The 56,227-nt window shown below is 66.2% G+C and carries 55 protein-coding genes and 1 tRNA gene (2 of these 56 running past the window's edge); 32 read left to right on the top strand and 24 right to left on the bottom strand.

Annotation, left to right across the window (positions count from 1 at the left end; genetic code table 11):
* The 3 genes from FHW58_RS14050 to FHW58_RS14060 all read left to right on the top strand — a co-directional run.
* Positions 1–655 carry the 3' portion of an FUSC family protein gene (locus tag FHW58_RS14050; RefSeq protein WP_179673760.1) on the top strand. It extends 407 nt beyond the left edge of the window, so the window shows 655 of its 1,062 coding nt (coding positions 408–1,062); its start codon lies off the left edge, out of view; it ends in the stop codon at positions 653–655.
* 30 nt (positions 656–685) lie between these two features.
* Positions 686–1,003, top strand: a complete 318-nt coding sequence (locus FHW58_RS14055; RefSeq protein ID WP_179673761.1) for a YkgJ family cysteine cluster protein — start codon at positions 686–688, stop codon at positions 1,001–1,003.
* Between the two features lie 85 nt (positions 1,004–1,088).
* Positions 1,089–1,673 carry a hemerythrin domain-containing protein gene (locus FHW58_RS14060; RefSeq protein ID WP_179673762.1) on the top strand — a complete coding sequence of 195 codons (585 nt, stop codon included), beginning with the start codon at positions 1,089–1,091 and terminating at the stop codon, positions 1,671–1,673.
* 30 nt (positions 1,674–1,703) lie between these two features.
* On the opposite strand, the gene FHW58_RS14065 is transcribed toward FHW58_RS14060, so the two are convergent.
* The 4 genes from FHW58_RS14065 to pepN all read right to left on the bottom strand — a co-directional run bounded on the left by FHW58_RS14065 (position 1,704) and on the right by pepN (position 6,134).
* Positions 1,704–1,994 (bottom strand): BLUF domain-containing protein, encoded by a 291-nt coding sequence (locus FHW58_RS14065; RefSeq protein WP_373996687.1) that lies wholly within the window; start codon positions 1,992–1,994, stop codon positions 1,704–1,706.
* Positions 1,995–2,235: 241 nt separating this feature from the next.
* Positions 2,236–2,311: transfer RNA gene (locus FHW58_RS14070), tRNA-Thr, on the bottom strand.
* Positions 2,312–2,417: 106 nt separating this feature from the next.
* The gene (locus FHW58_RS14075) at positions 2,418–3,422 is read right to left on the bottom strand and encodes a class 1 fructose-bisphosphatase (RefSeq protein WP_179673764.1); all 1,005 of its coding nucleotides are present in this window, start codon (positions 3,420–3,422) and stop codon (positions 2,418–2,420) included.
* Between the two features lie 69 nt (positions 3,423–3,491).
* Positions 3,492–6,134, bottom strand: a complete 2,643-nt coding sequence (gene pepN, locus FHW58_RS14080) for an aminopeptidase N (protein ID WP_179673765.1) — start codon at positions 6,132–6,134, stop codon at positions 3,492–3,494.
* Between the two features lie 192 nt (positions 6,135–6,326).
* On the opposite strand from pepN, the gene FHW58_RS14085 reads away from it, so the two are divergent.
* On the top strand, positions 6,327–6,995 hold the full coding sequence (locus tag FHW58_RS14085) for a DUF4136 domain-containing protein (protein WP_179673766.1): 669 nt from the start codon (positions 6,327–6,329) through the stop codon (positions 6,993–6,995).
* Between the two features lie 91 nt (positions 6,996–7,086).
* Here the strand turns inward: FHW58_RS14085 and FHW58_RS14090 are convergent, their stop codons facing one another.
* The 5 genes from FHW58_RS14090 to FHW58_RS14110 form a co-directional block, all read right to left on the bottom strand.
* On the bottom strand, positions 7,087–7,557 hold the full coding sequence (locus FHW58_RS14090) for a DUF6328 family protein (protein WP_179673767.1): 471 nt from the start codon (positions 7,555–7,557) through the stop codon (positions 7,087–7,089).
* Positions 7,554–8,528, bottom strand: a complete 975-nt coding sequence (locus FHW58_RS14095; protein ID WP_179673768.1) for a quinone oxidoreductase — start codon at positions 8,526–8,528, stop codon at positions 7,554–7,556. The genes FHW58_RS14090 and FHW58_RS14095 overlap by 4 nt, the downstream gene beginning before the upstream one ends.
* Positions 8,529–8,541: 13 nt before the next feature.
* Complete coding sequence (locus FHW58_RS14100) at positions 8,542–8,931, bottom strand: methylglyoxal synthase (RefSeq protein WP_179673769.1); 390 nt, start codon at positions 8,929–8,931, stop codon at positions 8,542–8,544.
* An 11-nt stretch (positions 8,932–8,942) separates the two neighbouring features.
* Positions 8,943–9,839: a DMT family transporter gene (locus FHW58_RS14105; protein WP_179673770.1), complete on the bottom strand. Its 897-nt coding sequence runs from the start codon at positions 9,837–9,839 to the stop codon at positions 8,943–8,945.
* A 129-nt stretch (positions 9,840–9,968) separates the two neighbouring features.
* A complete protein-coding gene (locus FHW58_RS14110; RefSeq protein ID WP_179673771.1) occupies positions 9,969–12,479 on the bottom strand; it encodes an alkaline phosphatase in 2,511 nt (836 codons plus the stop codon).
* A gap of 204 nt (positions 12,480–12,683) precedes the next feature.
* Between FHW58_RS14110 and FHW58_RS14115 the strand changes: the two genes are divergently transcribed.
* Genes FHW58_RS14115 through FHW58_RS14160 form a run of 10 tightly spaced genes read left to right on the top strand, consistent with a single transcriptional unit; the run spans position 12,684 to position 20,854 of the window.
* Positions 12,684–13,409, top strand: a complete 726-nt coding sequence (locus tag FHW58_RS14115; RefSeq protein ID WP_179673772.1) for a YebC/PmpR family DNA-binding transcriptional regulator — start codon at positions 12,684–12,686, stop codon at positions 13,407–13,409.
* Positions 13,410–13,426: 17 nt separating this feature from the next.
* Positions 13,427–14,695: a phosphoribosylamine--glycine ligase gene (purD, locus tag FHW58_RS14120; RefSeq protein ID WP_179673773.1), complete on the top strand. Its 1,269-nt coding sequence runs from the start codon at positions 13,427–13,429 to the stop codon at positions 14,693–14,695.
* Between the two features lies 1 nt (position 14,696).
* A complete protein-coding gene (gene hemF, locus FHW58_RS14125) occupies positions 14,697–15,620 on the top strand; it encodes an oxygen-dependent coproporphyrinogen oxidase (protein WP_179673774.1) in 924 nt (307 codons plus the stop codon).
* Between the two features lies 1 nt (position 15,621).
* Positions 15,622–16,281: a nicotinate-nucleotide adenylyltransferase gene (locus FHW58_RS14130; RefSeq protein WP_179673775.1), complete on the top strand. Its 660-nt coding sequence runs from the start codon at positions 15,622–15,624 to the stop codon at positions 16,279–16,281.
* On the top strand, positions 16,281–16,964 hold the full coding sequence (gene rsfS / locus FHW58_RS14135) for a ribosome silencing factor (RefSeq protein WP_179673776.1): 684 nt from the start codon (positions 16,281–16,283) through the stop codon (positions 16,962–16,964). Before FHW58_RS14130 ends, rsfS begins: the two co-directional genes overlap by 1 nt.
* Before the next feature lie 6 nt (positions 16,965–16,970).
* Positions 16,971–17,441 carry a 23S rRNA (pseudouridine(1915)-N(3))-methyltransferase RlmH gene (gene rlmH / locus FHW58_RS14140; protein WP_072789839.1) on the top strand — a complete coding sequence of 157 codons (471 nt, stop codon included), beginning with the start codon at positions 16,971–16,973 and terminating at the stop codon, positions 17,439–17,441.
* A gap of 10 nt (positions 17,442–17,451) precedes the next feature.
* Positions 17,452–18,072 carry a nucleoside triphosphate pyrophosphatase gene (locus FHW58_RS14145; RefSeq protein WP_179673777.1) on the top strand — a complete coding sequence of 207 codons (621 nt, stop codon included), beginning with the start codon at positions 17,452–17,454 and terminating at the stop codon, positions 18,070–18,072.
* Between the two features lie 35 nt (positions 18,073–18,107).
* Positions 18,108–19,106 (top strand): ABC transporter substrate-binding protein, encoded by a 999-nt coding sequence (locus tag FHW58_RS14150; RefSeq protein ID WP_179673778.1) that lies wholly within the window; start codon positions 18,108–18,110, stop codon positions 19,104–19,106.
* A 38-nt stretch (positions 19,107–19,144) separates the two neighbouring features.
* A complete protein-coding gene (rng, locus tag FHW58_RS14155) occupies positions 19,145–20,611 on the top strand; it encodes a ribonuclease G (protein ID WP_179673779.1) in 1,467 nt (488 codons plus the stop codon).
* Between the two features lie 12 nt (positions 20,612–20,623).
* Positions 20,624–20,854, top strand: a complete 231-nt coding sequence (locus FHW58_RS14160; protein WP_179673780.1) for a hypothetical protein — start codon at positions 20,624–20,626, stop codon at positions 20,852–20,854.
* Positions 20,855–21,044: 190 nt separating this feature from the next.
* Here the strand turns inward: FHW58_RS14160 and FHW58_RS14165 are convergent, their stop codons facing one another.
* From FHW58_RS14165 to FHW58_RS14185, 5 genes are all read right to left on the bottom strand, one after another.
* A complete protein-coding gene (locus tag FHW58_RS14165; protein ID WP_179673781.1) occupies positions 21,045–21,584 on the bottom strand; it encodes an FxDxF family PEP-CTERM protein in 540 nt (179 codons plus the stop codon).
* Positions 21,585–21,649: 65 nt separating this feature from the next.
* On the bottom strand, positions 21,650–23,530 hold the full coding sequence (locus FHW58_RS14170; RefSeq protein WP_179673782.1) for a protease pro-enzyme activation domain-containing protein: 1,881 nt from the start codon (positions 23,528–23,530) through the stop codon (positions 21,650–21,652).
* A gap of 464 nt (positions 23,531–23,994) precedes the next feature.
* The gene (locus tag FHW58_RS14175; protein ID WP_179673783.1) at positions 23,995–24,996 is read right to left on the bottom strand and encodes a DUF4351 domain-containing protein; all 1,002 of its coding nucleotides are present in this window, start codon (positions 24,994–24,996) and stop codon (positions 23,995–23,997) included.
* Positions 24,997–25,200: 204 nt separating this feature from the next.
* Positions 25,201–26,787 (bottom strand): isocitrate lyase, encoded by a 1,587-nt coding sequence (locus FHW58_RS14180; RefSeq protein ID WP_179673784.1) that lies wholly within the window; start codon positions 26,785–26,787, stop codon positions 25,201–25,203.
* Between the two features lie 234 nt (positions 26,788–27,021).
* Positions 27,022–27,876 (bottom strand): aldo/keto reductase family oxidoreductase, encoded by an 855-nt coding sequence (locus FHW58_RS14185; RefSeq protein WP_179673785.1) that lies wholly within the window; start codon positions 27,874–27,876, stop codon positions 27,022–27,024.
* 107 nt (positions 27,877–27,983) lie between these two features.
* Between FHW58_RS14185 and FHW58_RS14190 the strand changes: the two genes are divergently transcribed.
* The gene (locus FHW58_RS14190; protein WP_179673786.1) at positions 27,984–28,883 is read left to right on the top strand and encodes a LysR family transcriptional regulator; all 900 of its coding nucleotides are present in this window, start codon (positions 27,984–27,986) and stop codon (positions 28,881–28,883) included.
* A gap of 2 nt (positions 28,884–28,885) precedes the next feature.
* Here FHW58_RS14190 and FHW58_RS14195 read toward each other — a convergent pair whose 3' ends face one another.
* On the bottom strand, positions 28,886–29,326 hold the full coding sequence (locus FHW58_RS14195; RefSeq protein WP_179673787.1) for a PGDYG domain-containing protein: 441 nt from the start codon (positions 29,324–29,326) through the stop codon (positions 28,886–28,888).
* Positions 29,327–29,389: 63 nt separating this feature from the next.
* Between FHW58_RS14195 and FHW58_RS14200 the strand changes: the two genes are divergently transcribed.
* Positions 29,390–30,436, top strand: coding sequence for a hypothetical protein (locus tag FHW58_RS14200; RefSeq protein ID WP_179673788.1), 1,047 nt, complete (start codon positions 29,390–29,392; stop codon positions 30,434–30,436).
* Here FHW58_RS14200 and FHW58_RS14205 read toward each other — a convergent pair.
* The 5 genes from FHW58_RS14205 to FHW58_RS14225 are packed head-to-tail and all read right to left on the bottom strand — an operon-like array spanning position 30,433 to position 37,379.
* Positions 30,433–34,536, bottom strand: a complete 4,104-nt coding sequence (locus tag FHW58_RS14205; RefSeq protein WP_179673789.1) for a tetratricopeptide repeat protein — start codon at positions 34,534–34,536, stop codon at positions 30,433–30,435. The two genes, FHW58_RS14200 and FHW58_RS14205, sit on opposite strands and share 4 nt — an antisense overlap.
* A complete protein-coding gene (locus FHW58_RS14210) occupies positions 34,533–35,273 on the bottom strand; it encodes a hypothetical protein (protein ID WP_179673790.1) in 741 nt (246 codons plus the stop codon). The genes FHW58_RS14205 and FHW58_RS14210 overlap by 4 nt, the downstream gene beginning before the upstream one ends.
* Positions 35,266–35,976: an RNA polymerase sigma factor gene (locus FHW58_RS14215; RefSeq protein WP_179673791.1), complete on the bottom strand. Its 711-nt coding sequence runs from the start codon at positions 35,974–35,976 to the stop codon at positions 35,266–35,268. Before FHW58_RS14215 ends, FHW58_RS14210 begins: the two co-directional genes overlap by 8 nt.
* 54 nt (positions 35,977–36,030) lie before the next feature.
* On the bottom strand, positions 36,031–36,447 hold the full coding sequence (locus FHW58_RS14220) for a hypothetical protein (RefSeq protein ID WP_179673792.1): 417 nt from the start codon (positions 36,445–36,447) through the stop codon (positions 36,031–36,033).
* Between the two features lie 11 nt (positions 36,448–36,458).
* Entirely contained in the window at positions 36,459–37,379 is a 921-nt protein-coding gene (locus tag FHW58_RS14225) for a hypothetical protein (protein WP_179673403.1), read from the bottom strand.
* A gap of 144 nt (positions 37,380–37,523) precedes the next feature.
* Here FHW58_RS14225 and FHW58_RS14230 point away from each other — a divergent pair, with 144 nt between their 5' ends.
* Positions 37,524–39,311 carry a caspase family protein gene (locus tag FHW58_RS14230; RefSeq protein ID WP_179673793.1) on the top strand — a complete coding sequence of 596 codons (1,788 nt, stop codon included), beginning with the start codon at positions 37,524–37,526 and terminating at the stop codon, positions 39,309–39,311.
* A gap of 67 nt (positions 39,312–39,378) precedes the next feature.
* A complete protein-coding gene (locus FHW58_RS14235; protein WP_179673794.1) occupies positions 39,379–40,071 on the top strand; it encodes a hypothetical protein in 693 nt (230 codons plus the stop codon).
* Between the two features lies 1 nt (position 40,072).
* Here the strand turns inward: FHW58_RS14235 and FHW58_RS14240 are convergent, their stop codons facing one another.
* Genes FHW58_RS14240 through FHW58_RS14250 form a run of 3 tightly spaced genes read right to left on the bottom strand, consistent with a single transcriptional unit; the run spans position 40,073 to position 42,533 of the window.
* Positions 40,073–41,425 (bottom strand): VWA domain-containing protein, encoded by a 1,353-nt coding sequence (locus FHW58_RS14240; protein ID WP_179673795.1) that lies wholly within the window; start codon positions 41,423–41,425, stop codon positions 40,073–40,075.
* A 2-nt stretch (positions 41,426–41,427) separates the two neighbouring features.
* Positions 41,428–42,063, bottom strand: a complete 636-nt coding sequence (locus tag FHW58_RS14245; protein ID WP_179673796.1) for a TadE/TadG family type IV pilus assembly protein — start codon at positions 42,061–42,063, stop codon at positions 41,428–41,430.
* Entirely contained in the window at positions 42,060–42,533 is a 474-nt protein-coding gene (locus FHW58_RS14250; protein WP_179673797.1) for a TadE/TadG family type IV pilus assembly protein, read from the bottom strand. Before FHW58_RS14250 ends, FHW58_RS14245 begins: the two co-directional genes overlap by 4 nt.
* A gap of 374 nt (positions 42,534–42,907) precedes the next feature.
* Between FHW58_RS14250 and FHW58_RS27940 the strand changes: the two genes are divergently transcribed.
* The 4 genes from FHW58_RS27940 (at position 42,908) to FHW58_RS14270 (ending at position 45,968) form a co-directional block, all read left to right on the top strand.
* The gene (locus FHW58_RS27940) at positions 42,908–44,593 is read left to right on the top strand and encodes a histidine kinase (protein WP_179673798.1); all 1,686 of its coding nucleotides are present in this window, start codon (positions 42,908–42,910) and stop codon (positions 44,591–44,593) included.
* Positions 44,594–44,610: 17 nt separating this feature from the next.
* Entirely contained in the window at positions 44,611–45,273 is a 663-nt protein-coding gene (locus FHW58_RS14260; RefSeq protein ID WP_229265321.1) for a response regulator transcription factor, read from the top strand.
* Between the two features lie 138 nt (positions 45,274–45,411).
* Positions 45,412–45,579, top strand: a complete 168-nt coding sequence (locus tag FHW58_RS14265) for a Flp family type IVb pilin (RefSeq protein WP_218892763.1) — start codon at positions 45,412–45,414, stop codon at positions 45,577–45,579.
* 221 nt (positions 45,580–45,800) lie between these two features.
* On the top strand, positions 45,801–45,968 hold the full coding sequence (locus FHW58_RS14270; protein WP_179673799.1) for a Flp family type IVb pilin: 168 nt from the start codon (positions 45,801–45,803) through the stop codon (positions 45,966–45,968).
* Positions 45,969–46,041: 73 nt separating this feature from the next.
* On the opposite strand, the gene FHW58_RS14275 is transcribed toward FHW58_RS14270, so the two are convergent.
* Positions 46,042–48,564, bottom strand: a complete 2,523-nt coding sequence (locus FHW58_RS14275; protein ID WP_179673800.1) for a prolyl oligopeptidase family serine peptidase — start codon at positions 48,562–48,564, stop codon at positions 46,042–46,044.
* A 317-nt stretch (positions 48,565–48,881) separates the two neighbouring features.
* Between FHW58_RS14275 and FHW58_RS14280 the strand changes: the two genes are divergently transcribed.
* The 10 genes from FHW58_RS14280 to FHW58_RS14325 form a co-directional block, all read left to right on the top strand.
* Positions 48,882–49,049 (top strand): Flp family type IVb pilin, encoded by a 168-nt coding sequence (locus tag FHW58_RS14280; protein ID WP_179673801.1) that lies wholly within the window; start codon positions 48,882–48,884, stop codon positions 49,047–49,049.
* 185 nt (positions 49,050–49,234) lie between these two features.
* Positions 49,235–49,381, top strand: a complete 147-nt coding sequence (locus FHW58_RS14285) for a Flp family type IVb pilin (protein WP_179673802.1) — start codon at positions 49,235–49,237, stop codon at positions 49,379–49,381.
* A gap of 71 nt (positions 49,382–49,452) precedes the next feature.
* A complete protein-coding gene (locus FHW58_RS14290) occupies positions 49,453–49,620 on the top strand; it encodes a Flp family type IVb pilin (protein ID WP_179673803.1) in 168 nt (55 codons plus the stop codon).
* A 113-nt stretch (positions 49,621–49,733) separates the two neighbouring features.
* Positions 49,734–50,309 carry a prepilin peptidase gene (locus tag FHW58_RS14295; RefSeq protein WP_179673804.1) on the top strand — a complete coding sequence of 192 codons (576 nt, stop codon included), beginning with the start codon at positions 49,734–49,736 and terminating at the stop codon, positions 50,307–50,309.
* Positions 50,310–50,391: 82 nt separating this feature from the next.
* Positions 50,392–51,714, top strand: a complete 1,323-nt coding sequence (locus FHW58_RS14300) for an ATP-binding protein (RefSeq protein ID WP_229265322.1) — start codon at positions 50,392–50,394, stop codon at positions 51,712–51,714.
* Entirely contained in the window at positions 51,711–52,592 is an 882-nt protein-coding gene (gene cpaB / locus FHW58_RS14305) for a Flp pilus assembly protein CpaB (RefSeq protein WP_179673805.1), read from the top strand. Before FHW58_RS14300 ends, cpaB begins: the two co-directional genes overlap by 4 nt.
* 18 nt (positions 52,593–52,610) lie before the next feature.
* The gene (locus FHW58_RS14310) at positions 52,611–54,428 is read left to right on the top strand and encodes a type II and III secretion system protein family protein (RefSeq protein WP_229265323.1); all 1,818 of its coding nucleotides are present in this window, start codon (positions 52,611–52,613) and stop codon (positions 54,426–54,428) included.
* 10 nt (positions 54,429–54,438) lie between these two features.
* Positions 54,439–54,699, top strand: a complete 261-nt coding sequence (locus tag FHW58_RS14315; protein ID WP_179673806.1) for a pilus assembly protein — start codon at positions 54,439–54,441, stop codon at positions 54,697–54,699.
* 12 nt (positions 54,700–54,711) lie between these two features.
* Positions 54,712–55,878, top strand: coding sequence for an AAA family ATPase (locus FHW58_RS14320; RefSeq protein WP_179673807.1), 1,167 nt, complete (start codon positions 54,712–54,714; stop codon positions 55,876–55,878).
* 11 nt (positions 55,879–55,889) lie between these two features.
* Positions 55,890–56,227, top strand: the 5' portion of a protein-coding gene (locus FHW58_RS14325) for a CpaF family protein (RefSeq protein WP_179673808.1). The gene runs 1,012 nt beyond the window's last position; the window shows 338 of its 1,350 coding nt (coding positions 1–338); the start codon lies at positions 55,890–55,892; its stop codon lies off the right edge, out of view.

Here is a 56,227-nt window from a genome sequence, read left to right on the forward strand (position 1 = left end):
CGGCATGGCCTGGCTGGCGGTGTACCTGGTCGGCTGCCTGTTCGCCACCGCGCTGAGCGTGATGATCTGGCAGATCGGCCCTCAAACGCCGGAGCGCTACAGCACCAACTGGCGGCAAGCCGCCGTGCAGTCGGTGCGCGAAGGACTGCGGCAGCTGCGCGACCACGCCACGCTGTCCAGCGACGGCCTGCACTTCGCGCTGCGGCTCGGCATCGCCACCACGGTCGCCTACCTGACGGTGCACCTGCTGCACCTGCCCTACGGCTACTGGGCCACGATGGCCGTGCTGCTGATACTGCAGCCATCGGCCTCCGGCACCCTGCCGCGCAGCATGGAGCGCGCGGTCGGCACCGTGGTCGGCACGGTGATCGCGATCGGCATCAGCGGCGTGGCGACGTCGCCGCTGGCAATCGCGCTGGCGGTGTTCCCGCTGATCGGCCTGACGATGACGCTGCGGCCGGCCGGCTATGGCGTCTTCGTCGCCTTCCTGACGCCATCGTTCGTGCTGGTGGCCGATTACGCCATGCCGCTGGTCGACGAATACAACTACGCGCTGGCGCGGCTGGAAAACAACCTGCTCGGCAGCGCCATCGCCGTCATCGCCACGCTCACCCTGTGGCCGCTGACCGAACGCCTCAGAAAGTCAGTAGAATAAGCGTCTTCCCAACCAGGAGACCAAGCCGGCATGCCCTACGATTGCCAATCCTGCGGCGCCTGCTGCGCCGTATTCCGCGTCAGCTTCTACTGGAGCGAGACCACGCTCCATCCAGACGGCACCGTGCCCAGGGAACTGGTCACGCCGGTATCGCCCTGGCACGTGGCGATGAACGGCACGCTGCAATCGCCGGTGCGCTGCGCCTGCCTGAGCGGCGAAGTCGGCCAGGCCGTCAGCTGCACTATCTACCCGCAGCGCTCCAGCACCTGCCGCGAATGCGAAGCCGGCGACGCCACCTGCCTGCGCGCGCGTGAGCTGGCCGGACTGCCACTACAAGCCACGGTCTGACAAACAAATCGGCGTCCTCCTACGCCCCCGGCGCAGCGCCGCCGATATCATGGACCTCCCAGCCACCACGCCAGGAGACACCGCCATGTTTGCGCTCAAAAAACTCAGCCCGACCATCACCGACATGATCCGCTTCGACCACTCGCACGTGCTGGTCACCTTCCACCAATACACGATCGACGCCAAGCCCAAGGTCAAAAAAGCGCTGGCCGACACCATCTGCAACGCCCTCGAAATCCACGCCACGCTGGAGGAAGAAATCTTCTACCCGGCCGCCCGCACCTTCGACGCCAACGAGCCGGTGCTGCTGAAAAGCGTGCCCGAACACAACGAAATGCGCCGCCTGATCGCCGAACTGCGCGCCACGCCCGCCACCGACCTGCACCACGGCCAGCTGCTGCACCAGCTGATGCGCGAAGTGATCCACCACGTGGCCGACGAGGAAACCGTGCTGCTGCCGCACGCCGAGCGCGTGCTGAGCAAAGACCGCCTGAGCGAGCTGGGCGCGGACATGACCAAGCGCCGGCTGGAACTGGTTGGCCCCAAGGCCGGCAAGCTCGCCATCGACACCGCCGTCGGCTTCTCCGGCAGCACCACCGCGCTGGTGCTGGGCATCGTCGGCACGGTGGCGGCAGCCACGCTGCTGACCCGGAAAGCGAAAACCGCCTGACGGCAACGGGAGCCTGGCGCCGGCCAGCCGCTATCGGAAGGCCACACCGGAGGCGATTTGCTCCCACACCACCTGCAGCAATTGCTTGCCCTTCGACCGCCCGGCAGGCAGCGTATCGGCTTCCCTGGCGGGCCAGGCGGCGGTTAATAATCGGCTGAAGCTGTTGGCCTCCAGCGGCGCATAGCCCATGGTCCAGGCGGCGAAGTCGCGCGTCTCGATCGGCTCATCGACCAGCAGCAAAATGTCCCTGTGGCGCCGGTCGACCTGGATCGACGCGAACAGCGTTTGCAAAGGCCCAGCCGGGCCTTCAATGCACTGGATGAAGTGCGGACGTTAATGCTCCAAGTGTGATTGTATGGCGCCTCATCCTAATCTCCAGCTAGAACAAGGGTAATTATTCCTGGTCTTTAATTACCGCCATTGCTAAAACGCAAACCTGCGCTTAATACCAATAAGTCTGCACTGAGAAAATAATAATTCAGGGGGGCGCTGCTATTGAAAGAGGAGCGAATACAAAAAACCCGCTTTCCTCAACGAGAAAAACGGGTTTCTTGATTGTTCCTGGTGCCGCTGACCGGAATCGAACTGGTGACCTTCGCATTACGAATGCGCTGCTCTACCGACTGAGCTACAGCGGCGACGACCCGCATTCTAACAAAGAACCTTCCGTCCAACCAGTCCCAAAACAATAATTTTTGGAACTGGTTGCAACTATTTCATTGCCTTGTGCGGATAGGCGGCTATTCAGCCCTCGGCGTGGTAGGCGGTGACCACCGCCACTTCGTCGCGCGAGCCGAGGAAGACGGGCACGCGCTGGTGCAGTTTGTGCGGCTGGATGTCGAGGATGCGCTGCTTGCCGTCGGTGGCCGCGCCGCCCGCCTGTTCGACGATGAAGGCCATCGGGTTGGCTTCGTACATCAGGCGCAGTTTGCCGGGCATCGAGGTGTCGCGGGTGTCGGCCGGGTACATGAAGATGCCGCCGCGGTTCAGGATGCGGTGCACGTCGGCCACCATCGAGGCGATCCAGCGCATGTTGAAGTTGGTGCCGCGCGGGCCGGTGTCGCCGGCCAGCAGCTCGCTGATGTAGCGCTGCACCGGCGCGTGCCAGTGGCGCTGGTTGGACATGTTGATGGCGAATTCCTTGGTCTTGGCCGGAATCTGCATGTCGCGCTGGGTCAGCACCCACGAGCCCATTTCACGGTCCAGCGTGAAGCAGTTGACGCCGTTGCCGGTGGTGAGCACCAGCATGGTCTGCGGGCCGTACACCGCGTAGCCGGCGGCCACCTGCTTCGAGCCGGGCTGCATGAAGTCGGCTTCGCTCGGCTGGGTCATGCCTTCCGGCGCCTTCAGCACCGAGAAGATGGTGCCGATCGAGACGTTGACGTCGATGTTCGACGAGCCGTCCAGCGGGTCGAACAGCAGCATGTATTCGCCCTTCGGATAGCGGTTGGGAATCGGGTGGATCGATTCCATCTCTTCCGAGGCCATGGCCGCCAGGTGGCCGCCCCATTCGTTGGCTTCCAGCAGGATTTCGTTGGAGATGATGTCCAGCTTTTTCTGCACTTCGCCCTGGACGTTTTCGGTGTCGGCGCTGCCGAGCACTTCGCCCAGCGCGCCCTTGCCGACCGAGTGGCTGATGGTCTTGCAGGCGCGCGCCACCACTTCGATCAGCAGGCGCAGCTCTGCCGGGATGTTGTTGTGGAGGCGCTGCTCTTCCACCAGGTATTGCGTGAGGCTGACTCGTTTCATGGGTTCCCTTGGTAGTAATGTAATGGTTTTCTTTGCTCAGCATGGGCTCCTGCTTTCGCAGGAGCGACGCTAGGCGGCCAGCGCTTTCGTCACGACTTCGGCGACGTCGTTCGACAGCTTGTGGCTGGCGACCTTTTCCAGCGCCTGCTTCATCTTGGCCTGCAGCGCCGGCGCGTAGCGGCGCCAGCGGTCCAGGGCGCGCGCCAGGCGCGCCGCCACTTGCGGGTTGATGGCGTCCAGCTGGATCACGTACTCGGCCCAGAAGGCGTAGGCGCTGCCGTCCACCGCGTGGAATTGCGACGGGTTGGCGTTGGTGAAGTTGAAGATCAGCGCCCGCGCGCGGTTCGGCGTTTTCAGCGTGAAGGCCGGGTGCTGCATCAGCTTGCGGATCGCGGCCACGTTGGCGGTCGGCGCCGAGGCCTGCATGGCGAACCATTTGTCGATGACCAGCGCTTCGTTGTCGAAGTCGTCGTAGAAGGCTTGCAGGTAAGGGCCGGCGTCGGCGCCGCTGTGGATCAGCGCGACCAGGGCGGCCGAGCGGTCGGTCATGTTGGTGGCGGTTTCGCACTGCTGTTGGGCGAGGCGCAGCTCGTCCGCCTGGGGCGCCACCAGCAGGTAGGACAGGCACAGGTTTTTCAGCGCGCGCTTGCCGGCCGACAGCGCGTCCGGGCTGTATTCGCCCGGCGTCTGATTGGCGTGGTATTGCGCCAGCAGTTCCGGCTTGAGCGCGGCGCCGATGGTGCGGCGCATGTACTGGCGCGCGGCGTGGATGGCGTGCGGGTCGACCACGTCCATCTGCTCGGCGATGATGGTTTCCGAGGGCAGGATCAGCGCCAGTTCGCGGAACGCCGGGTCGAGCGACTCGTCGGTCAGCACGGCGCGCATGGCGTTGATGAAGGTGCTGTCCAGCTTGAGGTGGGCGCTGCCGTGGGCGGCCACCTGCGCGGTCAGCTTCAGCAGGCGCTCCATGGCCAGGCGCTGGCCGGCTTCCCAGCGGTTGACCGGGTCGCTGTCGTGGCTGAACAGGTGCAGCAGTTCGTTGTCGGTGTAGTCGTATTCGAGGATCACCGGGGCCGAGAAGTCACGCAGGATCGACGGCGTCGGGCGCTCGTCGACGTGGCGGAAGCGGAAGATCTGCTCCTGCTCGGTCAGCTCCAGCACCACCGTGGTGGCGCCCTTGTCGTGCTGGCCGTTTTCCAGCGTCAGCGCCAAGTCCTTGCCGTTGGCGCCCAGCAGGCCGACCGCCACCGGAATGTGGAACGGCTGCTGGCCCGGCTGGCCGCGCTGCGACAGGATGATGTCGAAGTGGCGCTTGACGGCGTCGTAGCGGGTGCGCGCGGTCACCACCGGCGTGCCGGCCTGCGAGTACCAGCGCTCGAACTGGGTCAGGTCGCGGCCGTTGGCGTCGGCCATGGCGAAGCGGAAGTCGTCGCAGGTGACGGCCTGGCCGTCGTGGCGGTCGAAGTACAGGTCCATGCCCTTGCGGAAGCCGTCGCGGCCCAGCAGGGTCTGGTACATGCGCACCACTTCGGCGCCCTTCTCGTACACGGTGACGGTGTAGAAGTTGTTGATCTCGACGAAGGAGTCGGGCCGCACCGGGTGCGACATCGGGCCGGCGTCCTCCGGGAACTGCGCCTGGCGCAAGGTGCGCACCTGGTCGATGCGGGTGACGGCGCGGCCGGAGTCGGTGCCGATCATGTCGGCCGAGAATTCCTGGTCGCGGAACACGGTCAGGCCTTCCTTCAGCGACAGCTGGAACCAGTCGCGGCAGGTGATGCGGTTGCCGGTCCAGTTGTGGAAGTATTCGTGGCCAACCACCGCCTCGATGCCGGCGAAGTCGACGTCGGTGGCGGTGCGCGGGTTGGCCAGCACGAACTTGGTGTTGAAGATGTTCAGGCCCTTGTTTTCCATCGCGCCCATGTTGAAGTCGCCCACGGCAACGATCATGAAGCGGTCCAGGTCCAGCTCCAGGCCGAAGCGCTCCTCGTCCCAGCGGATCGAATTCTTCAGCGACTGCATGGCGTAGTCGGTCTTGTCGAGGTTGCCCTCTTCGACCCAGACCTGCAGCAGCACGGTGCGGCCGTCGGCCAGCTTGAATTGCTCTTCCTGGCACACCAGCCTGGCCGCGACCAGCGCGAACAGGTAGGACGGCTTCTTGAACGGGTCTTCCCACTTGGCGTAGTGGCGGCCGTCGCCGAGGTCGCCCTCCTCGACCAGGTTGCCGTTGGACAGCAGCACCGGGTACTGCTGCTTGTCGGCGCGCAGCATCACCGTGTACTTGGCCATCACGTCGGGACGGTCGGGGAAGAAGGTGATGCGGCGGAAGCCTTCGGCCTCGCATTGCGTGAAGAAGTTGCCGTTGGAGACGTACAGGCCGGACAGCGTGGTGTTCTCGGCCGGCGCGCACAGCGTTTCAATATCCAGCACCACGGCGGCCGGGGCGCTGCGGATGGTCAGCGTCGATTCGTTGAGCTCGTACTCGCCGGCGGCCAGCGGCTTGCCGTTGAGGCGGACCTGCACCAGGTCGATGTCCTCGCCGTGCAGCACGAGGTCATGGCTGGCCGACGCCGGGTTCTGGCGCAGCGTGATGCGGTTGGCCACCACGGTCTGCGCCGGGGCCAGGTCGAATCCGAGTTCTACGGTGTCCACCAGGTAGGCCGGAGGGGTGTAATCTTTGCGGTATATCGTCGTGGGGCTGCTGTCTGTGCGCATTGGAGACTCGGTAGGGACGGAGGCAAAAGCTTATTTTACCAATACGGGACCAGCCCATGCGCGGAATTGGCCGCGCTCTGTTAAAGTTGCTGATTTCCATGATGCCGTAACATTGTGTAATAAAACTGCAGGGTCCGGGGCGGCGTCCTAAACTTAGCCCTGAAAAATACCGTCTCATTGGAGGACTTCATCATGAAATACCTTGCCACACTCGCCACGGCTGCCGTGATGCTGTTAAGCGGCTGCGCCACCACCATCCACAGCAACGTGACCGCGTTCAACGACTGGCCGGCCGACATCCAGGACAAGACCTATGCCTTCGAGGCGCCGCAAGGGGCCGAGGACACGCTGGAATACCGCAACTACCAGGTGCTGGTGGCCAACCAGCTGGGCCAGCTGGGCTTCCACCAGGCGGCCGAGGGCCAGCAGCCTAAGTTGCTCGTGGGCATGAAATACTTCACCATCGACCATCCGGTGCGGGTGCTGCAGGAGGATCCGTTTGGGGGGCCGTACTGGGGTCCTGGCTATTATGGCCGCTGGGGGTATTCGCGTTGGGGCTATCGTCCGTACTTCTACGATCCGTACCGCTTTGGTCCGACCTACGCGGAGGAGCGCATCAAGCACCAGTATCAGCGCCAGCTGCGCGTGACGATCAACAGCACCAGCGGCCGCAAGCTGTATGACGTGACGGTGCAGAATACCAGCGCGGTGCAGGCCACGCCGCATGTGATGCCGGCGCTGGTGCAGAGCGCGTTCACCGGGTTCCCGGGGCAGAACGGCGTGCCGCGCACCATCGACGTGACCATCGATCCGAAGACCGAGACGCTGCAGGCGGCCAATCCGGCGCCCAAGGCGAACTAAGCCTGCACCCCGGACGTAAGGGTCTGACCCCGTACGGGGTCAGACCCTGGCGTTAGCGGTGTGCGGGTTTCGCGGATGCCGCACGCAATTACTACATGCGGCGCTTCATGTAGAGCGGCATCAGCCACCAGGCCAGCAGGATCAGCACCCCCATCACCCCCGCCACCACCAGCCCGATGGTGGCGCCAAACACTTCCGATATCACCAAGTCCGTCCCCAGCACCAGCGCGATCGCCAGCGTGAACGCGCCGGCCACAATCTGCCGCGTGGCAATCCGCTTGAAGCGTGCCCTGTCCTTCAACGGTCGCAACAGCCGGTGCTGGATCGCCGGCGCACTCAGCAGCACCAAGCTGGCCAGCGCAAACACAAACGTCGCCAGGAACAGCAGCTTTTCCACCTGCACAATCTGCGCGAAGCCGGAGTTGAACGGCAAAATCACCAGGAAGGCCGACAGCATCTGCGCCCCCGGCAGCAGGATGCGCATCTCGCTCAGCATGTCCGAGAAGTCGCCGTCGTCGCGCTCGTCGCTCTGGGTGTCGTCGTCGTCGGGGCGTGCGGTCATGGCAGCAGGATGGTCGAGCCGGTGGTCTTGCGCGCCTCCAGGTCGCGGTGCGCCTGCTGCACGTCGGCCAGGGCGTAGCGCTGGCGGATGTCGATCTTCACTTCGCCGCTGCTGACCACGCCGAACAGCGACTTGGCCATCGCCTCCAGATCCTCGCGCCTGGCGGCATACGACATCAAGCTCGGCCGCGTGACGAACAGCGAGCCGCGGCTGGCCAGCTCGCTCAGGCTGAACGGCGGCACCGGGCCGGAGGCATTGCCGAAGCTGACCATGGTGCCCAGCGGCCGCAGGCAGTCCAGCGAGCCGATGAAGGTGTCCTTGCCGATCGAGTCGTACACCGCCGACACGCCCTCGCCGCCGGTCAGCTCGCGCACCCGCTCGGTGAAGTTGTCCTTGTTGTAGTTGATGACGTGGGTGGCGCCGTGCTCGATCGCCAGCGCCGCCTTCTCGTCCGAGCCGACCGTGCCGATCAGCTTGACGCCCAGTACGCGCGCCCACTGACAGGCGATCAGGCCGACGCCGCCGGCCGCCGCGTGGAACAGGATGGTGTCGCCGGCCTTCAGCGCCACCGTGCGGTGGAACAGGTACTGCACCGTCAGCCCCTGCAGCATCATGGCGGCGGCGGTGTCGAAGTCGATCTGCTTGGGCAGCACCAGCAGCTGCGCGGCGGGAATGATGCGCGCCTCGGCATAGGCGCCGAGCGGCCGGCCGCCGTAGGCCACGCGGTCGCCGACCTTGATGTCGGTGACGCCCTCGCCCACTTCCTCCACCACGCCGGCGCCCTCCACGCCCAGCGCGCCGGGCAGCGGTTGCGGGTACAGGCCGGTGCGGTGGTAGACGTCGATGTAGTTGAGGCCGATGGCCTCATGGCGCATCCGCACTTCGCCCGGACCGGGCGGCGGCAGATCGACCTCCACCAGTTCCATCACCTCGGGACCGCCGACGCGGTTGATGCGGATCGCCTTGACCATGGCCGTCTCTCCTTTATGGTTGCGCAGCGGCGCGCTGCTGAAGCTGAGACAGTACCAGATGTGCCGACGCCACGTTGGTGGCGCACGGCGTATTGTGCACGTCGCAGGCGCGCACCAGGGCGTTGATGTCCGGTTCGTGCGGCTGCGGCGTCATCGGATCGCGCAGGAAGATCACGCAGTCGATCATGCCCTCCACCAGCAGCGAGCCGATCTGCAAGTCGCCACCGAACGGGCCGGAGTGCTTGCGTTCGACCTCCAGGCCGACCTCGTTGATCAGGCGGCCGCCGGTGGTGCCGGTGGCCACCAGCGCGCAGGTCGAGAGGAAGGCCTTGTATTCGCTGGCCAGCGTGATCATGTCGTCTTTTTTCTTATCGTGCGCAATCAGGGCAATGCGGAATTTCATGTGTCGTGATCCTATTTTTTGGACAGCAGGTAGATCCCGGCCAGCACCAGGGCGGTGCCGCCCAGCTGCCAGGAGGTGACGGGCTCGCCCAGCAGCAGCGCGCCCAGGAACAGCGTTGATACAGGGCCGATCATACCAGCCTGCGAGGCGGTGCCGGCGCCGATGCGTTCGACGGCGATCATGGTCATGAACACCGGCGCCACCGTGCACAACAGGCCGTTGACCAGCGACAGGCCGTAGACCGGCAATGGCTGGATCAGCCCCGCGGCCGGGCGCAGCAGGAAGAACTGGCCGACGCAGGCGACGGTGGAAACGCACATGGCGTAGGACACCAGCTTCAGCGGGCCAAGGCGCTTGACCATTTCGCCGGACAGTAGCAGGTAGGCGGCGTAGGCGGCGGCCGAGCCGGTGACCAATGCCGCGCCGAGGATCACGTTGCTGCCGCCCAGCAGGTCGTGCACGAACACCAGCACGATGCCGCAGTAGGAGGTTAGCAGCGCCATCCACTGCTTGCGGCTGATGTGTTGCTTGAGGAAGGTGGAGCTGATCAGCAGCACGAAGGTGGGCGTGAGGAACAGGATCAGGCGTTCCAGGCCGACCGAGATGTATTGCAGGCCGAGGAAGTCGAGAAAGCTGGACAGGTAGTAGCCGACCAGGCCGAGGCCGAGGATGCGCCAGCGGTCGGCGCCGGTGAGCGCCGGGCCGGTGCGCATCTTCCACAGCGCGACGGCGGCGAACACCGGCAGCGAGAACAGCATGCGGAAGGCGATCAGGGTGACGGCGTCGATGTGGTAGCGGTACAGCAGCTTGGCGACGATGGCTTTGGTGGAGAAGAGTACCGAGCCGCCGATGGCGATGCCCAGCCCGCTGAGGAAGGCGGCGCGCGTGAGTGGTGTGCTTTTGTCCATGGGGCAATTGTACGGGCAAACCGGGCGGTTCGCTTTCTACCCCGCACCCCACGGCGGGGTCTGACCCCGTACGGGGTCAGACCCCATGGACGCGCCGCTGGCAGGCCGGCGGCGCGTGTGGGGTACAACTCAGCTAATGGCCACCGACGGCGAACCCGCCGTCACCGTCGCCACCGTGGTGCGCGCCACCACCGTGCCGGGCGCGCTGGCGCCCACCAGCTTGTTCACCTGGCGGAACTGCGCGGTCATCTTGCCGGGGGTGAGGGTCACCAGCGTGTAACCCTGCGCATCGGTGTTCAGGTGCTTCAGCCACGGGTTGTTGCCCAGCGCGGACAGCTGCTGCGCCAGCGTCAACAGGCTGGTGTTGAAGTCGCTGTTGGCCTGCAAACCGGCCAGCACGGCCGCCGTGGTCGCCTCCAGTTGCGCCTCGGGCACGCCTTTCGCGGCCAGCGCGCCGCGCAACTGCACGCGCGTCTGCTCGGCCAGCGACGCCACCGTCGGCGCCGCCTTGCCCATCGTGTAGTCCAGCAGGTTGAAGCTCAGGTTGACCGTGCCCAGCCCGGTCACCGGCAGCGCCAGCGGGTAGGACACCAGCGTGCCGATATCGCCCAGCGCCGCCGCCGCGTCGCGCAGGTAGCTGAAGAACGAGTCGGAGCTGACGCCGGCCGTCACCAGGTCCACCATCACCGGCGTGCCGCCGCCGGCCGCGTCGAAGTCGTCGCTGACGGTGCCGGCAAAGAAGGCGTGGATGTCGCCGGTGATCGCCACCACGTTGCCGATGTTGTTGCTCTTCAAATGCGCCATCAGCGCCTTGCGCTCGCTGTTGTAGCCATCCCACTGGTCGCAGTTGAGCAGGAACCTGGTGAAGAACGCCGCCAGCGCGTCCTTCTTGCCGGACGCCGCCACGAACACCGAATCGGCCTTGTTGGCCTGCACGTCCGGCTTGATGTAGCCAAAGGCGATGGTCTGCCCCGCCACGGCGGCCTGCGCCGCGCCGGTGACGCCGGCGCTGGCGGCGGCACTGACTTTGCCGAAGGTGGCGACGGCGATCGCCGCCTGCGCCGCGCTCAGGCCGGCCGCCACGCCGGCCGCGGCCTGCGCGTCCGCCGCGCCGCCGCCGGCCGCCTTGCCGGCGATGGCCAGCGCGCCGGCTTGCGCCACGGCGGCCGTGGCGCCGGCCGTCACACCGGCCACGATGGCGCCGGCCACGGCAAAGTTGCCGCCGGCCGCTGCCGCCGCCGTGCCGACCGAGGTGGCCAGCGTGCTTACCGCATTCAACGCCAGCAGGGTCGCAATCGCGTCCACGCCGTTCAGCCCCATGCGCAGCAGCGATACTTCATTGCCCCACACTTTCCAGGTGGCGGTGGCGGCCTTCATCTTGTCCATCCACCACTGGCGCTGGCTGTTGCCCAGCATGGTGGCGGTGGTCAGCGGGTCGAGGCCGATGCTCCTGGCGCCGGCCATCTTCTGCGCTTCCACGCTGTTGAACAGGTCCTGCGGCACCAGGTAGCGCGCGCCGATGCGGCCCAGTGGCTTGCCGGTGGCCGGGTTGATCGACGATTCCGGAATGATGTGGTCGGCCCGGTACAGGCGCTCGTCGGTCATCACCAGTTGCATCAGTTTGCCGAACTGGAAGTCGCGGTAAATCTTGATGTTCTGGAAGGTGGTGTTGGCAGCGTCCAGCGTCACGTCGGCCGGCATGTACTCGAACCAGGCCTGGTTGGCGCTGCGGCGGCGCGCGGGCTGGTGCAGGTCGGAGCCGTCGGCGTTGAAGGAGCCGTCGTAGGTTTCGGCATCCTGCCAGGCGTCGTCGGTGAACTCGTGGTCGTCCCAGATGGCGATGAAGGCGAAGCGCTCGTGCAGCGCCTGCAGGCGGCTGTCGGTGCGGTACTTCTTGTACAGGTAGCGGTAGTCGTTGACGGTGTTGGCGTACTTGGCGCCCGACACGCCGTTCTTGTAGACGCCGTCCGGCAGCACCAGCGCGTCGTGGCGGCTTTCCACGGCGCCCAGCTGGAAGTCCTCGCCCACCGTCTCGTAGATGTAGTCGCCCAGGTGGACGATGAAGTCGAGCTGCTCGGCGGCGATGGACGACATCGCGCCCCAGTGGTTGACGCTCCAGTCCTGGCAGGTCATGTAGACGAACTGCAGTTGCGCGACGTCGGCGTCGGCCGCCGGCGCGGTCTTGAAGCGGCCGACGTTGGAGCGGTTGTCGCCGGCGATGAACTGGTAATAATAGGTGGTGGCCGCCGACAGGCCGGTCAGCTTGTGGCGCACGGTGTTGTCGTACTGGACCTGCAACGGCAGCTTGACGTCGGCCACGGTGGCGCCGTTCAGCGCGGCGTTGCTGCCCAGCGCGGCGCTGTTGTCGGCGGCGGTGACGATCAGGCGGATGGCGCTGTCGCTGCCGGTGGCCACGGCCACGTTGTCAAACGCCGCCGGCACGGCGCGGGTCCACAGCAGGATGCTGTCCGGACGCGGATCGCCGGAAGCCACGCTTTGCGGGAACTTCCACGCGCCGCTGGCCAGCGGCAGGTCGCTGCCCGGCGCCGGGTCGCTGCCGCCGCACGCCGTCAGGCCCGCGCCCGAGGCCACCGATACCGTGATAAAGCTGCCGAATTTCAGAAACTGCCGACGATCCATGTTTGCTCCCGCTCACGCAATAATGTCAAAAACGTAAACACTAGCAGCAGGATATGACAGCTTCTCTACAAAAAGTGGAGGCCGGCCTCTAGCCGGAGCGGCGGCGGCGGCGGACGGTTTCTGACGGGGCTCTTATGCTAGAATACCGCCCTCACCGCATTCTCCAACGATTACCAACGACATACCGCCGAAGGAAGACCGAACATGGCTGGACACAGCAAATGGGCCAACATCAAGCACAAAAAAGCAGCAACTGACGCGAAACGCGGCAAGATCTGGACTCGCCTGATCAAGGAAATCACCGTTGCTGCGCGCATGGGCGGCGGTGACCCGACCGCCAACCCGCGCCTGCGCCTGGCCATGGACAAGGCGGCCGACGCCAATATGCCGAAGGATAACGTGCAGCGCGCGATCACCCGCGGCACCGGCGGCGAGGACGGCGCCAACTACGAGGAAGTACGCTACGAGGGCTACGGCATCGGCGGCGCGGCGGTCATCGTCGACTGCATGACCGACAACCGCGTGCGCACCGTGGCCGAAGTCCGCAACGCCTTCAACAAGAACGGCGGCAATATGGGCACCGAGGGTTCGGTGGCCTTCATGTTCAAGCACGTCGGCCAGTTCCTGTTCGCGCCCGGCACCAACGAGGACGCGCTGATGGAAGCGGCGCTGGAAGCTGGCGCCGAGGACGTGCTCACCGACGACGAAGGCGGCATCGAGGTGCTGTGCGGCCCGCACGATTTCGCCGGCGTCAAGGACGCGCTGGAAGCCAAGGGCTTCAAGGCCGAAGTGGCCGAGATCATCATGAAGCCGGACGCCGTCACCGCCGTCACCGGCGACAACGCGCTCAAGATGCAAAAGCTGCTGGACGCGCTGGAAGCCCTGGACGACGTCCAGGAAGTGTATTCCAACGTTGAAATCGAAGACTGAGCGAAGGCTGAGGATTTATGAAAATTTTGGTAGTCGGCTCCGGCGGCCGTGAACATGCGCTGGCCTGGAAACTGGCGCAGTCCGAACGCATCCAGATGGTGTACGTGGCCCCCGGCAACGGCGGCACCGCGCGCGACCAGCGCCTGGTCAACGTCAACATCACCGACCTGCACGAACTGGCCAACTTCGTCGAGAGCGAAGGCATCAGCCTGACCGTGGTGGGTCCGGAGACGCCGCTGGCCGGCGGCATCGTCAACCTGTTCCGCGCACGCGGCCTGAAGATCTTCGGCCCGACCAGGGAAGCGGCGCAGCTGGAGTCCTCCAAGGACTTCGCCAAGGCCTTCATGCAGCGCCATGGCATCCCGACCGCCAAATACCAGACCTTCTCGGACGTGGCGCAAGCGCACGCCTACATCGACGCCAACGGCGCGCCGATCGTCATCAAGGCCGACGGTCTGGCCGCCGGCAAGGGCGTGGTGGTGGCGCTGTCGCTGGAAGAGGCGCACCGCGCGGTGGACGACATGCTGGCCGATAACCGCTTCGGCGACGCCGGCGCCCGCATCGTCATCGAGGAATTCCTGGCCGGCGAAGAAGCCAGCTTCATCGTCATGTGCGACGGCAAAAACATCCTGCCGCTGGCCACCAGCCAGGACCACAAGCGCCTGAAGGACAACGATGAAGGCCCGAACACCGGCGGCATGGGCGCCTACTCGCCGGCGCCGATCGTGACGCCGGCGATGCACGCGCGCGTGATGCGCGAGATCATCAACCCGACCATCGCCGGCATGGCCAAGGACGGCATCGTCTTCACCGGCTTCCTGTACGCCGGCCTGATGATCGACGCCGCCGGCAATCCGCGCACGCTGGAGTTCAACTGCCGCATGGGCGACCCGGAAACGCAGCCCATCATGTCGCGCCTGAAGACCGACCTGGTCGCGGTGATGGAGCACGCCGTCAACGGCACGCTGGACCAGATCGAACTGGAATGGGACCGCCGCACCGCCGTGGGCGTGGTGCTGGCCGCCGACGGCTATCCGGACGCGCCGCTGAAAGGCGCCGTCATCGACGGCATTCCGGCGGAGACGCCGGAAGCCATCACCTTCCATGCCGGCACCGCCGAAGTGGATGGCCAGCTGGTGGTGAGCGGCGGCCGCGTGCTGTGCGTGGTCGGCCTGGGCGACAGCGTCAAGCTGGCGCAGAAAACCGCCTACGAGGTGGTCGACCAGATCCGCTTCGCCGGCATGCAGTGCCGCCGCGACATCGGCTGGCGCGGGCTGAAACACTAAGATGACGGCCACCGCCTCGCCACCCCAGCCGGCGGCAGTCAAAGCCTGGCTGCTCGACCTGCAAGCCCGCATCGTGCAGGGACTGGAAGCCATCGACGGCAAGCCATTCCTGCGCGACGAGTGGCAGCGCGCCGAAGGCGGCGGCGGGATTTCGCGCCTGGTCGAAGAAGGCCATGTGATCGAGCGCGGCGGCGTCAACTTCTCGCACGTGCTGGGCGCCAGGCTGCCGCCGTCGGCGTCGGCGCACCGCCCGGACATCGGCGGCAATCCGTGGGAAGCCATGGGCGTGTCGCTGGTGATCCATCCGCGCAATCCATACGCGCCGACGGTGCACATGAACGTGCGCTTCTTCAGCACCACCAACGCCGCCGGCGAGCCGGTCTGGTGGTTCGGCGGCGGCATGGACCTGACGCCGTACTACGGCAACGTGGCGGACGTGAAGCACTTCCACCAGACCTGCCGCGACGCGCTGGCGCCGTTCGGCGACGGCCTGCACGACAAGTTCAAGAAGTGGTGCGACGAGTATTTCTACCTGAAGCACCGCCAGGAAGCGCGCGGCGTCGGCGGCGTCTTCTTCGATGACCATAACGCCGAGGGCTTCGAGCGCAGCTTCGCCATGACGCAAAGCGTCGGCGACGCCTTCCTCAAGGCCTACCTGCCGATCCTGGAAGCGCGCAAGGACACGCCGTACGGCGAGCGCGAACGCGACTTCCAGGCCTACCGGCGCGGCCGCTATGTCGAATTCAACCTGGTGTTCGACCGCGGCACGCTGTTTGGCCTGCAATCGGGCGGCCGCACCGAGGCGATCCTGATGTCGATGCCGCCGATCGTCAAATGGCGCTATCGCTGGGAACCCGAGGCCGGCACGCCGGAAGCGGCGCTGTACACCGACTTCCTGCCGCACCGCGACTGGCTCGCCGCATAAGATGGCCTTCCGCATCGCACTGCTGGGAGGCAGCTACGATCCGGTGCATCTAGGTCACGTCGCGCTGGGCGAATACTTCGCCACGCTGCTGCAGGTGGACCAGTTGCGCGTGATCCCGACCGGACTGCCGTGGCAAAAGGCCACGCTGAAAGCCTCGGCGCAGCAGCGCGCCGACATGGTGGCGCTGGCGTTCGCCGGCCAGCCGTTCAGCGTGGCGGTCGACCTGCAGGAGATCGCGCGCGGCGCCCAGGGGCTGCCGACGTATTCCATCGACACGTTGCGCAATGTGCGCGACGAACTCGGGCCGCAGGCCTCCATCAGCTTCCTGATGGGCGCCGACCAGCTGCAGCGGCTCGACACCTGGCATGACTGGCAGGCGCTGTTCGGCTACGCGCATTTCTGCGTGGCCGCCCGCCCCGGCTATGACATCGCCGCCGCCGGCCTGCCGCCGGCCGTGGCCGAGGCGTTTTCCAGCCGACTGGGAACGCCTGAACAAATCCGTAACACGCCGCATGGTCTGACTTATCTGGCACAGGACTTCGCGGTGGATATTTCCGCTACCCAGATACGTGCGGCATTACAACGGGGGGAGACGGCGGACTCGCTTATCCCGCCGCTAGTGCTAGACTATATTGAACAACACCATCTCTACAAAAGCTAATGGACATCAAAAAACTGCAAACCCTGGTCGTTGACGCCCTCGAAGACGTCAAGGCCCAAGACATCGTCCTGTTCGACACGACCCACCTCACCAGCCTGTTCGACCGCATCGCGATTGCCTCCGGTACCTCCAACCGCCAGACCAAGGCGCTGGCCGCCTCGGTGCGCGACAAGGTCAAGGAAGCCGGCGGCGACGTCTACGGCATGGAAGGCGAGGACACCGGTGAATGGGTGCTGGTCGACCTGGGCGACATGATCGTCCACATCATGCAGGCGCCAATCCGCGCCTACTACCGCCTGGAAGAAATCTGGGGCGACAAGCCGGTCAAGCTGGGCGCCGCCAAGCGCAAGTCGACCAAGGAAGCGGAAGACGCCGCGCCGAAGAAAGTCAGCAGCCACCTGGCCGCCGGCAAGAAGGCGGTGGACGCGTCGCCGGTGGTCGAGAAGAAGACGCCGGCGCGCAAGCCGGCCGCCGCCAAGGCCACGACCGCGAAGAAGGCCGCCGCCGACAAGCCGGCCGTCGCCGTCCCGGCCGGCAAGAAGGTGAAGGTCGCCGCGCCCAAGGCCACCGTGGCCGCCGTCAAGGCGCTGAAGGCCGCGCCGAAGCCGCGCGCCGCCAAGCCGAAGGCGGACGAAGCGCCGGTGAAAACCGTCATCAAGCGCATCAAGAAAACCGAAGAGTAATCCGGCATGCAGCTGATCATCGCTGCGGTCGGGCACAAGATGCCGGCCTGGATCGAAACCGGCTATGCCGAGTACGTGAAGCGCATGCCGCCGGAGCTGAAGATCGTGCTGAAGGAAATCAAGCCGGTCGAGCGTTCCGGCAGCAAGACCGCCGCCACCGCGATGGCGCTGGAGCGCGAGCGCATCGAGGCGGCGCTGCCGAAATCGGTGCGCATCATCGCGCTCGATGAACGCGGCAAGGACCTGACCTCGGTCGGCCTGTCGCAGCAACTGGAGGCGTGGCAGCAGGACGGGCGCGACACCGCCTTCCTGATCGGCGGCGCCGACGGCCTCGATCCGGCGCTGAAGGCGCGCGCCGAGGGCCTGATCCGCATCTCCAGCATGACGCTGCCGCATGGCATGGTGCGGGTGATGCTGGCGGAGCAGTTGTACCGCGCCTGGACCATTACGCAGAACCACCCGTATCACCGGGTCTGACAACCATCCTATGAAACCGGTCGACAAGAAGATCTACCTCGCTTCCAAGAGCCCGCGCCGGCGCGAACTGCTGCGCCAGGTCGGCATCGACTTCGAGCTGCTGCTGCTGCGCAGCGACGGCCCGCGCGGCGCCGACGTCACCGAGGACGTGCTGCCGGGCGAAGCGCCGCTCGACTACGTGGCGCGCGTGGCCAGGGAAAAGGCCGCGTTCGCGGCGGACCTGATCAGCAAGCGCCGCATGGCGCCGCGCCCGGTGCTGTCGGCCGACACCACCGTCACCATCGATGGCCAGATCCTCGGCAAGCCGGCCAACGCCGCCGAGGCCACCGCCATGCTGCAACAGCTGTCGGGCCGCACCCACCAGGTGCTGACGGCGATCGCGGTGGAGGCGGCCGGCTTTTCGGCGCAGGTCACGCAGGTGTCGGAGGTGCGCTTCGGCGTGCTGACGCCGGCCGCCATCGCCGCCTACTGCGCCACGCCGGAACCCTACGACAAGGCCGGCGGCTACGGCATCCAGGGCCCGGCCGCCGCCTTCATCGAACACATCGCCGGCAGCCACTCCGGCATCATGGGCCTGCCCATCTACGAAACCGTGCAGCTGCTGCGCCAGGCCGGCCTGCCGCTGCCCTAGCCCACTGACCGCGCCGCGGAGGACACATGCACCCCATGGATCGTCGCACCGCCTGGCGCCTGCTGGCCGCGCTGCCGCTGCTGCCGGCCGCGCCGCGCGCGATGGCGCAAGCGCCCGCCATCCTGCTGATCGAAAGCTACAACGCCGACTTTGAATGGGACGCCGGCTACCGCGCCGCGCTGCGCGAGCGGCTGGAACCGGCGTGGCGCCTGGTCAGCTTCGAGATGGACACCAAGCGCCTGCCGCCCGAGCGCCACGCGGCCATGGCCGACCAGGCCTGGGACACCTACCTCAAGCTCAAGCCGGCGCTGGTCATCCTCGGCGACGACGCCGCCCTCAGCCTGCTGCACGCGCGGCTGGCGGCCACCGCCACCCCGGTGGTCTACCTTGGCATCAACAATAATCCGCGCGCGTATTTCGATCCCGGCAAGGTGCGCAACATCACCGGCGTGCTGGAACGGCCGCTGGTCAAGCGCAACGTGGCCGAGCTGCGCAAGATCGTGCCGGCGGCGCGCCGCGTGCTGTTCCTGTTCGACGTCAGCATCACCTCGACGGTGCTGTTCAGCGAGGTATTCGGCGGCAACCAGCGCCAGCGGATCGAGGGGCTGGAAGTCGACGTCAAGCTGCTCGGCGGCTGGCGCGCGTGGCAGGCCGAAATCCTGGCGGCGCGCCGCAACCGCTACGACGCCATCTACCTCGGCACCTATCAGGCAGTGCGCGACGACGGCACGGCGCCGCCACCGGCCATGAACATCCTGCGCTGGAGCTCGGCGCACGCGCAGGTGCCGTTGTTCGGCCTGTGGGACTTCTTCGTCGGCGCCGACAAGGCGGTCGGCGGCCTGGTGCTGGATGGCCGCGACCAGGGCATGGCGGCGGCCGACATCGCGCTGCGCATCCTCGGCGGCGCCACGCCGGGCAGCATCTATCCGGTGACCGCGCAACGCGGCCGTTTCGTCTTCAGCCGCGCGCAACTGGCGCGCTACCGCATCACGCTGCCGCCGGAGATTGCGGCCCAGGCGCGCCTGCTTGACTGAGGTTTGCCGCCCCGCATGGGCGCGTGTATGATCGGGGCATGAACGAAGATATCCTGATCAACATCACCCCGCAGGAAACCCGCGTCGCCCTGATCGTCCAGGGCGCCGTGCAGGAACTCCACATCGAACGCACGCTCACCCGCGGCCTGGCCGGCAACGTCTACTCCGGCAAGGTGGTGCGGGTGCTGCCCGGCATGCAGTCGGCTTTCATCGACATCGGCCTGGAACGCGCGGCCTTTCTGCACGTGGCCGATATCTGGGAAGCGCGTCCGCACGACGGCGGCGGCAACGCCGCGCCCACGCCGATCGAAAAGCTGCTGTTCGATGGCCAGGTGCTGACGGTGCAGGTGATCAAGGACCCGATCGGCACCAAGGGCGCGCGCCTGTCGACGCAAATCTCGATCGCCGGCCGCATGCTGGTCTACCTGCCGCAGGATGGCCATATCGGCGTGTCGCAGAAGATTGAAAAGGAATCGGAGCGCGAGGCCTTGCGCGCGCGCTTGCAAAGCCTGCTGCCCAAGGAGGAAAAAGGCGGCTACATCGTGCGCACCCAGGCGGAGGACGCGTCGGACGCCGACATCGCCGCCGATGTCGAGTACCTGCGCAAGACCTGGGCCGCGATCACGCACGGCGCCCGCACCAAGCCGGCCACCACCTTGCTGCACCAGGACCTGAGCCTGGCCCAGCGCGTGCTGCGCGACTTCGTGCACGACGACACGGCCACGATCCAGGTCGACTCGCGCGAGAACTACCTGAACCTGCAGGAATTCGGCCAGGCCTACACGCCGGGCGTGCTGCCACGGCTGCATCACTACACCGGCGAGCGGCCGCTGTTCGACCTGTATGGCGTGGAGGAGGAAATCCTGCGCGCGCTGGGCCGGCGCGTGGACCTGAAGTCGGGCGGCTACCTGATCGTCGACCAGACCGAGGCCATGACCACCATCGACGTCAACACCGGCGGCTTTGTCGGCGGGCGCAATTTCGCCGACACGATTTTCAAGACCAACCTGGAAGCGGCGCACGCGATCGCGCGCCAGCTGCGGCTGCGCAATCTGGGCGGCATCATCATCCTCGACTTCATCGACATGGAAAACACCGAGCACCGCAACGCCGTGCTCAATGAATTGAAGAAGGCCTTGTCGCGCGACCGCACCAAGGTATCGGTCAGCGGCTTCTCGGCGCTGGGGCTGGTGGAGATGACGCGCAAGCGCACCCGCGAATCGCTGGCGCATATCTTGTGCGAGCCCTGCCCGGCCTGCAACGGCAAGGGCCAGGTAAAAACCTCGCGCACCATCTGCTACGAAATCCTGCGCGAGCTGCTGCGCGAGGCCAAGCAGTTCAACCCGCGCGAATTCCGCATCCTCGCCTCGCAGGAGGTGGTGGACATGTTCCTGGAAGAAGAGTCGCAGCACCTGGCGATGCTGGGGGATTTCATCGGCAAGAAGATCTCGCTGCAGGTGGAAACCGCCTACCACCAAGAACAGTACGACGTGATTCTGATGTGACAGGAGTCTGCCATGAAGTCTTCCGCCCTGCCCCGCTGGCTGATGCTGCTGTGTCTTAGCGCCTGCGCGCCGGCCACGCAGGAGGCTGCGCCGGCGGTCGGCGCGGCCAGCAAGGGCAGCCACGCCAGCGCCGCCTGCGGCACCGCAACCGCCGCAACCGCCGCGACCGCCACCAGCAAGCTGCGCCACATTCCGGACGAGAACGATCCTTGCGCCGAGTCGCGCGGCCTGCCGCCGCGCTGACATAAAAAAAGCCGCGCGGCGGCGCTAATGCTGTTCAATTAAGCCTGTCATTCCGGCGAACGCCGGAATCCATAGAAGGCCAGAGTTACCACAGCCCAGGCGTTCCATGGGTTCCGGCTTTCGCTGGAACGACAGGCTTAATTGAACAGCATTAGCGCGGCGGCGCGGCTTTCGCCCCAGCGGCAAACGCTTAGCCGCGGCGACGGCGTTGTGCCACACCCGCTACCAGTGCCATGCCGGCCAGCAGCATCACGATGCTCGACGGCTCCGGCACGGCCGCCAAGGGCGTGCCCAGGATCTGGCCGCCGTAGTTGCCGCCGTTTAGCAGATAGCTGCCCGCCACATACAGGCCGTAGGTGCCGCTGCCCAGCAGCCATGCGCCGCCGGTGACGGTGTTGGATTTGGTGGCGTCGACCGCGGCCACCACATCGCCATCGCTGTAGGTGTAGATCAGGAAGCCGCCATCCTGGAAGCTGACGCCATTCGCATTGCCGCGCAACAGCGAGGTCAGCGTGACCGAGATGTATTGCGTATCAGGCACGTTGAAGATGAAGAAGTCATCGAATAGCTTGCCGGCGACGTGCGCGGTGTCATTCACGCCAAGGAAGGTCCAGGTGTTGTTGAAGTCGCCTGGCGCGCCGATGTCCTTGTTGATGAAAGTGTCCGCATGGGCGGCGAAGGCGCTTGCGGCCAGCGCGACGGTAACGATCAGTTGCTTGAAGAAGTTCATGTGCGATCCGTATCTAAAAGTTCAGGAAAAGGACGGCGGCCACCCGGGCGCCGTCCCGTGGGGGCTTACTTGACGCCCAGCGCCTTGGCCAGCGCGTTCACGTCCAGCGAACCGAGACCGGTGGCCGGGTTGTAGCTGGCGGTGGACGGGTAGTACTGGTTGGTGCCGGCGGTGATCGGCTTGAACGGCGAGCCGGCGCCATAGCCGTAGGTCTTGAAGGCGCTGTACAGCTGCGGATTGATCGGACCGACGCGGCCGTTGATGCCGGCGCTGATCAGGGTCAGGATGCCGTTCAGCTGCGGCGATACGAAGCTGGTGCCGCCCGAACCGCTCGACCAGGCGCCGTTGACGTACACCGCGTAACCGCTGTACGGGTCGGCATTGAGCGACACGTCCGGCAGGTTGCGGCCGGCGATGTTGGCCGGGATGTCCAGGTAGTCGCCATAGCCGGTGCCGTTGTCGAACACCGCGTTTTCGCACACCAGCGATTGCGCGGCGGCGGTTTTCTGCACGCCCGCCAGGTTTTTCTGGTACGACGGCAGGTTGTACAGCGCGCTGACGCCGCCGCCGCCGCCCACCGCCAGGTAGTTGGCGTAGTACACGTCGGTACCGTAGTACTTGACGATGTAGTCTTTCTGGTAGTCCCAGCCCCAGGCGCGCTCGGTCGGCACGGTGACGGTGCCGTATTTACGCACCGCGGTGTTCGGCAGCGTGGTGCCGCCGGCAGCCAGCACCAGCGGATCGGCGGCCGGGAAGTCGACGCCCAGCAGCGTGGTGCAGGCCGGATATGGCAGCGAGCGGTTGATGTCGAACGCGCCGGCGTCGCCGGCGGCGGCGATCACGGGAATGCCTTGCGCGGCCGCCTGCTGGAACACGGCGTGGAAGGCGGCGATGGTGGCATCGTCGAAATACACTTCCGGATTGCCCCAGCTGACCGACAGCACGTCAACGATGTTCTCGTCCACCGCTTGGGCAAAGACGTCGATGAAGCCGGCGTCGGTATTCGGCGCCAGGTAGACGCGCAGGTTGGCGCCCGGCGCCACGCCGCCCGACTGTTGCACGTCCAGCGTGGTTTCGCCGGCGCCGTCCGAGCCCGGTCCGTCCTGCGGACGCGGGCCGCCGTCGACCAGCACGTCGGTGATGCGGTTGCTGTTGACGTTCAGGCCCAGCTGGTGCCAGTAGGCGAAGGCGTCGGATTGCAGGTAGCCGGCCAGGGTGGCGATGCCGATGGTCTTGCCGGCGCCGGTGATGCCGCGCGAATACAGCGGATTGATGTTGTACTTGGCCGCCAGATCGGTGGTGGTGTACTGGCCCGGCGTGCCGCCGATGGCGCCCGCCACTTTCAGATTGACGTCGCCAGCCAGGGCGCCGCTGCGCGGCACCGCGGTCGAGTGCTTGTTGAACAGCGCGCGGGTGCTGATGCCGTTGACTGCTTTCACGACCGACGCCAGCGCGGTCGGGATGGTGGGCGTGGTGGCGGCGGCCTGGAAGCGGTTGCCCAGCAGCGAGTAGTTGTGCACGCTGGCGCCGAAGGCGGCGGTAATCTGGGCGTTGGTGCCGGTGGCGGTAATCTGCAGGTTGTTGCCAAACACCTTGTTGACCGTGAAGCCTTTGGACTTCAGGTAGCTGACCACGCTGGCCACCGATTGCGCGCTCTGGCCATAGCTGGCGGCAAACTGCTGCGGGGTGATGAACTTGCGGAAGTTGGGGCTAGTCGGGTCGGCCAGGCTGGCGATGAACGTATCCAGCTGCTCGGCGTTGCGGACCGCCAGCGACAGCGAGATGGTCTTCACATCGGTCGGCGCGGCCACACCGAGGTCGACGATGCGCGGATCGGGCGCGACGCGCGGTTTGGTCAGGGGAGTAGTACCCGGCAGCGTGATGGCCTGCACGCTACCCGTTACGGCCGCGATGGCGGCACACACTAGCAGAAGCTTCGTCTTCATTTGGTCCCTTATCAGCTGGTATAAACGTCAATCAATGTGGTGATTTTTGACACACCACTCTAGCATTTCATTGTTGAAATTTATACATATTTTCCCGCGCATCGATAGACGGAAAATCAGCATAGTTACTGGGAATCCAGTGTTTTTACTTGAAGGGAATTCATGATGTGGGCGCGCCATAGGGAAATCGCGGCGTGCTAGGCAAATAGTGCCCGCGACCAGCCTTGATACAAATCGATACAAATGTTGTATTTATGTCATTCGACAAACGCGGCCATGGCGGATGGCGAATTCCAGCAGCAGCGCCAGCGTTGCGCCGAACGTGTAGGCGCCCAAATCGCCCCCGTTTAAGGCCCCCAGACGCTCAGCGCCGGCATCATGGCAAAACGCCGCGACGCCAGTCCGATCGCGATAACGCCCAACGTGAGGCCGCAATGCAGCAGCCGGGTTCTCGCTTGCCTCAATTATTTGAATACCTCTTTCAGTGACTGCGCCTCCAGCGCTGCATCGCTCCAAGCCTCCAACTGCGCCAGACCGGCTTTCGCGAGCTTATTTTGAACAGCTTCAGGCAGTGGGCCAAAGCGCTTGCTCAGCTGACGGGCCAGCATCCTCACAGCCTCCTCCTTGCGCCCGCGTTCAATCCCCTGCTCCAGTCCTTTCTCGATCCCCCTCTCTATCCCCTTTTCGATTCCCTGCTCCAATCCCTTCTTCCATCCCTTGTCGATAAACGACTGTTCCAATGGGCTAATCCATTCCATTTTTCGCTCCTTTTCCAGCTTGAGCAGGGCCTTCCAGTAACGCTCCTGAAGAGGTTGAGGCAGGGCCATCATCCAGTTGATCACTTTGAACAAAATAATTATGCGCTGTTTGCGCCAGCCGTGTTGGTACAGTAGCTTGGTGAGCTGCCATTTGGCGGCAAACAATTTATCCGGATCATGCCGCGCCTGCTGGGTGCGCAGGTGCGCCAGGGTGATCAGGGCGAATGGATTGTCCGAGGCCAGCAAGGCCTCGCTCCTGGCCGCGTAGTCCTGCAACTTGGCAACGGCAAACGAGATGCCCATCACCGTGCCAAGCACGTCGTTGTGAAACGCCGCTGGATGCCAGTTCGGGTCCTCGTCCGCCAGCAATACCAGGCTGGCTACCGGCTGCGCATATTCGTTAAAAATTCGATAGTTGTAGTCGAGCACGCGCCGCGCCAGCAGTGCGTCACGCTGTGCCTGCACCTCGATGTGGATCAATACCCACTGCACACGGCCATCGCGGAGCGCCACTTCGACCAGCTTATCTGCCAGCAGGCTGTGCGGACTGCCGCCAAGACTGATGCCCGCCAGTTCCTTGTCACGAAAGCGTGGCCGCTGGGCCCAATCAATCTGCGTGGAGAGTTCCGCAAAGTAGAAGGACATGAAGGCCCGGAAAGCATGCGTCAAGGCGGTTTTCCAGGGCAGGTCATAACGGGCGGTGGGCATGGCGCCAGTCTACGGACGGGGCGCACCGGAGCATTGAGAAAATACAAAAAGCCCGCGCGAGTCGGACTGCCGTTAAGGTGACGTCAACCGGTCATTCCGGCGGAAGCCGGAATCCATGCCCAGGGTGCGATTACAGCAGGCGTTCCATGGGTTCCGGCTTGCGCCGGAACGACCGGGGTGATTAACGGTATGGCTGAACACCGATCAATGGAACTGGTTCATGGTGTTGTCCTTGCCGGCGGCCTTCAGCGCGGCGTCGCCGCTGAAGTATTCCTTGTGGTCGTCGCCGAGGTCGGAGCCGGACATGTTCTGGTGCTTGACGCAGGCGATGCCCTGGCGGATCTCCTTGCGCTGCACGCCCGCCACATAGCCCAGCATGCCCTGCTCGCCGAAGTACTCCTTGGCCAGGTTGTCGGTCGACAGCGCGGCGGTGTGGTAGGTCGGCAGCGTGATCAGGTGGTGGAAGATGCCGGCCTCGCGCGCCGCGTCGGCCTGGAAGGTGCGGATCTTCTCGTCCGCCTGCTTGGCCAGCGGCGTCTCGTCATACTCGGCGCTCATCAGCTGGGTGCGCTCGTAGGCGGACACGTCCTGGCCGGCGTCCTTCATCGCGTCATACACCTGCTGGCGGAAGTTCAGCGTCCAGTTGAACGACGGGCTGTTGTTGTACACCAGCTTGGCGTTCGGAATGACCTTGCGGATTTCCCGCACCATGCCGCCGATCTGGCCGATGTGCGGCTTCTCGGTTTCGATCCACAACAGATCGGCGCCATTCTGCAGCGAGGTGATGCAGTCCAGCACGCAGCGCGCCTCGCCGGTGCCGGCGCGGAACTGGAACAGGTTGCTCGGCAGGCGCTTCGGACGCAGCAGCTTGCCGTCGCGCTTGATGACCACGTCGCCATTGCCCAACGCCTCGGCCGCCACCTCGTCGCAGTCGAGGAAGCTGTTGTACTGGTCGCCCAGGTCGCCCGGCTCGCTGGTGACGGCGATCTGCTTGGTCAGGCCGGCGCCCAGCGAGTCGGTGCGGGCGACGATGATGCCGTCGTCCACGCCCAGCTCCAGGAAGGCGTAGCGCACCGCGCGGATCTTGGCCAGGAAGTCCTCGTGCGGCACGGTGACCTTGCCGTCCTGGTGGCCGCACTGCTTCTCGTCCGACACCTGGTTCTCGATCTGGATGCAGCAGGCGCCGGCCTCGATGAACTGCTTGGCCAGCAGGTAGGTCGCCTCGGCGTTGCCGAAACCGGCGTCGATGTCGGCGATGATCGGCACCACGTGGGTGACGTGGTTGTCGATCTTGTCCTGGATGGCGGCCTTGTCGGCGGCGCTGGTGGCGGCGTCCAGCTGGCGGAACAGGCCACCCAGCTCGCGCGCGTCGGCCTGGCGCAGGAAGGTGTACAGCTCCTTGATCAGCGCCGACACGGCGGTCTTCTCGTGCATCGACTGGTCCGGCAGCGGGCCGAACTCCGAGCGCAGCGCGGCCACCATCCAACCCGACAGGTACAGGTAGCGGCGGTCGGTGCTGTTGAAATGCTTTTTAATCGAAATCATTTTTTGTTGGCCGATGAAGCCGTGCCAGCAGCCCAGCGACTGGGTGTACTTCGACGGGTCCTGGTCGTACGCGGCCATGTCGGCGCGCATGATCTTGGCGGTGTACCTGGCGATGTCCAGACCGGTCTTGAATTTGTTCTGGGCACGCATGCGCGCGGCGGACTCGGGATTGATGGCGTTCCAGGCGGAACCTTGTTGCTCTTTCAAACGCGCAACTGCCTTGATGTCGTCTTGGTACTGGGACATGGTAGATCTCCTAAAAGAAAAAAGTAAGTCTTCGAGTGCCGAACTGCATGACTAAATAGTAGGACATTCTGATGCGCCGCACCAAGTCTTATATAAGACATATAACTTAAATTTATTCCTTCATTTTCAATGAGATAGCCACCATTTCCTATATCGCAAAACGTGTTTTCAAAAAATGAGAAAAAAGATGCGGCAGCCCGGCATGCCGCATCTCACGATATGAAAGCGCTTTTCTTATGCTGATGCGGCAACGCCATTCAGGCGCGCCACCGCCGCCGCCGGCAGCACCAGCTTGTCTGCTGCAAGGTTCTGGCGCAGGTGCGCCACCGACGAGGTGCCGGGGATCAGCAGGATGTTCGGCGAGCGTTGCAGCAGCCAGGCCAGCGCCACCTGCATCGGCGTCGCCGCCAGCTGCGCCGCCACCTCCGCCAGTTGCGACGACTGCAGCGGCGTGAAGCCGCCCAACGGGAAGAACGGCACGTAGGCGATGCCGTCGCGCGCCAGTTCATCGATCAGCGCGTCGTCGTGGCGGTGCACCAGGTTGTACTGGTTCTGCACGCAGACAATCGGCGCGATGCCGCGCGCCTGCCGCACCTGCGCGGCGGTGGCGTTGCTCAGGCCGATGTGGCGGATCAGGCCGCGCTCGCGCAGCTCGGCCAGCTTGGTGATCAGCGCTTCGACATCGCCCTCGGCCGGGCCCATGACGTCGAACATCAGCCGCATGTTGACCACATCCAGGACGTCCAGGCCGAGGTTGCGCAGGTTGTCGTGCACCGCCGCTTCCAGCTGCGCGGGCGACTGCGCCGGCAGCCAGGAGGCGTCGCTGCCGCGCAAGGCGCCGATCTTGGTGACGATGGTCAGGTCGTCGCGGTAAGGATGCAGCGCCTCGCGGATCAGCTGGTTGGTCACGTGCGGCCCATAGAAGTCGCTGGTGTCGATATGGTTGACGCCGCTGGCCACGGCTTCGCGCAACACGGCCAGCGCCTGCGCGCGGTCCTGCGGCGGGCCAAAGACGTGCGGGCCGGCCAGTTGCATGGCGCCGTAGCCCATGCGGTTGACAGTCAGGTCGCCGAGTTGGAATGTGCTCATGATCTTGCTCCTTTCAGTGGATGGATGAACACAGTCTAGGCCTGCCCCCGCTGTGCGACAATACATGACAATCGCACAGCTTGTGCCGAAAACAGGACAATCACACCATGGCGGAATTACAGGATATCGGCGCGTTCGTGGCGGTGGCCACGCACGGCGGCTTTCGCGAGGCGGCGCGCCAGACCGGCAACAGTCCGTCGCAGCTGAGCGAGGCGGTGCGGCGGCTGGAGGCGCAACTCGGCGTGCGCCTGCTCAACCGCACCACCCGCAGCGTGGCCGCCACCGAGGCCGGCCAGCGCCTGCTGGAGCAACTGACGCCGGCGCTGGACGCGGTCAGCTCGGCGCTGGACGTGGTCAACGGCTTCCGCGACCGTCCTGCCGGCCGGCTACGGCTCAACGTGCCGCTGAGCGCCTCGCGGCTGATCCTGCCGCGCATCCTGCCGCCGTTCATGGCCGCCTATCCCGACATCTGCGTCGAAGTCATCGTCGAGGACAGCTTTGTCGACCTGCTGCGCTCCGGCTGCGACGCCGGCATCCGCTACGAGGAGCGGATGGAGCAGGACATGGTGGCGATCCCGATCGGGCCGCGCACCCAGCGCATGGCGCTGGCGGCGGCGCCCGCCTATCTGCAGCGGCGCGGCGTGCCGAAGAAGCCGCAGGACCTGTTGCAACACGACTGCCTGCGCGGCCGCTTTGGCAGCGGCGCCATGCCGGCGTGGGAATTCAGCCACAAGGGCCGCACGGTGGTGATCGAGCCGGCCGGGCCGCTGGTGGTCAGCCTGGGTGGCGGCGCCGACCTGGCGGTGGACGCGGCACTGGCCGGCAGCGGCCTGGTCTACCTGTTCGAGGACTGGCTGCGGCCGTACATGACGCGTGGCGAACTGGTGCCGGTGCTGGAGCGCTGGTGGCCGGCGTTCAGCGGGCCGTCGCTGTACTACCCCGGCCGCCGCTACCTGCCGGCGCCGCTGCGCGCCTTCGTCGAGTTCATCCAGACCACGCGCTGGTAACGCTAGACGAAGCGGTAGGTCTCGTCGAAGATGTCGGCGGCGACGACGCCAAAGTCACCTGGGCCATATTGCAGCAGCCAGTCCCCGGGCTGACCGCGCAGAACGCCGCGCCGGCCGTTGACGGCGACCTCGATGGCGTGGTCCAGTCGCAGCGCCAGCACCGTCTGTGGACGCTTGCGATATTGCCCCGGCTGGCCGGGCAGGGGCTCGTAACTTTGCTTGAAGCGCGTGCACAGCATCGGCCACTGTTCGCCGCGCACACCGGTCAGGATGGCGTCGCCGGCGTGGTAGGGCACCGGGCCTTCAAGCGTTTGGCAGACGCCGTCAGCGTCGGCAAAGCGCGCGTGTACCGGCACCGGCAGCTTGCGCACCTGGCGGGCGCCAGGCAGGGTGGACAAATCGGTTTGCTGGGCCAGCATGGAGGACTCCAAATCATCAGTCACAATGAAATTCTAGCGCGAAAGCGCGGGTATAATCGTATGCATCTTAGCAACTTTCCATCTTCCATGCGCTCCGAAACTTCCCTGGTTGACCGACTCTATCAATTCACCTTCCTCACCTTCCGCGATACCCTCGGCGGTAAACCAGGGTATACGCCACAGCCGCCGCTGCCTCCCTTGCCGGCCGCCGCGCCGCGGCTGTCAGGCGTGCCGGATTACGAGCATGAGGCCATGCACTATGGCCACCGCTACCGCGGTGCCTTCATCCTGAACTTTTCGCTCGGCTTTGTGGCGGTGCTGCTGGCGCTGATTCCGCTGACCGGCCTGCTGTCTGAACACACGCTGCACAGGGCGGCACCGTGGCTGACCGTGGCCGAACTGGCCACGATTGTCTCGATCCTGCTGATCCACCTGTACGGCCGCGACCCCGTCACCTATGACAGCAAGAGCGGTTGGCTGCGCGCCATCGGCCTGCGCCGGATCAACCAGGGCTGGCGACAGCGCTGGGCCCGCGCGCGGCTGGCGCACGAACACGTACGCCATGCCAGCCTGATGCTCGGCTTTCCGGGGGCACCGCTACAAGCCGGCGGCATGTTGAAGGACCGCTACGCGGACATCGCCGCGACGCTGCAACAGGCGGCGGCGCGCTGCGCGCCCGCGCCCGCCGACGCCGGCTATAGGACCGCCTATCGCGACTATTTCCTGGGGCAGATCCGCGACCAGGCCCGTTATCACCGGATCAATATGCACCGTTGCCACCATATTCATCACCGGCTGCACCATACAGCCAGCGTCTGTTTTTACCTCACGCTTGGGGTGTGCCTGGCGCACTTCTGGCTGCACCACCCGCTATTGTCGGTGCTGGCGGCACTGCTGCCGGCGTTGGCCGCCACCTGCCACGGCCTGCTGGCCACCGGCGAATTCCAGAAACTGGCGCAGCAGTCGCATGATATGCAAGCGGAGCTAGCCCAGCTTGAACAAGAGGTCAAGACCGACCAAGGCGCGACGCTGACCACGCTGCACGAGCAGGTCGGCAAGTTCTTTTCGCTGATGGTGGAAGATGCCCTCGGCTGGCACGTCACCTTGAGCGACAAAGACCTGGCGACCGCTTAAGCGGCCGGGTGCAGGCGCGCGGCCAGCGCGCCGATTTCCTGCCGCAGCGCCATCGCTGTGCCGATCTTGTGCTGGGTGGCGCAGTAGACGTCGACCAACGCCGACAGCGTGATGATCAGCACCTGCGGATTGGCGCCATGCGCGCGGTACAGCGCCAGCGCCTCTTCCAGCGGGGCGACGGCGCGTGGCGACTGGCCGCTCTGGTGCCGCAGTTGCCCCAGGCCGGCCAGCGCATAGGCCAGCTGCTGCAGGCACACCGCGTCGCCGGACTGGGCGGCGTCGCGCCACAGCCCCACCTGCTCCTGCCGCAGCGCCTCGGCTTGCCCAGTCGACTTCAGCTGGGCTGCCGCTCCCGCAGCGTGATCCAGCACAACAGACAGGCGCGGCAAGATGTCCGGCAATAACGTGCGTCCCAGCGCCAGCGCCTGCTCCTGCCATGCCAACGCCTGCTCAGGTGGTTGCGGCGCGATCGACAGGATGTGCAAGCAGTTGAACTGCTGCTGTTCAAATCCGCTCCCCAGCGGTTGGTAGATGGCCAGCGCCTGCTGCGCCAGTGCGACCGCTTCCGCCCAGTGATCGACCATCATGCGAACCATTGCAAGCAACACCACCGCGTCGCCGAGATGGCCTGGGCTGGCGCCAATGGCTGCGGTAAAAATAGCAGCGGCTTGCGCTTGGGCGGATTCGGCGTCGGCATAGCGCTGCTGCATCAGGTATAAATTGCCCAGGTTCAGCAAGATGCGGCCACTTTCCACCTGTGGTGTGGCAGACAGCGTCTGGGTGATTTGCAAGGCCTCCAACAACAGCGGTTCAGCCGTTTCGGCCTGCTGGCGCAGCAAATATAGCTCACCCAGTTGATGCAAAGTCGAGGCAAGATAAGAATGCCCCGCCGGCAATGTCTGGCGGCGCTGCGCCAGTACGTCCAGCAAGAGCCGCTCGGCCTCGTCCAAACGCCTGGTCTCGCCATACAGCTCCGCCAGGTAAGAAGACGCCGTCGCGTACTCCGGGTGGATGGGTGCGACCCGGGCCTGGGACAGGGCGATCGCCTCCTGGCACAATTGCTCGGCCTCAGCATACTTGCGCAGGCCCTGCTTGCATTTCGCCATCACCAGCAGCGAGCGCAACAGGGCCAGCACGTCGGTGGATGGCTGTGCGCGCCAGAAGGCCAGCACCTCCTCCAGCGCGGCCTCGACTTCGGCGTAGCGCCCCTGTACTTGATAAACATTGCCAAGATACGTGAGATCCTTGGCGATTTCCGGATGCATGTCGCCATACGCGGCGCGGTGCAGAGCCAGCGCCCGCAGCAGCAACGCTTCTGCTTGCTCTAAGCGGTTCAGTTGATGATACAGTCCCCCCAGTTGCGTCATGATGATACCGGTCATCGGGTGCCCGGCCGTCAGATGCTCCTCGCTGGCCGAGAGCGCCCGCCGGAACAGCGCCTCCGCTTCGTCGAAACGATTCGTGTACGCATAGCTCTGCGCCAGATTGGCCATGACCAGCATCCGCGACGGATGGTTGGCAGGCCGGCCTTGTTCGCTTGCGGCCAGCGCTTCCTCCAGCACGGCGGAAGCAGCCTCGGCATCGCCGAGATTATGGCGGATTGTGCCGAGTGTTTCCAACGCTGCCGCCAGCTGCGCGGCCGAATATGGCACTGCGCGGCGCAACTGTTCGACCGCTTCCAGCGCTAGCGGCAGTGCCTGCTGGTACATGCCTTGTCGCAAGTACAGGCCGGCCTGATTGAGGATGTATAAGCTCTGATCTGCGCGGACCGCCTCGGGCACCTGTTGCGCCAGCCGATCCAGCCGCGCATAGACGCTGTTGGCTTGCTCCATGCGGCCCAATTCCATGTTCAACAAGGCCAGGTTGCTGTAGGCGGCCGCCAGCTTGGCTGGCTCGTCGCCGCGCTGCTCCAGCACCGCCAGCGCGGCCTCGGCCAATGGCAGGCTGACCTGCAGGTAAGCCCACTCATTCAGCTCCCCCACCAGTTCGTTAAGCCAGCCAAGTCGGGTACTTTCCTGCACGGTGCCTTGCTTGCTGCGCAGCCACCCCAGGGCCTTTTGCGCCAGCGATAGCTGCGGGATGCTGCGCAGTTGGGCGCCCCAGGCCTGGCCAATCCGGGCTGCAGGCGTGTCGTCGGCCGCACTGGCAGCGTCCATCAGATACAGGCTGTCCCGCATCAGCACGCGCTGGTCGCGTGGCAGATAGATGAAGGTGGACAACGACCGCAGTTGCTGTTCCAGCGCCGTCCACTCCGCACCGCCCTGGGCGGCCGCGCGCGTCAGTTGCAGTTGCTGGAACAGGCGTTCGGTCACGTGGCGCCAATGCCAGGCGGGGAACTGGCGAATCAGCGCCTGCCGCAGGGCGGCCGGCGCCGCCGGCTGGGCGCCACGTTGCAACGCCTGGTGCATCAGCGTTTCCTGGCCGGCGTTGCGCAGCAGGTAGGGCCGCAGCACGCCCAGCAACGGGCTCAGGCGCGCAGACGGCAAGCGCGGCTTGCCGCTCTCCGGCGAGATCGGGTCGTCCGGCGCGGCCAGCAGGTCGGCCAGTTCGGTTTCGCTGAGACCGCCGCGCGACAGCGCCAGCAGGCCAGCCAGCGTCGAGACGATGGCCGGATGGCGGGCGTCGCTGTAGTCGGCGTCCCAGCCGCGCAGCAAGTGGGCGAACAGCGCGTCCGGCTGTTGCTGCGCCAGCAGAGTGTCCATGTCGGCGCCCAGCGTTTCGTGGTGGCTGCGCACCCGCAGTTCTTCCAGCACCATGCGCAGGAACAGCGGCGAGGCGCTCGGCACGGCGGCGGCCAGCCGCGCCACCAGCGCCGGCGCCAGCGCCTTGCGGTAGCCGCTGGTAAAGGCGCCTATGATGTCGGCGCGCAGCGCGCTGTCGGGCGCCGGCACGGTCAGCACCGTGTAACCTTGCGCCGGCTGGATCGCCGTCAGGCCGCTAACCACCAGGCGGACCGGCGCCGGCCAGTATTGCTGCGCCAGCGTGGCCAGCGCGCGCGGCGCGTCGTCGAGCTGGTCGATGGCGTCCAGCAGCAGCACGATGGGACCGGCCGCGGCGCGCTGCGCCAGCGCGTCGCCCAGCGCCTGCCAGCGTTCGGTGTCGCCCTTGGGCAGCACGGCCGCGCCCAGGTGCACCAGCAGGTCGTCGCGCCATTGCGCCAGGTCGCGGCTGCCGTCGGCGCCGCTGTAGCGGGCATAGATGTCGGCCCCGCGCAACTGTTGCGGCAACCACACGGCCAGGTCGGCCATCAGCGCGCTCTTGCCGATGCCGGACGGGCCGCTGAGGTAGAGGGGCCGTGGTGCGCCGCCGGCGCTGGCATGGTTGAGCGCGTCCAGCACGGCGAGCCGCATGGCCGGCAGCGGGACATAGTTGCGGCCGCGCGAGACGGCGAAGCGCGCGTGGTCCTGGGCGCGTTGCTGGCGCTCGTCCGGCACCTGCTCGGCCGGATAGCGCTGGTCCAGGCCTTCCAGCAGGCGCTGGTAAACGCGCTCGCCGAAGGCTTCGATGCTGGTATAGCCGTCCAGGTCCACCTTGCCGCTGGCGCGCAGCGCCCGCTTGAGCGCGTCCAGCTTGCCGTGGCCGGCATCGAAGAAGTCGGCCGGCGCGCAGCCCTGCGCCAGCCGGTCGCTGAGGCCGGCATCGCGCAAGTAGAAGTGGGCGTTAGCCGCCTGCGGCGCGTCCAGGTGGTCGAGCACGCCGAAGCGCATTTCCAGTTCCGTGACGCTGATGCCCTGCCCCAAGGCGGCGCGGATGGCCTCGGCGTACAGCGGGTCGTGGTGCCCGGTCCAATAGGCGTCAAGGTCGGTGGAGTCGGGCACCCAGCCGTAGCGCGCGCCGAGGAAGCCGATGAAGAACGGCGGGTAGTCGCGGCAGCGGTCGATTTCGCTGAGACAGATTTCCACCGTCTGGCCGTTTTGCGCCGCTTGCTCGGTGATGCCCCAGCGCAGGTCGATTTCGGTGAAGCCGACGTTGCGGCTGGCGCAGTCCTGGCGGAAGCGCGGGAACACCTGCTGCAGCAAATAGCTGCGCTCAGCCTCCATGTCGCGGAAGGTGGAGGACAGGAAGATGCGGATTTCGCGGCTGTCAATGACTGTGGTCATGGTGGGTTTCCTTGGTTGGCGGGCGTCAGCAACTGGACGTCCAGCGCCACGCGGGTAACTTGCAGTTGTTGCGCGGCGACGGCAGCGCTGCCGCTGGCGGAGAGCAGGTAGGCGCCGCTGTGATCGGGGCCGTGCACGATGGTCAGGCCGAGCGTGGCCAGCGTCGCGCGCAACTGGCCGGCGCTGATGCTGTCGTCGAATTGCACGCGCAGTTGGGCGCTGGCGGTGTTGGCGAGCGCGACGCCGCGGTACGGGGCGGCGTCTGGCGCGGGCTGCGTCAGACGCCAGGTGTGCGCGGAGATGCTCAGCACCAGCAAGGCCATGGCGACGTAACCGTAGCCGGCCTGCATGGGGCGTTGCCACCAGGCGCACAGTGCGGCCAGCAAACGGTAGGCTGCCGATGGCGGCCGCCGCTGCGGCGTTGCGGCCGCGGCCGCGGTGGCTGTCGACGGGACGGGCTCGGGCGCCGGGGCTGGGGCGGCGCTGGCCCGTTCGGCGTCAACGCGCTCGGCCAGCGCCATGAAGTCGGCGTCGGACAGGAGCGGCGCTTGGGCGGCGTGGCGCGCAGCCAGCGCGCCGCGGCCGGCTTGCACCAGCGCGCGTTCGGCGGACAGCGCGGCTTGCCATTCGGGATGCGCGGGCAGTTGCCGCTCGATCCAGGCGGCGTCGGCCGGGTCAGCCTTGCCGCAAGCGTAGAGGAAGCACAGCTCGTCGAAGCGCTGCTGGTCCTTAGTCATGTTGGCCACCTTTCTTGTTCCACTGCCGTTTGCCCTCCAAGCATTCCATCACCTTGGCACGGGCACGCCGTATCCATACCTGCACCTGCTCCAGGTTGAGCGCCGTGCCATCCGGTTGGTGGGCGGCCAGAATGGCGACCATCTCCGCGCGGCTGACCTCGTCATCCAGCACCAGTTCCATCGCCAGCCGGTAGTTGGGACCGCCATCGCCGCCGGGCAGCGCGTCGATGCAATCGGCCGCCGCGCGCGCCAGCCGTGCGCCGATCAATTCATCTTCGGCGCTGGGCATGTGGGGCGGCTCAGGCAGCGGGCACACCATGGGCTCGCGGTCGCCACCGCCCTCATCGGCCGCGGCCGGCGTCGGGCGCTTGCCGCGGCGCGCCTCCGGGTGCGATTTGTAATACCCGCGCAGCTCGTCGGCGGCGCACTGCGAGGTGATCATCTTGGCCCAGGTCAGCACCGACGACTTGCCGGGATCATACGACCGGGCGCTGCGGAAGATTTTCATCCACGCCTCCTGCAACGCCACCTTGGCCAACTCCTCGTTGTGCTGGACCGCCATGCGGGCACGGCGGTCCAGCACCGGTTTCAGGCGCTGGAACAATTCATTCTGCGCGCGCCGCCGCGCTTCCGGATGGCCTTGGTCCATCCAGAAGCTTTGCAGCAGCTTGCTCAGTTCCTCCTGTTCACCGTTGGTTGTCATAAAACAAAAACCCGTTGCAGAAATACATTTTCGAAAATGCAATATTACCCGATGTCAGTTCACGGCAGCAAAGGGCGCGGCCGGCAACGCCGGCGCGTCGCGCATCTGCTCGGTGAGCAGGTGCAAGCCGTGCGCGAGGAGGCGGATGGCGCGCGGCAGCAGCAGTTGCCAGCCAGCCGGATCGGCCATCCACATCTCCACGCTCAGCCACAGTTGGTCGCGCATGGTGTAGGCCTTGAGCAGCTTCAGGCGGCGGTTCAGGTAATCGGCGGCGGCCAGCGCGCGCTGGTATTCGGTCTGGCTGTCGATCTCCCACACATTCGGCAAAATCAGCTTGGTAAACATGGGATCGTCGGCGTCGAAGCACAGCGCATAGTGCTTGCCCTCGTACCGGAAGGCGAGGTCGCCGTCGTCGTCCAGTTCAGCCTGAAAGCCGTCGTGGCGCAGGTGGTGCAGCAGTTGTTCAATCATGATGTCCTCGCTTATTGGGTGGCGCTGGCGATGGCGGCGCGCAGCGCGGCGTCGGTCCAGCCATAGGTCTGGGTCTGGTTCTGTTCGCCGCCGCTCAGGGTCACGCCATTACTGCCCAGCGTGGCCTGCAGCGCTTGCGTGGCGCCCAGACGGGTGATCATCAGTTGGCCGCGGTCGGGGCGGTTGTCCCCGGCCTCGTGCACCGGCGCCATCACCGTCACTTGCCAACTGCTGCTGCCGTTGCTGACGGTGTACACCAGGTTGTTGGTGCTGCGCTCCGGCTTGCCGTTGACGAAGGTGATCACCGTGGAGGTGCTGCCGGCGCCGCTGACGGTGTATTTGCTGGCGGCACCGGCGCTGAACAGCAGTTCGTTGGACGCATAGAAATAGCTGTCATCGCTGCCGTTGTCGGTCATGGTGCCGCTGATGTCGCCGCCGAGCAGCTTGAACTCAACATTGCCATCGGTGTCAAGCACGTCCAGCGCCGGCGCGGTCAGCTTGGCCACCACCTGGGTGTGCGCCGGGTTGGCGCTCAGCGCACTGACGCTGGCGCTGCCGCTGTACAGTTGGTAGGGCATTTCGTTGGGACGGCAACGGTTCAGTGTTTGCTTGCCGCTGGCGGCGTCGTAGGCGGTGGTCCCGCCCTGGCCGCAGTTGCCGGTGCCGCCGGCGGTCAGTTGCAGCGCCTGCACCGCTTCCAGCATCTGGAAGCTGGCCCAGGCGACCGCGAACGCGGCCAGGTCGTTGCCGACAGTGGCCGGTGGGGTGGTGACGGGTGGGGTGGTGACGGGTGGGGTGGTGACGGGTGGGGTGGTGACGGGCGGGGTGCCGCCGCCCGGCGTGGCAGCGACGGGGTTGCCGTCGCCACCGCCGCAAGCACTCAGCGTCAGGGCCAAGGCGATGGCGGTCAGGGTCGGGTGGGGGGTGCGCATCTTGCTTCCTTTCAGTAGGTGGATGGGACGCCGCGTTCAGCGCGCGGACACCCCCTATTCGTTGGCCGGCGCGACAATGGACAAACTATTTGAAAATATTTGTTGGCGCTGGTTGGCAACCGCGCTTCCTCTATAATTGCCTTCATGACACTATCCCCTTCCCTCCTCCGTTGGACGCGGCGCGGCGCGGCCGTCCTGGTGCTGTTGTGCGCCAACGCGCGGGCGGCCGACTTGCCCTATCGCAGCGCGCCCAAATTCGCGCTGGTAGTGGGCAATACCGCCTATCCCGGCAAGCTGGCGCTGCGCAACGCCGAGCGCGACGCGCGCCTGATGGCGCACAAGCTAACCCAGGCCGGCTACGCCACCGAGCTGCTGCTGAATACCGACCGGGCAACGCTGTACCGCGCGGTCGGCAAACTGGCGCAGCAGTTGCAGGGCGGCGGCGCCGGCGTGTTTTATTACGCCGGCCATGGCGCCCAACTCGATGGCGCCAACTACCTGATCCCGGTCGACGCGCCGCTGGAGCAGCCGGCGGCAATCGCGCGCGGCAGCGTGGCGGTCGATTATCTGGTCGAGCGCATGCGCGGCAGCGGCGCCCACCTGTCGCTGCTGTTGCTGGACGCTTGCCGCAATGATCCGTCGCTGCCGCGGCTGGGCGGCGTGTATCGCGGGCTGGAAGTGACCGGGCTGGCGCCCGAGCAGCCAGCCAACGGCATGCTGATCGCCTACGCCACCCAGCCGGGCGAGCGCGCGCTGGACGGCGCCGGCCAGTACGGGCCCTTCGCACAGGCGCTCGCCAAATGGCTGCCGCAGCCGGGACTGCCGATCGAGTCGGCCATGAAGATGGTCCTCACCGATGTCCGTGCCGCCACCCGCGATGAGCAGCGGCCGTGGTATGCGACCTCGCTGGTGGGCGGTTTTGCGCTGGTGCCGGCCAGCGGCGCCAATCCGATGCTGCGGGCGCCGGCGACGCCGTCCAGCGGCGTGCGCGTGTCGGCGCGCGGCGCCGATGACGCGGCCGGCGCCAGCGTTCCGCAGTGGTTCCAGCAAGGCACGCCGGAAGACCGCGCGCTGCTTGAGCGCGAGATTCGCGCCCGCGCCGCCGTGCTGCAGGACAGCGACCTGCCGCTGCTGGAGCAGCAGGCGCGCGGCGGCAATGTGGTGGCGGCGGCGGTGCTGGGCGTGGCATACCATCAGGGCTTCGGTTCCGATCCGGCGGCGCGGCGCAGCACGCAGGCGGCGGCCGGTTGGTTGGCGCTGGCCGACGCCCAAGGCTTGCCGTTCGCGCGCAGCGAGCTGGCGCTGCTGACCGCCATGGCGGGCGACCTTAAACAGGTGAAGGAGGATGTTGGCGCAATCCGCGCGGCACTGACGCCGGCCGACGCGCGCGGCAAGCTGAAGGCGATGGGCTACGGCTTCGATGAGGAATCGAAGGCGCGCGCGCTGGAAAGCTGCGACCTGGACGCATTGCGGCTGTACCGCGAGGCCGGCGAGCAGCTACCGCTGGCCACGCCGGTGCTGGGCCAGCGCGGCGGCTCCAACCTGGAGATGCCCATCATGAACCACAATCCGCGCCTGCCGCAGGTGCTGGACCTGCTGGCCGAGCAGCACGCCGACTTCGACCGCCGCTACATGCTGACCTTCACGCAGGCGCAGACCGGCGAGATTCCCGGCTTCGACCAGTTGGTGGCCAGAGTGGCGCCGGACTTGCGCTTCATGGTGCAGCCGAATCTGGTGAAAGCCAATGCGCTGACGCTGGCGATCTGGGCCAACAACCAGGCGGCGATGCGCAAGCTGCAGGCACTGGGCGCGCGTACCGATGTCGGCGTCGAGGCACTGGTGCCGGAGTTGCGCAACGGCCAGCCGACCGGGCGCCTGACGGCCATGCCGATCTCCAGCGCACGCGATGAGGCAGCCCGGCTGAACCACTGACGATGCGACTTGCACTGCTCCAACCTTGTGCTATATTCAATGAACAAATCACAACAAAGGAGACAGCATGACCATCAAACGTTCGTTTGCAGTGCTCTGTTTCATCCTGCCGTGCGCGCTCGCGTGGGCAGGCAGCCACGAAGCGGTGCCGGCCCCGGCGCCAGCGGTCGGCGATTCGTGGACCTACCAGTACACCGATGTGTGGAAAGGCGCCAAGGGCAACATCAACCGCATGGAAGTGACCGCCATCGACCAGGCCGGCGTGCACGTGGCGATCAAGCGCGCCGCCAGCGGCGCACTGATCAGCACCCAGTTGTTTACGCCCGAAATGAATCCGGTCGAGCGCGGCGGCATGCACTTCTCGCCGTCGTTCGCGCGCTTTGCCTTCCCGATGGCGCCCGGCAGCGAATGGAGCAGCGATGTGGTCGGCGACAACAGCAAGGCCGGCAAGCAGTGGCGCTATGCCATCAAGGGCAAGGTGGTGGACTGGGAAAAAGTGCGGGTGCCGGCCGGCGAGTTCGAAGCGCTGAAGATCGTGGTCGAGGCCCAGTACGCCGACGTCAACGACGCCAGCAAGATCGGCGGCAAGCTGACCGAAACCGTGTGGTTTGTGCCGGCGCTGGCCAATTACGTCAAGCTCGACTACCAGGACGCCGACGCCGCCGGCCGCCTGTACAGCCGCGACAGCTGGGAGCTGACCGCCTACAGCCACAAGGGCGCGCCGCCGCTGGCCACGCTGGTGATGCCGCCGCGCCACTAGGCTATTTCGAGATGCGCAGAATGGCCGAGGCCAGCTTGGAGAAGCACGGCGTCAGGTCGTTCTGCGTGGCGGCAAAGCAGTACACCCCGACCGGCTTGTTGGGGTTGTAGCAGCGGGCTGGCGCGTCCACCGTGTTGGCCATGCACTTCAGCGTGTCCTCGCCCTTTTCGCCATCCACCCCGGTGCCGACTTTCAGGCTGGACCCCAGTCCCAGCGTGAACACATAAATCCCCTCGTCGCGCGACTTCGCCGCCATCGCCTCCACCAGGTTGCGGGCGGCGCGGTTGACGTTGGCGTAGGTCAGCGCGTTGGTCACCACCCGCGGCGAATTGGTCACCACCGGGAATTCGCGCAACGACGGGTCGTTCGGCGTCAGCAGCGGGTTGTGGGCGTTGTACCAGTCCGGCAGCGAGGCGGCCTTGCCGGGCAGGTCGGCCGGCGTGCAGTTGCCGCCGATATCATCGTATTGCTGGTCCAGCTTGTACAAGCCGGCCGGCGTGCCGGCGCCGTCGTCGTCGGTGTAGACGGTGCCGGCCTGGGTGCAGTAGCCGGCCGTCTTCCAGTTCAGGTAGGCGCCGAAGGAGTTGGGCGCGCCGTCCGAGAAGAACACGATGACGCGCATGTTGGAGCGGTTCAGGTTGGCCGTCGGCACGCTGTTGATCTGCTGGCGCGCGGTGTACATGCCTTCCGCCGACGCGGTCGAGCCGCTGAAGGCATAGGCCTTGATGTGGTTGGTCATGCTGGTGCGGTCGAAGCCGCGCGCGATCGGGCGGATGGGGTCGTCGACGATGGAGCCGAAGGCGAAGTGCACCAGTCCGACGCGGTCGCGCGTGACGTTGAACTGGTTGAGAAAGGTAACGGCCGAGCTGCGCACGTTGGCGGCCGAGCCGGACAGCGAGCCGGAGGTGTCCATCACCACCACCATGTCCAGGTCCTTGCGCTTGGTTTCGGTCAGCACCGCCGGCGCCAGCGCGCCGGCGCCAAAGCCGCCGAACAGCGCGGTCGGCAGGTTGGCCGAGGCGCTGACCGTCACCGTCGCCTCGCTGCCGCTGAAGCTGACGCCGATATCGTTCAGCGTGGCGCTGGACATCAGGTAGTTGCTGGGGAAGTTGGCGTAGAAGAAGCGCTGGCCGGCGGCCTTGGCGTTGGCGATCTGGTCGGCCTGGGTGGTGCCGTTGCTGATGGCGCGCGCGGCCGCCAGGCCGGCGGCGTCGGTGGCGGCGTTGAGCTTGGACCGCACCATGTAGCTGAGGCCGGCGCTGAAGGCCAGGCCGACCACCGCCAGCAGGGTGGTCAGCGAAATGATCACCATCACGGTGATGCCGCCACGTTGCGCATGTTGGAAAGGACGCATGATCAGAACACCGTCATCGAGTAAAAATCGGTCGCCAGCGTGGGCGTGGCGAAGCTGCCAAAGGTGAAGGTCTGGAACAGCATGTTGAACTTGTAGTAGACCTCGACCACGTAAATGATTTCGCCGTCCAGCAGCTGGCCGCTCATCATCGACACCACCGGCGCCAGCGCGCCGCTCGGCACGACGCAGGTGCCGGCGGTGCCGCTGGCCCAGTTGCCGCAGTTCCAGATCTTCGACTGCGGCGCATAGCCGCTGACGCGGTAGCCGCGGTTGTTGACGGCGTCGTCCCAGCGGTACTGCTCCAGCACGATGCTCCTGGTGACGCCGTTGCTGGTCGAGCCCATGATGCGGGTAATGTACATCATGCCCTGCTTGTTCATGTCCAGCGGCGGCGCCGAGGCCGCCACCTGGCTGATGATGGTCTGGGCGTTTTCCGACAGCTGCAGCTTGCCGCGCGAGGCCAGGTTGGCGCCCTCGCGGCTCAGGTTAATCAGGATCATCTGCGCCTGCATGGCGCGCGCGATGTCGACCAGCGCGATCAGCAGCACCAGCAGCACCGGCAGCAGCAGCGCGAATTCGACGGCGGCGATGCCGCGCCGGGGCGCGCGGTAGCGGCAATGGCGGCGCGCGGACCTCATTGGTAGAACTGCTCGTTCTGCATGGTGGCCGCCACGGCAAACTTGTAGACGCCGTTGGGGAACACGGCGGCGACGATGGGCGTGGCCAGCTTCCAGGTGCAATCGACGCGCAGCACCACGATGTCGCCCGGCGCGCCGAGCACGGTGGCGGCGTTGCCCGACGAGCTGACCGTGCCGTTGACCGACAGCGGCGTGCAGATGCTGTCGTAGTAGCCGAGCGACTGGTTGCGGATCACCGCCACCACCGAGTTCAGGCGCTCGCCCGGACTCTGGTCGGCGCGGCCGGTGACGGCGTAGCGCGCGCCCTCGCGCACCGCGTATTGCATCACCAGCGTGGTGAAGAACACCAGGCTGAATTCAATAATGCCTATCAGCAGCAGAAACGCCACCGGCGCGATGATGGCCATCTCGACGGCGGCGGCGCCACGCTGGCGCCGACGCTGGCGGCGCAGGAATCCGGTCACTCTCATGGTGTTGCGTCCGTGGTACGGTGCGGTTGTAAAAACAGGCGGGAGCGCAGATGGCGCGGCACTGCAGTCTGGCTGGCCGGATCAGCGGGGACCGGCGGCAGCGCCACAGGAATGAGGTGACGGTAAGCCATTCTAACGCGATTCATGTGTATCGCCCAGTTATTTAATGTTTTCAGGAAGCATTAACAACGCGGCGCCGGCGCGGCGCGTTGGCGGGCGCCGGCGTGAATCATGTCGGCAGCGTATCACGCTCCGGCTAGACATGGCAGCGCTGACTGCGTAGACTCGATCGCGTTCGCAACAACTATCGAATCGCTATTTCGTTTAGTCTGCCTATATCTAGAAGCCGCCGGCAAGGGCGGCAGGAGACCGCAGTGATACCGCACAGCCCTTCCACCGCCGTGGCGCGCACCGGAGGCGACGCCGTCGGCGCCTCGATGGTGTTTGTCATGCGCCTGGTGCTGGCGCTGACCGCCATCCTGACGCTGTTTGTCGCGCCCGGCGACCTCGGCAACCGTTACGGCACGCGCACGCTGGTCCACACGCTGGTGTTCGGCGGCTACCTGCTGCACAGCCTGACGCTGCTGCTGGTGGCGCGGCGCTACCGTACGCCATTCTGGCATGGCAAGGCGGTCTATTGGATCGACCTCGGCTGGTTCGCACTGATGGTCTACTGCACCGGCGGCGGCAACAGCTTCTTCTTCCCCTTCTTCTTTTTCGTCATCCTGACCGCCTCCTTCCAGTGGGGCTTCGACGAGGGCGCGCGCATCACGCTGGGCGCCACCTTCGCGCTGGCGCTGTCAACCTGGCTGACCGACACCAGCATCAATCACGGCCACCTGCTGCTGCGCACCGCCTTCGTGCTGGCGCTCGGCTACATGATCGCCTACTGGGGCGGCATGGGCGTGGCGCAGCGTCGACGGCTGAGCTTGCTGCGCGACGTCAGCCGGCTGGCCAACCCGCGCTTCGGCGTCGACCAGACGATTGCGCTGGTGCTGCAGCAGACGCGCGACTTCTACCATGCCAGCAACTGCCTGTTGCTGATGCGCGACCACGCCGACGAGCTGTGGCAGCTGCATTCGTCGGGCGCGCCGGACGGCCGCGCCTCGCTGTCGCGCCTGCCGGAAGGCGCGGCCGCGCCGCTGCTGGTGTTCGCGCCGCAGGCGCTGGTGCAGTACGCGGCGCCGCTGCATCCGCGCCTGCCGCGCACGCTGGAGTCGCGCACCCGGGCGCCAGGCGAGGCGCACTGGCAGCGGCTGGATGCGGACACGGTCGGGCAGCTGACCGACTTGCTCGATGCCAGTTCCTTCATCAGCGCGGCGCTGCCGCTGCGCAAGGGCGAGGGCCGCATCTACGTGGTGGCGGACCGGCACCGCTTCAGCCGCAGCGATGCGGTGTTTTTACAACAGCTGGCGGCGCAGGTGTTTCCGGTGATCGAGAACATCGTGCTGCTCGACCGCCTGGCCTCGGACGCCGCCTTCCGCGAGCGGCAGAAGATCGCGCGCGACCTGCACGACACCACCATCCAGCCCTACATCGGCCTGCGGCACGGCATCAGCGCCGTGCGCCAGAGCCTGCAATCGGATCACCCGGTCGCGGCCGAACTTGATAAACTGCTCGACATGACCACCCAGGTGATCGGCGACATGCGCCAGTTCGCCCGCAACGTGCGGCAAGGCGCGGCGCAGACCGAGGCCGAGCTGCTGGTGGCCTTGCGCCGGCAGGCGCAGCAGGTGCAAGAGTTCTACGATATACAGATAACGATACAGGCGCAGGACGGCCTGTCCATCAGCGACCGCCTGGCCGCCGAGGTGTTTCAGATCGTGAATGAAGGCATGCATAATATACGCAAACACACCCGTGCCCGCACGGGCCTGATCAGCCTGAGCAACGCTGACGGCCAGCTGCGGATACGCATCGAGAACGAAACCCCGGAAGGTCCCGCGGCCCCATTCCTGCCCGGATCGCTGGCCGAGCGCACCGCCGCGCTTGGCGGAACGATCACGATCGACCGCGACACGCCCGGCGTGACCGCGGTCAGCATCGCCATCCCGGTATAACTGACCGAGGCAAGACCATGAGCATCCGCATCATGCTGGTAGACGACCACAAGACCATGTTGTGGGGACTGGAAAAACTGATCGAGGGCGGCGGCGCCGACCTGCAACTGGTGGGCACGGCGTCCAACAACGACACCGCGCTGCAACAGGGGGCCGCGCTGAAGCCGGACGTCATCGTGTTGGACCTGGACCTGGAGGGCCGCAGCTCGATCGAGATTTTGCCGCAGCTGCTGCAGGACAGCGGCGCCAGGGTGATGATCCTGAGCGGCAACCGCGACCAGGGCCTGCTGACGCAGGCGGTGCGGCTGGGCGCGCGCGGCGTGGTCAGCAAGGAGGCGCCGGCCGACGTCGTGCTCAACGGCATACGCGCGGTGGCGCGCGGCGACATGTGCCTCGACCCGGCGCTGATGAACGCGCTGCTGGGGCAGTTGTCGGCGCCGGCCAAGGCCGATCCGGAGGCGGCGCGGATTGCGTCCTTGACGCCGAAGGAGCGCAAGATCGTCGCCGTGGTGGTCGAGGGCAACGGCGCGCCCAACAAGGAGCTGGCCTCGAAGCTGTTCATCGCCGAGCCGACGCTGCGCAACAACCTGACCACGATTTACCAGAAGCTGGGCGTGGCCAACCGGCTGGAGCTGTACGTGTACGCGACCAGGCACGGCATGACAAATGTCACGGCATAAAGTGACGTTTGTCCGCTGCGCGGCGGCGCCGGCCCGCGTAGAATGCATTACATCAGCAGTGCAGCAAGACCTAAAACCTGAACCCCGTTTTAGTTGACGCAGTCGCCCTTTTTTATCAACTTTAACGAGGATTCAATCATGAACGCAATCACCAACTTCATCCGCAACGAAGACGGCATCACCGCCATCGAATACGCCCTGATGGCTGCCGCCATCGCCGCCGCGATCACCGCCGGCCTGGCCATCCTGGGCCCGAAACTGACCGCTTCGCTGACCTACATCTCGGGCCTGATCAAGTCGTCGTAATCATCGCCCCGCTTCAGAAAAAAATCCGGCCTTGCGCCGGATTTTTTTTTGGAGCGGAGTGTGAGAATTGGTGACAAATGTCATGGCAGATCATGACGTTTGTCCACTGCGCACAGCAGAGGGACTGCGTAGAATGACTTTCATCGGCAGTACCTAAAACCCCGAACCCGTTTTAGTTGAAGCACAACTTCATCATTCAACCAAACTAAACGAGGACTATCATGAACGCCATCAAGCACTTCATCCAGGACGAAGACGGCATCACCGCCATTGAATACGCCCTGATGGCAGCCGCCATCGCTGCCGCCATCACCGCCGGCCTGGCGATTCTGGGGCCGAAGCTGACCGCGTCGCTGACCTATATTTCCGGCCTGATCAAGTCGTCCTGATTACCCCGCACACCGCTGCGGCCAGGGTCTGACTCCGTACGGGGTCAGACCCTTTCAGCTTTGGGGTCTGCGCTTACTGCTTTGGCGGCGCGTCTTTGACGTACTTGTCGAACCAGCGCAGCATTTCATACACCAGCTGCTCGTTCGACTCGCGCGCGGCGTACCAGTGCGGCTCGTGCGGCAGCATCACCAGGCGCGTCACCCCGCCATTGCCGCGTATCGCCTCGTACAGCTTGACCGATTGCAGCGGCGTCGTGCCCGGATTGGCATCGTCGCCGCCGTGCACGATCAGCAGCGGCGTCTTCAGCTTGTCGGCGTAGAAGAAGGTCGAGGCCTTGGTGTACACGTCCGGCGCTTCCCAGACCGAGCGGCGCTCGTTCTGGAAACCGAATGGCGTCAGCGTCTTGTTGTACGAGCCGCTGGTGGCCGCGCCGGCGCGGAACAGGTCGGAGTGCGCCAGCAGGTTGGCCGTCATCAGCGCGCCGTGGCTGTGACCGGTCACGCCCACGCGGTTCGGATCGGTCACGCCCAGGCGCACCGCCTCGTCCACCGCCGCCTTGGCGTTGGCCACCAGTTGCTCGGTGTAGGTGTCATACGCCTTGCGCGGATCGCCGACGATCGGGAAGGCCGCGCTGTCGATGATGGCGTAGCCCGACAGCAGCAGCAGGCGGTACTGGCGCAGGCGCGTGAACGTCGCCTGCGAACCGGTGGTCTGGCCGGCCTTGGACGCGTCCGCGTAATCGAGCGGATAGGCGTTGAGGATGGTCGGCAGCGGCGTGCCCTCCTTGTAGCCCGGCGGCGTGTACAGCGTGAACGACAGGTCGATGCCGTCGGCGCGCTTGTACTTGACCAGGCGCTTCTTGATCTGGCGTACCTGCGGCACCGGATCGACCAGGTGGGTCAGCGCCACGCTGTTGGAGGCGTAGTTCGGCTCGCCGGCCTCGGCGGTGGTGGCCGCGCCGACCGTGCGCACGAAGGCGTTCGGCGTGTCTTCCGGCGACTGGTACCAGGTCAGCAAACGGCCCTCGTCGTTGCCGGCGAAGCCGATGAACTGCTCATACGAGGTTTTGCTGCTGCGGAACAGGCGCTCCTTCTGCTGCGTCTTCAGGTTGAACTTGTCGAGGAAGGGACGGTCGCCGTCCGGCGACGCGCCGGCGCCCGACAGGTAGATGGTGTCGCCCTGCAGGCGGATCACCGGGAAGCCGTTCGGCAGGCGGCGCATCACCGGATTGCCCGGATTGGCGTACTTCTCGTCGCTCGACTGGTCCCAGATCAGCCGGCGCGAATTCTGCGCGTCGTCGACGTTGAGCTGCCAGGTGCGCACCCACTTGCGGTTGACGTCGTAGTCGGTCAGCAGCGCCACATTGGCCTGCTCGCTCCACGCCAGGCCGCCGAAGCGCTGCTCGGTGCGGGTGATTTCCACCGGCGCGGCGGTGAACGGCGCCTTCAGCAGCATCACCTTGTCGCGCTCGCTGGCCTTGGCGTTGGGATCGCCGCCATCCAGCGCTTCCACCCACACCAGCGCGGCCGCTTCGGTCGGCCGCCACATGAAGTGGCGCGGGCCGGTCGGCACGCCGCGGTTCGGCACGCGGTCGGCCAGCGGCAGCGCGGCGATTTCACGCAGCACCGGATTGCCGTCCTTGGCCGGACGCGCGGCCAGGTCCCACAGCGTGATCTGTTTCGGGAAGCGGTCGAAGGTGGTGACGTAGGAATACGGCGGACGGATTTCCGTCACCACCAGGTGGCGGCCGTCGGGCGCCACGTCCAGTTCCTCGTACAGGCCCGGCTTGCCAACCGGCGTCATCTTGCCGGTGGCCGCGTCAACCAGCGTCAGCTGCGAGGTGCCGTAGTAATTGAACAGTTCCTCGTCGTGCTTGTTGCGCAGCGTGTCGCGGTTTTCGTAGGTGCTGCTCTGGCCTTTCTGGCCCAGCGATTCCTGGATGCCCGGCCCTTCCGAGCCCGGCGCCTCGGCCGGCGGCGCCTTGCGCGCCACCACCTGCTTGACCAGCAGCGTCTTCTGGTCCGGCATCCACTGCACCTGGTCGCCGAACATCTGGTTCAGGCGCACGTTCGGCAGGCGGCGGATGGCGCCGGTTTTGGCGTCGCCGACCCATAGTTCCACGGCGTCGTTGGTGACGTTCTCAAACGCGAAGCGCTGGCCGTCGGCGCTCCACACCGGGCGGCGCGGGCAGGCGTCGGCGCCGGCCGGCAGCTTGACGGCGGTCGACTTGCCGTCGGCCACCTGCACCAGGTCGATGGCGCTGACGCACGGCGGAATGCCGTAGCCGCCCGGCGTGTCGTGCTGGCTGTGGTTGCCCGGCTCGATGCGCACGCCGGCCAGGCGCAGGAAAGGCGTGGCCACCTTGGCGATCGACGGGTAATCCTGCATGGTCACCAGCATCAGCTTGTCGCGGGTCGGGCTCAGCGACGGCAACGGCGGCGCTGGCGCGCGCATCACGTCGAGGATCTCTTTGGGCGGCTGGTTGTAGGCGCTGGCGGCGGCTGGCGCGGCGACCGTTGGCGTGGCTGGCGCGGCCATTGCGGCGCTGGCGAGGGCGGCGCTCACCAGTGCGCACAACAGGTGTTTTCCCTGCATGGTATTTCTCCCGTTTTATGTAACTACATGAGTGGAACGGAGCATTAGGCCACGAAAACATTTCTGCGGCAATAATAAAATAGACCCCGCACCCCGATGATGGGGTCGGACCCCGTACGGGGTCTGACCCCGGCTTCTGCCTTGGGGGTGGCAGGCCGAGGCACAACGTGACAATTGTCACCGCACATGGTGACGTTTGTCCGCTGCGCCACGGCGGCACGGTGCGTAGAATGACTTCCATCAGCAGTACCGCAGCACCTAAAACCCGAACCCCGTTTTAGTCCATTCCATCCACTGACTTTAACGAGAGGTTCATCATGCAAGCAATCACCAACTTCATCCGCAACGAAGACGGTATCACCGCCATCGAATACGCCCTGATGGCCGCCGCCATCGCCGCCGCGATCACCGCCGGCCTGGCCATCCTGGGCCCCAAACTGACCGCCTCGCTGACCTACATCTCGGGTCTGATCAAGTCCTCGTAATACCCGTCTCCTCGTTGTACAGCTCCTAGTAGCTTTTCATCCGGAACCGTGCGTTCCGGATTTTTTTTGTCCATATTTAAATCATGACAAATGTCACGCCACAGCATGACGTTTGTCCGATGCCGAAACTAACGCCGCTGGTTAGACTGGCAACATCGAATTCATCATCCACCTCAGGAGTAGCAATGCGGCAGTTATCCATCCCAAGCGGCCTCGCCCGTTTCGTCGGCAACGACGACGGCGCTACGCTGCTGGAGTACGCGCTGATTGCCGCCCTGGCGTCCGTGATCATCATCATCGCCGTGCTGGCGGTGCTGGGCTCCAAGACCTGAGCCCGACCTAAAACCTCGCCCCCGTTTTAGTTAAGCGCAGCAACCGACTAACAACTCGAACGAGGTTCGCCATGCACGCATTGCACCAGTTTCTTCACGACGAGGACGGCGTCACCGCCATCGAATACGCGCTGATGGGCGCCGCCCTCGCGGCCGCCGTCACCGCCGGCGTCATCCTGCTCGGCCCCAAGCTCGGCGACGCGCTGAGCTACATCGCCAGCTTCCTCAAGACCGCCTGAGTGCGCGCGCTCGCCAGCGCGTGTTGCGCGCAAAAAAAATCCCGGAATGGTGCACGCCGTCCCGGAAATTTTCTATACACTAAGCTGGTCCCCTTCTTCCACAGGGCATGCCGATGACTCTCTTGCCGTTGATCATACTGTGCTGCTTTCTGGCACTGGCAGTCTGGAACGATTTGCGCACGCGCCGCATCCCCAACGCGCTGGTGTTCGGCGGCGCCGTGCTCGGCCTGCTGTTCAACGCCGCGCTGCCGGCCGGCGCCGGCCTGTTTATCGCGCCGTTCGGCGGCATCGGCCTGCTGAAGGCGCTGGCCGGCCTGGCCGTGGGCCTGTGCCTGCTGCTGCCGATGTACGCCATGCGCGCGCTGGGTGCCGGCGACGTCAAGCTGATGGCGATGATCGGCGCCTTCGTCGGCCCCGGCGCGGTGGCCGGCATCACGCTGCTGACCTTGCTGGCGGGCGGCGTGCTGGCGCTGGTGGTGGCCGGCTTTAACGGCCGCCTCAAGCCGATGGTCTACAACACCTGGCAACTGGTCAAATACAGCATGCTGCGCTCGCTCGCGGGCGAGGTGCCGAAGATGGACGCGCCGGCCACGCCGAGCGGCCGCCTGCCGTACGCGGTGGCCATCGCCGCCGGCGCCGCGCCCTATCTGCTGGTGGGCGCCACCTCCGGCCGCAGCCTGTTCTTCTAAGGGAACCATGCTCACTCAGCAGACGAACGCGTCCCCCGCCCCAGCCGCTATGCGCGCCCCGCGCACCACGGACGAAACCGGCTTGCCGTTTCTGTTCCTGGTCGAGCTGCTGTCCAAGGTGCTGTTCCAGCGCGGACAGGTCCGTTTGCCTGAACTGGCTAGCCATCTGAAACTGAGTGTCAGCGTCATCACGCCGCTGGTGACGCATTTACGCAACGAAAAATTGTGCGAGGTCACGCGCAGCGGCAGCAGCGGCACCGACGCCGACCTGACCTATCATCTGACCGACGCCGGCATGCAGCGCGCGGTCGCCGCCATCCACCGCAACGCCTACGCCGGCCCGGCGCCGGTGCCGCTGGCCGCCTACGTGGCGCAGATGGCGGTGCAAAGCGTACGCCACTTGCATGTCACCCGCGACGCCGTGCGCACCGCCTTCCACGACGTGGTGGCCAGCGCGCAGGTGCTGGACCAGCTGGGCGCGGCGATGAATTCGGGCCGCGCGATGTTCATCTACGGCCTGGCCGGCAGCGGCAAGACCTTCCTTGCCGAACGGCTGTGCCATCTGCTGCACGGCGCCATTGCCGTGCCCTACGCCATCATGATCGACAACGAGGTGGTGCCGTTCTACGATCCGGTGCAGCACCAGCCGGCCGCCGCCGCCGCGCCGGCCGACGATGGCGGCGACCTGCTGCGCACGCTGGACGCGCGCTGGGTGCGCGGCCTGCAACGCCCCACCGCGCTCAGCGGCGGCGAACTGACGCTGGAAATGCTGGACCTGCGCTTCGATCCCAACACGCGGCTGTACCAGGCGCCGCCGCATCTGAAAGCCAACAACGGCATCTTCATCATCGACGACCTCGGCCGCCAGCGCTGCTCGCCGCTGGAACTGATGAACCGCTGGATCGTGCCGATGGACCGTGGCGTCGATTATCTTTCCTTGCACACCGGCCTGGTTTTCCAGGTGCCTTTCGATGTGGTCGTGGTATTCTCGTCGAACTTCCTGCCGGAGCGCCTGTCCGATGGCGCCTTCCTGCGCCGGCTGGGATACAAGATCGAAGTACCGCCGCAGACGCCGGCCGAATACCAGCAACTGTTCCGCCAGGCCTGCGCGCAGTACGGCATCGCATTCGACGCCGCAGCGTTCGACTACCTGCTGAGCGGCTTGCATGCCAGGGATGAGACGCCGCTGCTGGCCTGCTATCCGCGCGACCTGATCCGCCAGGTACGCGACCTGGCCCGCTACGAAGACACGCCGCCCGTCTTGAACCAGCGCGCGCTGGACTGGGCCTGGCACAACTACTTTGCCGGCGCCGGCGCCCGCCGCGTGGCCGCCGAACAGCAGAAGAAAGACCGCGAACGCCGCGAACAACAACCGACTCCGCATAACCTGGGAAGGCTGGGATGAGAAACACACGTGCTCTGACGATGATAGGGGTGGCGCTGTTCCTGGCGCTGGCGGCCGTGGTGGTGGCGGCGCAGTGGATCGCCGGCCAGTCGGCCGCCAACAGCAACAAGGTGGCGGTGGCCCTGCTCGACATCAGCATGGGCGCGCGCATCACGCCGGAACTGGTGCACATGGTCGACTGGCCGGCCAGCTCGGTGCCGCCGGGCGCGGCCACCGATGCCAAGGCGCTGGAGGGCCGCATCACGCGCGCCAACATCCAGCGCGGCGAGCCGATCACCGAGGCCAAGCTGGCGCCGGCCGGGACCCAGGGCGGGCTGTCGACGGTGGTGGCCGAGGGCAAGCGGGCAATGACGGTACGCGTCAACGACGTGGTTGGCGTGGCCGGCTTCGCGCTGCCGGGCAACTATGTCGACATCCTGGTCAACACGCAGAGCGACGCCAACGGCGACCACCTGGTGCGCGAGCAGGCCATCTCGAAGATCGTGCTGGAGCGCATCCTGGTGCTGGCCATCGCGCAGGAGTCCAGCCGCGACGATACCAAGCCGAAAGTGGTCAATGCGGTCACGCTGGAGCTGACGCCGGACCAGGTGGAGAAGCTGGACCTGGCGCGCAGCGTCGGCACCCTGTCGCTGGTGCTGCGCAACCAGGTCGACCCCAATACCGCCAACACCGAGGGCGCCACCAAGAGCAGCTTGCTGGGCGAGGCGGCCAGCGCCAACGTGCCGCTGCCGCGCGCGGCTACCAGCCTGCCGACGCCCGCACCTGCACCGGCCGCCGTGGCTACCGCACCGGCCGCGCCACGGCCGCCGCGTGCCGAACGCGACACCGACAAGGTGGAAGTCATCAAGGGTCTGGAACGTAGTTCACAACAATTTTAAGCACCGGGAGATCGCGACTTGAGCAACGTATCCTCTGCGCCATTCCACGCCGCGCCGCTGGGCGCCGCCGCCCTCGCCGTCCTGCTGAGCGCTGCGCCGCCGGCTGTCCTCGCCGCCACGGCCGACAAGCACGCTGCGCCGGCCACCGCTTCCAGGGCCACCGCCGGCATGGGGGCGGCTACTGGCGGGGCGGCTACCGGCGGGCCTGCCACGGCGACTACCGCCGCCGCGCCGCGCAACGCCGCCAGCGGCACGGCAGCAGCGCCGGGCGTGGAGCTGGCCAAGGAGGTGACGCTCTCGACCGGCAAATCGACGCTGCTGCGCCTGCCCTTCCCGGCCGCGCGGGTGGCGGTCGGCGACGCCAAGATCGCCGACGTCATCCTGCTCAATCCGAGCGAAATCTACATGCTGGGCAAGACCACCGGCTCCACCAACCTGATCGTGTGGAACCGCGCCAACCAGGCCAGCGCCATCGACATCACCGTCGGCCTGGACATCGCCGGCCTGCGCCAGCAGTTCACCGACCTGTTCCCGGGCGAGCGCGACATCCGCGTCACCGTCTCCGGCAATTCGCTGATCCTGTCCGGCACGGTCAGCGACGCGGTGCGCGCAGCGCAGATCGTCGCCGTGGCCAGCGCCTACCTGACGCGCAACAACCGCGCCGGCAACCAGGGCGGCGCCGCCACGCCGGAAGCGGCCGCGCAGGCGGCACAGGCGGCCGGTGGCGGCGGCGCCCCCAGCGCCGCCTCGGGCGCGGCGGCCGGCGCCGCCTTCCAGGCCGCGATGGATCCGATGTCCGGCCTGTCCGGCGCCGGCGGCAACAGCAGCGGCCGCGTGGTCAACATGCTCTCGGTGGCGGCGCCGCAGCAGGTCATGCTGGAAGTGAAAATCGCCGAGGTGTCGAAGACGCTGGTGGACCAGCTGGGCGCCAGCGTCGGCCTGAACGGCTCGCGCGGCAGCTGGACCTACACCATGCTGTCCAATCTGCTCAGCGGCAATCCGAGCAAGATCGACGCCTTCAACAACAAGAACGGCAAGTTTGTCACGCTGGACGCGCAGCGCAACGATGGCCTGGTCAAGGTGCTGGCCGAGCCGACCGTGATGGCCATCAGCGGCCAGGAGGCCAGCTTCCTGGCCGGCGGCAAGATCTTCATCCCGGTGGCGCAGAACACCACCGGCGGCACCAACCAGGTGACGCTGGAGGAAAAGGAATACGGCATCGCCGTGCGCTTCACGCCGACCGTGCTCGATGGCGGCCGCATCAACCTGCGGGTCACGCCCGAGGTGTCCGAGCTGAACCGGGAAGGCATCGGCATCAGCGCCACCGGCACCACCGCCACCGCCGTGCTGCCGTCGTTCACCACGCGGCGCGCCAGCACCACGGTGCAGCTGTTCGACGGCCAGAGCTTCGCCATTGGCGGGCTGATCAAGAACAACGTGACCAGCAGCATCAAGGCGTTTCCGGGCCTGGGCGAGATCCCGATCCTCGGCGCGCTGTTCCGCAGCAGCGATTTCCAGAACGACCGCACCGAGCTGGTGTTCATCGTCACGCCGCACCTGGCGCAGCCGCTGCCGCCCAATCCGAAACTGCCGACCGACGAGTACATCCAGCCCAGCCGCGCCGACTTCTTCCTGAACGGCAAGCTGGAAGGCCGCCCGCCGGCCGCGCCTGCGGAGGCCGACGCCCTGCCCCGCGCCACGCCCGCAACACCCGCCACACCTGTGACGACTTCCACGCCACCGGGCGCCGCCCAGACGCCGCCGGCCGCCGGCATGCCCGGCCCGGCGCCAGCGGCCCCGCGCGCGCCGTCCGCCATCCCCGGCGAAGTCAACTAGGAGAGCCGCCATGCGCACACCCATCATCCTGCTGGCCCTGCTGACGCTGAGCGCCTGCGCCACCTCGCCGCACTACGACCAGTACTTCGGCAGCAGCGTGCGCCTGGCCCAGGCGCAGCAGACGCTGAATCCCAACGCCGCCGGTCAGCGCCGCACCGCCAACGGCATGGACGGCGCGGCGGCGGTGGCGGCCTACCAGAACTACCAGCAGTCGTTCACCACCAAGGAAGACCAGAGCGGCGCCTTGAGCATCGGCGTCAGCAAACGCTAAGGAGCGGCACACTTGAAAATCACCGTCATCTCCCGCGACGAACGCCACCTGGCCGACCTGATGCGCCTGCTGCGCGCGCGCTCGCCCTCCGACGAAATCGACCAACTGGTCGGCGGCGTCGGCCGCACCGCCGCGCTCAACGACGACCAGTTGCCGGACGTGCTGATCATCGACCGCCCGCACACCGACGACGACGACCTCGACCAGCTGGAACGCTTCTCGGCCCAGCACCCCAACATCGCCTGCGTGGCACTGTGCATCGACCAGGACCCGCAATTCCTGCTGCGGGCCATGCGCGCCGGCGTGCGCGAGGTACTGCCGTCGCCGGTGACCAGCAGCGCGCTGTACCCGGCGCTGGAACGCATCGGCGAAAAACTCGAACGGCGCGGCCAGACCAGCGGCAAGGTGCTGGCCTTCATCTCGTGCAAGGGCGGCAGCGGCGCCACCTTCCTCGCCACCAACCTCGGCTACGCGCTGGCCGCCAGCGGCAAGCAGAAAGTCGCGCTGATCGATATCAACCTGCAGTTCGGCGACGCCTCGCTGTTCGTCTCCGACCACAAGCCGCTGGCTACGCTCAGCGACGTGGCGCAGCAGATCCACCGCCTCGATCCGTCGTTCCTGGCCTCGTCCATGCTCAGCATCACGCCCAACTACGGCGTGCTGGCGGCGCCGTCCGACCCGGCCCACGCCAACGACGTCAAGCCCGACCACGTCGACGCCATCCTCAAGCTGGCGCGCCGCCAGTACGACTTTGTGCTGCTGGACGTCGGCCGCAGCCTGGACGCGGTCAGCATCCGCGCGCTCGACCATGCCGACCTGATCTTCCCGATCTTGCAGACCACGCTGCCCTACATCCGCGACAGCAAGCGCCTGCTCAACGTGTTCCGCTCGCTGGAATACGGCAAGGAGAAGATCCAACTGATCGTCAACCGCCACGACAAGAACAGCGAGATCCGCCTGAAGGACCTGGAGAGCGCCTTCGACGCCGAAATCGCCTTCACCATCCCCAACAACTACGACTCGGCCGCCGCCTCGGTCAACCAGGGCGTGCCGGTGCTGCAACTGGAACCGAACGCGCCGATCAGCCAGTCGCTGGCCGAACTGGCGCGCAAGCTCAGCGGCGAAGCGGCGCCGGTGCAGCAAGGCGGCTGGCTGGCCCGGCTGCGGGCACGTAAATAAAGGAACGCACCATGAGCACCCCGGTCTCCCTGCGCGAACGCCTGGAAAACACCGACATCCGCGGCTCCGGCCAGCGCACCCAGGGCATCGACAACCGCGCCTACCAGAAACTCAAGGGCCGGCTGCACGCCGCCCTGCTCGACCGCGTGGACCTGGAGAGCCTGCAGCGCCTCAACCCGGACCAGATCCGCGCCGAGCTGCGCAACCTGGTGGAAAAGCTGCTGGAGGAAGACGCGGTCGTCATCAACGACGCCGAGCGCAAGACGCTGACGCGCGACATCCAGAACGAGATGCTCGGCTTCGGCCCGCTGGAGCCGCTGCTGGAAGATCCCACCGTGTCCGACATCCT

This window comes from Duganella sp. 1224 (assembly GCF_013408245.1).
GTDB lineage: Bacteria > Pseudomonadota > Gammaproteobacteria > Burkholderiales > Burkholderiaceae_D > Rugamonas.

Excerpts from the sequence above, each read along its gene's own strand:
- FHW58_RS14270 (WP_179673799.1), top strand. The coding sequence starts at position 45,801 with ATGAACGCCATCAAGCACTTCATCCAGGACGAAGACGGCATCACCGCC.
- FHW58_RS14090 (WP_179673767.1), bottom strand. The coding sequence starts at position 7,557 with ATGACCGCACGCCCCGACGACGACGACACCCAGAGCGACGAGCGCGAC.
- FHW58_RS14190 (WP_179673786.1), top strand. The coding sequence starts at position 27,984 with ATGGCGGAATTACAGGATATCGGCGCGTTCGTGGCGGTGGCCACGCAC.
- FHW58_RS14060 (WP_179673762.1), top strand. The coding sequence starts at position 1,089 with ATGTTTGCGCTCAAAAAACTCAGCCCGACCATCACCGACATGATCCGC.
- FHW58_RS14245 (WP_179673796.1), bottom strand. The coding sequence starts at position 42,063 with ATGAGGTCCGCGCGCCGCCATTGCCGCTACCGCGCGCCCCGGCGCGGC.
- FHW58_RS14095 (WP_179673768.1), bottom strand. The coding sequence starts at position 8,528 with ATGGTCAAGGCGATCCGCATCAACCGCGTCGGCGGTCCCGAGGTGATG.
- FHW58_RS14280 (WP_179673801.1), top strand. The coding sequence starts at position 48,882 with ATGCAAGCAATCACCAACTTCATCCGCAACGAAGACGGTATCACCGCC.
- FHW58_RS14235 (WP_179673794.1), top strand. The coding sequence starts at position 39,379 with ATGACCATCAAACGTTCGTTTGCAGTGCTCTGTTTCATCCTGCCGTGC.
- FHW58_RS14145 (WP_179673777.1), top strand. The coding sequence starts at position 17,452 with ATGAAACCGGTCGACAAGAAGATCTACCTCGCTTCCAAGAGCCCGCGC.
- FHW58_RS14170 (WP_179673782.1), bottom strand. The coding sequence starts at position 23,530 with ATGAAGACGAAGCTTCTGCTAGTGTGTGCCGCCATCGCGGCCGTAACG.
- FHW58_RS14210 (WP_179673790.1), bottom strand. The coding sequence starts at position 35,273 with ATGACTAAGGACCAGCAGCGCTTCGACGAGCTGTGCTTCCTCTACGCT.
- FHW58_RS14225 (WP_179673403.1), bottom strand. The coding sequence starts at position 37,379 with ATGCGCACCCCCCACCCGACCCTGACCGCCATCGCCTTGGCCCTGACG.
- FHW58_RS14215 (WP_179673791.1), bottom strand. The coding sequence starts at position 35,976 with ATGACAACCAACGGTGAACAGGAGGAACTGAGCAAGCTGCTGCAAAGC.
- purD (WP_179673773.1), top strand. The coding sequence starts at position 13,427 with ATGAAAATTTTGGTAGTCGGCTCCGGCGGCCGTGAACATGCGCTGGCC.
- FHW58_RS14165 (WP_179673781.1), bottom strand. The coding sequence starts at position 21,584 with ATGAACTTCTTCAAGCAACTGATCGTTACCGTCGCGCTGGCCGCAAGC.
- FHW58_RS14230 (WP_179673793.1), top strand. The coding sequence starts at position 37,524 with ATGACACTATCCCCTTCCCTCCTCCGTTGGACGCGGCGCGGCGCGGCC.
- FHW58_RS14265 (WP_218892763.1), top strand. The coding sequence starts at position 45,412 with ATGAACGCAATCACCAACTTCATCCGCAACGAAGACGGCATCACCGCC.
- FHW58_RS14315 (WP_179673806.1), top strand. The coding sequence starts at position 54,439 with ATGCGCACACCCATCATCCTGCTGGCCCTGCTGACGCTGAGCGCCTGC.
- FHW58_RS14290 (WP_179673803.1), top strand. The coding sequence starts at position 49,453 with ATGCACGCATTGCACCAGTTTCTTCACGACGAGGACGGCGTCACCGCC.
- FHW58_RS14285 (WP_179673802.1), top strand. The coding sequence starts at position 49,235 with ATGCGGCAGTTATCCATCCCAAGCGGCCTCGCCCGTTTCGTCGGCAAC.
- FHW58_RS14175 (WP_179673783.1), bottom strand. The coding sequence starts at position 24,996 with ATGCCCACCGCCCGTTATGACCTGCCCTGGAAAACCGCCTTGACGCAT.
- FHW58_RS14205 (WP_179673789.1), bottom strand. The coding sequence starts at position 34,536 with ATGACCACAGTCATTGACAGCCGCGAAATCCGCATCTTCCTGTCCTCC.
- FHW58_RS14075 (WP_179673764.1), bottom strand. The coding sequence starts at position 3,422 with ATGAAACGAGTCAGCCTCACGCAATACCTGGTGGAAGAGCAGCGCCTC.
- FHW58_RS14115 (WP_179673772.1), top strand. The coding sequence starts at position 12,684 with ATGGCTGGACACAGCAAATGGGCCAACATCAAGCACAAAAAAGCAGCA.
- FHW58_RS14110 (WP_179673771.1), bottom strand. The coding sequence starts at position 12,479 with ATGGATCGTCGGCAGTTTCTGAAATTCGGCAGCTTTATCACGGTATCG.
- FHW58_RS14100 (WP_179673769.1), bottom strand. The coding sequence starts at position 8,931 with ATGAAATTCCGCATTGCCCTGATTGCGCACGATAAGAAAAAAGACGAC.
- FHW58_RS14240 (WP_179673795.1), bottom strand. The coding sequence starts at position 41,425 with ATGCGTCCTTTCCAACATGCGCAACGTGGCGGCATCACCGTGATGGTG.
- FHW58_RS14150 (WP_179673778.1), top strand. The coding sequence starts at position 18,108 with ATGGATCGTCGCACCGCCTGGCGCCTGCTGGCCGCGCTGCCGCTGCTG.
- FHW58_RS14105 (WP_179673770.1), bottom strand. The coding sequence starts at position 9,839 with ATGGACAAAAGCACACCACTCACGCGCGCCGCCTTCCTCAGCGGGCTG.
- hemF (WP_179673774.1), top strand. The coding sequence starts at position 14,697 with ATGACGGCCACCGCCTCGCCACCCCAGCCGGCGGCAGTCAAAGCCTGG.
- FHW58_RS14185 (WP_179673785.1), bottom strand. The coding sequence starts at position 27,876 with ATGAGCACATTCCAACTCGGCGACCTGACTGTCAACCGCATGGGCTAC.
- FHW58_RS14275 (WP_179673800.1), bottom strand. The coding sequence starts at position 48,564 with ATGCAGGGAAAACACCTGTTGTGCGCACTGGTGAGCGCCGCCCTCGCC.
- rsfS (WP_179673776.1), top strand. The coding sequence starts at position 16,281 with ATGGACATCAAAAAACTGCAAACCCTGGTCGTTGACGCCCTCGAAGAC.
- pepN (WP_179673765.1), bottom strand. The coding sequence starts at position 6,134 with ATGCGCACAGACAGCAGCCCCACGACGATATACCGCAAAGATTACACC.
- FHW58_RS14295 (WP_179673804.1), top strand. The coding sequence starts at position 49,734 with ATGACTCTCTTGCCGTTGATCATACTGTGCTGCTTTCTGGCACTGGCA.
- FHW58_RS14055 (WP_179673761.1), top strand. The coding sequence starts at position 686 with ATGCCCTACGATTGCCAATCCTGCGGCGCCTGCTGCGCCGTATTCCGC.
- FHW58_RS14085 (WP_179673766.1), top strand. The coding sequence starts at position 6,327 with ATGAAATACCTTGCCACACTCGCCACGGCTGCCGTGATGCTGTTAAGC.
- FHW58_RS14200 (WP_179673788.1), top strand. The coding sequence starts at position 29,390 with ATGCGCTCCGAAACTTCCCTGGTTGACCGACTCTATCAATTCACCTTC.
- FHW58_RS14250 (WP_179673797.1), bottom strand. The coding sequence starts at position 42,533 with ATGAGAGTGACCGGATTCCTGCGCCGCCAGCGTCGGCGCCAGCGTGGC.
- FHW58_RS14160 (WP_179673780.1), top strand. The coding sequence starts at position 20,624 with ATGAAGTCTTCCGCCCTGCCCCGCTGGCTGATGCTGCTGTGTCTTAGC.
- rlmH (WP_072789839.1), top strand. The coding sequence starts at position 16,971 with ATGCAGCTGATCATCGCTGCGGTCGGGCACAAGATGCCGGCCTGGATC.
- FHW58_RS14220 (WP_179673792.1), bottom strand. The coding sequence starts at position 36,447 with ATGATTGAACAACTGCTGCACCACCTGCGCCACGACGGCTTTCAGGCT.
- FHW58_RS14130 (WP_179673775.1), top strand. The coding sequence starts at position 15,622 with ATGGCCTTCCGCATCGCACTGCTGGGAGGCAGCTACGATCCGGTGCAT.
- FHW58_RS14180 (WP_179673784.1), bottom strand. The coding sequence starts at position 26,787 with ATGTCCCAGTACCAAGACGACATCAAGGCAGTTGCGCGTTTGAAAGAG.
- cpaB (WP_179673805.1), top strand. The coding sequence starts at position 51,711 with ATGAGAAACACACGTGCTCTGACGATGATAGGGGTGGCGCTGTTCCTG.
- FHW58_RS14260 (WP_229265321.1), top strand. The coding sequence starts at position 44,611 with ATGAGCATCCGCATCATGCTGGTAGACGACCACAAGACCATGTTGTGG.
- rng (WP_179673779.1), top strand. The coding sequence starts at position 19,145 with ATGAACGAAGATATCCTGATCAACATCACCCCGCAGGAAACCCGCGTC.